General features: G+C 70.8%; 43 protein-coding genes and 1 pseudogene (1 of these 44 cut by a window edge). 22 read left to right on the top strand and 22 right to left on the bottom strand.

The features are described 5' to 3' along the window. Positions 1-75 precede the first annotated feature (75 nt). Together ACFY8O_RS16740 and ACFY8O_RS16735 are read left to right on the top strand one after the other, a co-directional pair. On the top strand, positions 76-510 hold the full coding sequence (locus tag ACFY8O_RS16740) for a hypothetical protein (protein ID WP_387902851.1): 435 nt from the start codon (positions 76-78) through the stop codon (positions 508-510). Positions 511-1,162: 652 nt separating this feature from the next. After that, on the top strand, positions 1,163-2,191 hold the full coding sequence (locus ACFY8O_RS16735; protein WP_387902849.1) for a C40 family peptidase: 1,029 nt from the start codon (positions 1,163-1,165) through the stop codon (positions 2,189-2,191). Between the two features lie 443 nt (positions 2,192-2,634). On the opposite strand, the gene ACFY8O_RS16730 is transcribed toward ACFY8O_RS16735, so the two are convergent. The 4 genes from ACFY8O_RS16730 to ACFY8O_RS16715 form a co-directional block, all read right to left on the bottom strand. Further along, positions 2,635-3,246: a TetR/AcrR family transcriptional regulator gene (locus ACFY8O_RS16730; RefSeq protein ID WP_387902847.1), complete on the bottom strand. Its 612-nt coding sequence runs from the start codon at positions 3,244-3,246 to the stop codon at positions 2,635-2,637. Positions 3,247-3,306: 60 nt separating this feature from the next. Continuing rightward, positions 3,307-4,023 (bottom strand): ABC transporter ATP-binding protein, encoded by a 717-nt coding sequence (locus ACFY8O_RS16725; protein ID WP_387902844.1) that lies wholly within the window; start codon positions 4,021-4,023, stop codon positions 3,307-3,309. Next, complete coding sequence (locus ACFY8O_RS16720) at positions 4,020-5,147, bottom strand: ABC transporter permease (protein ID WP_387902841.1); 1,128 nt, start codon at positions 5,145-5,147, stop codon at positions 4,020-4,022. The genes ACFY8O_RS16725 and ACFY8O_RS16720 overlap by 4 nt, the downstream gene beginning before the upstream one ends. A gap of 484 nt (positions 5,148-5,631) precedes the next feature. After that, positions 5,632-5,979 carry a cyclophilin-like fold protein gene (locus ACFY8O_RS16715; RefSeq protein ID WP_387902838.1) on the bottom strand — a complete coding sequence of 116 codons (348 nt, stop codon included), beginning with the start codon at positions 5,977-5,979 and terminating at the stop codon, positions 5,632-5,634. A 405-nt stretch (positions 5,980-6,384) separates the two neighbouring features. Here ACFY8O_RS16715 and ACFY8O_RS16710 point away from each other — a divergent pair, with 405 nt between their 5' ends. From ACFY8O_RS16710 to ACFY8O_RS16690, 5 genes are all read left to right on the top strand, one after another. Beyond that, a complete protein-coding gene (locus tag ACFY8O_RS16710; RefSeq protein WP_387902835.1) occupies positions 6,385-7,113 on the top strand; it encodes an SDR family NAD(P)-dependent oxidoreductase in 729 nt (242 codons plus the stop codon). Between the two features lie 337 nt (positions 7,114-7,450). After that, positions 7,451-9,628, top strand: a complete 2,178-nt coding sequence (locus ACFY8O_RS16705) for a discoidin domain-containing protein (protein WP_387903701.1) — start codon at positions 7,451-7,453, stop codon at positions 9,626-9,628. Between the two features lie 250 nt (positions 9,629-9,878). Then, complete coding sequence (locus tag ACFY8O_RS16700; RefSeq protein WP_387903698.1) at positions 9,879-12,002, top strand: discoidin domain-containing protein; 2,124 nt, start codon at positions 9,879-9,881, stop codon at positions 12,000-12,002. 153 nt (positions 12,003-12,155) lie between these two features. After that, positions 12,156-13,247: a DUF1996 domain-containing protein gene (locus tag ACFY8O_RS16695; RefSeq protein ID WP_387902833.1), complete on the top strand. Its 1,092-nt coding sequence runs from the start codon at positions 12,156-12,158 to the stop codon at positions 13,245-13,247. A 451-nt stretch (positions 13,248-13,698) separates the two neighbouring features. Further along, entirely contained in the window at positions 13,699-15,027 is a 1,329-nt protein-coding gene (locus tag ACFY8O_RS16690; RefSeq protein WP_387902829.1) for an ABC transporter ATP-binding protein, read from the top strand. An 88-nt stretch (positions 15,028-15,115) separates the two neighbouring features. On the opposite strand, the gene ACFY8O_RS16685 is transcribed toward ACFY8O_RS16690, so the two are convergent. Beyond that, positions 15,116-16,426 (bottom strand): ROK family protein, encoded by a 1,311-nt coding sequence (locus ACFY8O_RS16685; RefSeq protein WP_145807206.1) that lies wholly within the window; start codon positions 16,424-16,426, stop codon positions 15,116-15,118. A gap of 180 nt (positions 16,427-16,606) precedes the next feature. Between ACFY8O_RS16685 and ACFY8O_RS16680 the strand changes: the two genes are divergently transcribed. The 5 genes from ACFY8O_RS16680 (at position 16,607) to ACFY8O_RS16660 (ending at position 22,246) form a co-directional block, all read left to right on the top strand. Next, the gene (locus tag ACFY8O_RS16680) at positions 16,607-17,917 is read left to right on the top strand and encodes an ABC transporter substrate-binding protein (RefSeq protein ID WP_145807204.1); all 1,311 of its coding nucleotides are present in this window, start codon (positions 16,607-16,609) and stop codon (positions 17,915-17,917) included. 12 nt (positions 17,918-17,929) lie between these two features. Next, positions 17,930-18,922: a carbohydrate ABC transporter permease gene (locus tag ACFY8O_RS16675; RefSeq protein WP_387902825.1), complete on the top strand. Its 993-nt coding sequence runs from the start codon at positions 17,930-17,932 to the stop codon at positions 18,920-18,922. Positions 18,923-18,956: 34 nt separating this feature from the next. After that, positions 18,957-19,796, top strand: a complete 840-nt coding sequence (locus ACFY8O_RS16670; RefSeq protein WP_145807584.1) for a carbohydrate ABC transporter permease — start codon at positions 18,957-18,959, stop codon at positions 19,794-19,796. Positions 19,797-19,870: 74 nt separating this feature from the next. After that, positions 19,871-21,268 (top strand): GH1 family beta-glucosidase, encoded by a 1,398-nt coding sequence (locus tag ACFY8O_RS16665; RefSeq protein ID WP_387902822.1) that lies wholly within the window; start codon positions 19,871-19,873, stop codon positions 21,266-21,268. 237 nt (positions 21,269-21,505) lie between these two features. After that, on the top strand, positions 21,506-22,246 hold the full coding sequence (locus ACFY8O_RS16660) for a class I SAM-dependent methyltransferase (protein WP_387902819.1): 741 nt from the start codon (positions 21,506-21,508) through the stop codon (positions 22,244-22,246). A 128-nt stretch (positions 22,247-22,374) separates the two neighbouring features. Here ACFY8O_RS16660 and ACFY8O_RS16655 read toward each other — a convergent pair whose 3' ends face one another. After that, entirely contained in the window at positions 22,375-22,929 is a 555-nt protein-coding gene (locus ACFY8O_RS16655; RefSeq protein ID WP_387902817.1) for an isochorismatase family protein, read from the bottom strand. Between the two features lie 277 nt (positions 22,930-23,206). Here ACFY8O_RS16655 and ACFY8O_RS16650 point away from each other — a divergent pair. Then, positions 23,207-23,485, top strand: a pseudogene (locus ACFY8O_RS16650) (PfkB family carbohydrate kinase); the annotation flags it as partial. A gap of 341 nt (positions 23,486-23,826) precedes the next feature. Here the strand turns inward: ACFY8O_RS16650 and ACFY8O_RS16645 are convergent. Further along, positions 23,827-24,498, bottom strand: a complete 672-nt coding sequence (locus tag ACFY8O_RS16645) for a pyridoxine/pyridoxamine 5'-phosphate oxidase (protein WP_387902814.1) — start codon at positions 24,496-24,498, stop codon at positions 23,827-23,829. Between the two features lie 339 nt (positions 24,499-24,837). On the opposite strand from ACFY8O_RS16645, the gene ACFY8O_RS16640 reads away from it, so the two are divergent. Continuing rightward, positions 24,838-25,431 carry a DUF402 domain-containing protein gene (locus tag ACFY8O_RS16640; RefSeq protein WP_145807173.1) on the top strand — a complete coding sequence of 198 codons (594 nt, stop codon included), beginning with the start codon at positions 24,838-24,840 and terminating at the stop codon, positions 25,429-25,431. A 17-nt stretch (positions 25,432-25,448) separates the two neighbouring features. Here ACFY8O_RS16640 and ACFY8O_RS16635 read toward each other — a convergent pair whose 3' ends face one another. The 14 genes from ACFY8O_RS16635 to ACFY8O_RS16570 form a co-directional block, all read right to left on the bottom strand. Beyond that, a complete protein-coding gene (locus ACFY8O_RS16635) occupies positions 25,449-27,713 on the bottom strand; it encodes an FAD/NAD(P)-binding protein (protein ID WP_387902812.1) in 2,265 nt (754 codons plus the stop codon). Continuing rightward, positions 27,710-28,846: a pyridoxal-phosphate-dependent aminotransferase family protein gene (locus ACFY8O_RS16630; protein ID WP_387902809.1), complete on the bottom strand. Its 1,137-nt coding sequence runs from the start codon at positions 28,844-28,846 to the stop codon at positions 27,710-27,712. Before ACFY8O_RS16630 ends, ACFY8O_RS16635 begins: the two co-directional genes overlap by 4 nt. Before the next feature lie 93 nt (positions 28,847-28,939). Then, positions 28,940-29,770 (bottom strand): amino acid kinase family protein, encoded by an 831-nt coding sequence (locus tag ACFY8O_RS16625; protein ID WP_387902807.1) that lies wholly within the window; start codon positions 29,768-29,770, stop codon positions 28,940-28,942. Continuing rightward, on the bottom strand, positions 29,767-30,441 hold the full coding sequence (locus ACFY8O_RS16620; RefSeq protein WP_387902805.1) for a thymidylate kinase: 675 nt from the start codon (positions 30,439-30,441) through the stop codon (positions 29,767-29,769). Before ACFY8O_RS16620 ends, ACFY8O_RS16625 begins: the two co-directional genes overlap by 4 nt. Further along, positions 30,438-30,710, bottom strand: coding sequence for a phosphopantetheine-binding protein (locus ACFY8O_RS16615; RefSeq protein ID WP_167526199.1), 273 nt, complete (start codon positions 30,708-30,710; stop codon positions 30,438-30,440). Before ACFY8O_RS16615 ends, ACFY8O_RS16620 begins: the two co-directional genes overlap by 4 nt. Before the next feature lie 99 nt (positions 30,711-30,809). Continuing rightward, positions 30,810-32,459 (bottom strand): amino acid adenylation domain-containing protein, encoded by a 1,650-nt coding sequence (locus ACFY8O_RS16610; protein ID WP_387902802.1) that lies wholly within the window; start codon positions 32,457-32,459, stop codon positions 30,810-30,812. Continuing rightward, positions 32,456-33,532, bottom strand: a complete 1,077-nt coding sequence (sbnB, locus tag ACFY8O_RS16605) for a 2,3-diaminopropionate biosynthesis protein SbnB (protein WP_387902799.1) — start codon at positions 33,530-33,532, stop codon at positions 32,456-32,458. The genes ACFY8O_RS16610 and sbnB overlap by 4 nt, the downstream gene beginning before the upstream one ends. 26 nt (positions 33,533-33,558) lie before the next feature. Further along, positions 33,559-38,610 carry an amino acid adenylation domain-containing protein gene (locus ACFY8O_RS16600; RefSeq protein ID WP_387902797.1) on the bottom strand — a complete coding sequence of 1,684 codons (5,052 nt, stop codon included), beginning with the start codon at positions 38,608-38,610 and terminating at the stop codon, positions 33,559-33,561. Continuing rightward, a complete protein-coding gene (locus tag ACFY8O_RS16595) occupies positions 38,607-38,837 on the bottom strand; it encodes an MbtH family protein (protein WP_387902794.1) in 231 nt (76 codons plus the stop codon). Before ACFY8O_RS16595 ends, ACFY8O_RS16600 begins: the two co-directional genes overlap by 4 nt. A gap of 17 nt (positions 38,838-38,854) precedes the next feature. Beyond that, positions 38,855-42,835 (bottom strand): non-ribosomal peptide synthetase, encoded by a 3,981-nt coding sequence (locus ACFY8O_RS16590; RefSeq protein WP_387902792.1) that lies wholly within the window; start codon positions 42,833-42,835, stop codon positions 38,855-38,857. A 64-nt stretch (positions 42,836-42,899) separates the two neighbouring features. Further along, a complete protein-coding gene (locus tag ACFY8O_RS16585) occupies positions 42,900-44,249 on the bottom strand; it encodes a condensation domain-containing protein (protein WP_387902789.1) in 1,350 nt (449 codons plus the stop codon). A gap of 16 nt (positions 44,250-44,265) precedes the next feature. Beyond that, positions 44,266-45,078, bottom strand: a complete 813-nt coding sequence (locus tag ACFY8O_RS16580; RefSeq protein WP_145807148.1) for an ABC transporter permease — start codon at positions 45,076-45,078, stop codon at positions 44,266-44,268. Continuing rightward, positions 45,039-45,839, bottom strand: coding sequence for an ABC transporter permease (locus ACFY8O_RS16575; RefSeq protein WP_145807146.1), 801 nt, complete (start codon positions 45,837-45,839; stop codon positions 45,039-45,041). The genes ACFY8O_RS16580 and ACFY8O_RS16575 overlap by 40 nt, the downstream gene beginning before the upstream one ends. Further along, positions 45,836-46,807, bottom strand: a complete 972-nt coding sequence (locus tag ACFY8O_RS16570) for an ABC transporter ATP-binding protein (RefSeq protein WP_387902785.1) — start codon at positions 46,805-46,807, stop codon at positions 45,836-45,838. The genes ACFY8O_RS16575 and ACFY8O_RS16570 overlap by 4 nt, the downstream gene beginning before the upstream one ends. Positions 46,808-47,325: 518 nt before the next feature. Here ACFY8O_RS16570 and ACFY8O_RS16565 point away from each other — a divergent pair. From ACFY8O_RS16565 to ACFY8O_RS16540, 6 genes are all read left to right on the top strand, one after another. Beyond that, positions 47,326-48,135, top strand: coding sequence for an isocitrate lyase/phosphoenolpyruvate mutase family protein (locus ACFY8O_RS16565; protein WP_387902782.1), 810 nt, complete (start codon positions 47,326-47,328; stop codon positions 48,133-48,135). 43 nt (positions 48,136-48,178) lie between these two features. Next, positions 48,179-49,201 (top strand): 2,3-diaminopropionate biosynthesis protein SbnA, encoded by a 1,023-nt coding sequence (gene sbnA / locus ACFY8O_RS16560; RefSeq protein WP_387902779.1) that lies wholly within the window; start codon positions 48,179-48,181, stop codon positions 49,199-49,201. Beyond that, entirely contained in the window at positions 49,198-50,376 is a 1,179-nt protein-coding gene (locus ACFY8O_RS16555; protein WP_387902777.1) for a nucleotidyltransferase domain-containing protein, read from the top strand. Before sbnA ends, ACFY8O_RS16555 begins: the two co-directional genes overlap by 4 nt. A gap of 170 nt (positions 50,377-50,546) precedes the next feature. Further along, positions 50,547-51,800: a phosphonopyruvate decarboxylase gene (aepY, locus tag ACFY8O_RS16550; RefSeq protein WP_387902775.1), complete on the top strand. Its 1,254-nt coding sequence runs from the start codon at positions 50,547-50,549 to the stop codon at positions 51,798-51,800. Positions 51,801-51,877: 77 nt separating this feature from the next. Beyond that, the gene (locus ACFY8O_RS16545) at positions 51,878-53,551 is read left to right on the top strand and encodes an Sden_1168 family B12-binding radical SAM P-methyltransferase (RefSeq protein WP_145807135.1); all 1,674 of its coding nucleotides are present in this window, start codon (positions 51,878-51,880) and stop codon (positions 53,549-53,551) included. Between the two features lie 127 nt (positions 53,552-53,678). Next, on the top strand, positions 53,679-54,500 hold the full coding sequence (locus ACFY8O_RS16540) for an Sden_1164 family protein (RefSeq protein ID WP_387902772.1): 822 nt from the start codon (positions 53,679-53,681) through the stop codon (positions 54,498-54,500). Positions 54,501-54,660: 160 nt separating this feature from the next. On the opposite strand, the gene ACFY8O_RS16535 is transcribed toward ACFY8O_RS16540, so the two are convergent. Then, entirely contained in the window at positions 54,661-55,833 is a 1,173-nt protein-coding gene (locus ACFY8O_RS16535; protein ID WP_387903695.1) for an LLM class flavin-dependent oxidoreductase, read from the bottom strand. A gap of 709 nt (positions 55,834-56,542) precedes the next feature. Between ACFY8O_RS16535 and ACFY8O_RS16530 the strand changes: the two genes are divergently transcribed. Further along, the gene (locus tag ACFY8O_RS16530; RefSeq protein ID WP_387902770.1) at positions 56,543-57,043 is read left to right on the top strand and encodes a transposase; all 501 of its coding nucleotides are present in this window, start codon (positions 56,543-56,545) and stop codon (positions 57,041-57,043) included. 160 nt (positions 57,044-57,203) lie between these two features. Continuing rightward, positions 57,204-57,671, top strand: partial view of a helix-turn-helix domain-containing protein gene (locus ACFY8O_RS16525; RefSeq protein ID WP_145807128.1) — the 5' portion only. The gene runs 15 nt beyond the window's last position; the window shows 468 of its 483 coding nt (coding positions 1-468); the start codon lies at positions 57,204-57,206; the stop codon falls past the right edge of the window.

Genomic DNA, 57,671 nt, shown 5'->3' with positions numbered 1-57,671 from the left:
CGTACGTCACCACGGGCTGCCGGGCGGAACAGGATGTGCCGGCCCGGTCATCGATACGAGTGGTGGGTGGGGTCCGTGGAGCGGAACGAAGACCAGATCCTGGCTGAGGAGCTTGCTGCTCTGGGCGCGGCGGGTGGGGGTAGTGGTCGCGTGGTCCGGGTGGTGGCCAAGCTGATGAGGAAGGAAGTCCACGAGGTCGATCTGCTTCTTCCCTTGCCCTTCGACGATGCGGTGAAGCGTGTTTCCGACGTGCTCGGGAAGGCGGGCCACATCATCGAGCCCCTTGCGGTTCGCGCTGGTGAGGACGTAACTGTTCGCATCGTCGCCAGCGGCGGTGCCGGGGGTCTGAATCCCGTAGTGGTGACCGCGCGCGTGCTGAAGGCCGATGACGACCACTCGGAGGTCTGGCTTCGTGCCGCTGCCAAAGAGGGGCTGATCAGACAGCGAGCGGGGGAGAAGACTGTCGCGCTTCTCGCCGCCCAGCTGAGCAGGGCAACCGGAGAGGGTTGAGCAAGGCAACCGGCAAGGACAGGACGGACGAGGTGAGCAGCGAGCCGACCGTAGCCCTGCCCCTCTCCGAGTGCTCAACGCTCCGGAAACTGGGGCGTCGTCGTCGGCGCCCAGGCGCGTTGTGCTTCGAAGAGGACGGCTTGGGCAGTTGTTGAGCCGGCCTGGGGAGCGGTTCGGCACGTGCCGTTGTACAGCAGCTGACCAGCTCTCGTCCCCGTCGGCGTCAGGGGCGAGCCCGAGCGCTGGCTTCGGGGGGCGGTGAGGGCGGCGAAGGTCCTGGACGCCGACCCAACTCGCCTGTTCAGAGTACGACTTCAGTCATCCGTTCCTCAGTGGGTCAACGGCAGCCGGCGGTGCGGGACGCGAACTGGACCACGCGGCGGGTGTCGTGACCATCGGCGCAAGCGAACTGTCAAGTAGCCGTTACGCGTTGTGCATGGTGAGTAAAGAAACCTTCCGGACCTCGCGATTCTCCTGGCGGAGATTGCTCCCATCACGAAATGGTCACTAAAGTTCGTGATCGAACCTTCGCGCGATCGATCACCCGTCCGGGTGGCAGCGAAGACGCCGTCGTATCCGTGTCGTGCCTGGAGCCAGCCATTCAGCTCCTCCGCGGCCCGGTGGACGGCTCGAGGAGAAGGAGTTCGCCTCCGTGGCGTCCCACCGTCGTCCCAAAGCGCCGAGCCGTGCCCGCGTGACCGTGATCACCGCCTCCGCCGCCGCCGCTGTCGCCCTGTCCGCTCAGGGAGCCCACGCCGACCCCAAGCCGACCAAGAGCGAGGTCAAGGCGAAGGTCGACAAGCTCTACTCGGAGGCCGAGAAGGCCAGCGAAAAGTACAACGGAGCGAAGGAGCAGCAGGACAAGCTCACGAAGGAAGTCAGCGCGGTACAGGACAAGGTCGCGCGCGGACAGGAAGAGCTGAACGCGCTGCGGAGCGAACTCGGGTCCATCGCAACCGCGCAGTACCGCTCCGGAGGCATCAGCCCCTCCGTACAGCTCTTCTTCTCCTCGGACCCGGACGGCTTCCTCGACCAGGCGTCGGCGCTGGAAGGCCTGACCGCCAGGCAGACCGAGTCTCTGCAGAAGATCCAGGCCAAGCAGCGCTCCCTCGCGCAGGAGCGCAAGGAGGCCCAGGGCAAGCTCGCCGAACTCGCCGAGGTGCGTGAGGCGCTCGGCAAGAGCAAGAAGGCGTCCCAGGCCAAGCTCGCCGCTGCCCAGCACCTGTTGAACACCCTGACCGTGGCCGAGCGCGCCGAGCTCGCCGAGAAGGAGCAGCGCGCCAGCCGTGATGCGGGTGGGAGGCTCGACCTCGGCAACGAGGTCGCCGCGTCCGGCCTCGGTGCCGCAGCGCTCCAAGCGGCCAGCACGCGGATCGGGATGCCGTACTCACACTCCGTCACCACGGGCCCCAACTCGTTCGACTGCTCGGGCCTGACCCAATGGGCGTACCACCAGGCCGGTGTCGAGATCACCCGCACCACGTACACCCAGATCAACCAGGGCACCCGCATCGGACAGAGCCAGCTGAAGCCTGGCGACCTTGTCTTCTTCAGTGGCAACTCGCACGTCGGGCTGTACGCCGGCGGCGGCAACGTCCTGCACGCCCCCTACCCGGGCGCCTACGTCCGCATCGAGTCGATGAGTACGATCGGCAGTTTCTACGCGGCGGTCCGCATCTGATCACACCGCGAGACCTGCGCCTTGCGAGCGCGGGCACTCCGGCCGCGGCGCCGGCCGCCCTGGCGTGGCGTACCGGGCGGCCGCGGCCCGGGGGCGGGTAGTTCAGGGAGTGCTGCGGGACGGCGGCCCTGTGGGCGGGGCAGCGGTGATCAGAAACACGCGCTTGCCCAGAGTCCGTACGGGTGCTCGGGACGGGCAGGTCGGCCCGTCGGCTCCCGGCGCCGGATCGAGGTCCGGCCCACCGTCATGAATGCCCCCACGCGCCGGCCCGAAAGGCCGTCTGCGATCGCGCCGGGCAGCTCTGGACCCGCCGATACATGACGCCCGGTTCATGGGCGCGGCCGTCGCCCGGCTCCGCTGACGGCTACGAGGTCCGTGACGAGGCTGCCTTTGACCCGGGCTTCAGCGCTGGTCTGCGCGGAGGGGGTGCGGCGACCGTGAGGTCAGCGCCCTGTGTCCGAACTGGGCACCACGTCGGCGGTGGGGGTGAGGCAGCGGCGCACGAGCGCGAGGGTGCGTTCGGTGGCCGTGTCGAGGGGGGTGCCGTGTTCGACCGCTGCGAGGGCCGTGTGCAGCATCCCGGCGATCAGGTCGGCCGTGAGCGCGGGTTCAGGAGCGCCGAGCTGTCGGACGGCGGCGCGGAAGGGTTCGACCTGTTCCAGGTGGAGTTCCATCAGCCGTTGTTGGCAGACCGGAGGAAGGCCGGCGTTCATGAGGGCGGCGGCGGGCCGGTGCGCCCCTTCGGCGCCGAGGCGAAGACTTTCCCTGAAGAATGCCTCGATGCGTTCCAGCGGGCTGTTTGCGGTGGCCAGGGCGTGGGCGAGCGCCTCGTTGGATCGTCGGAAGGCTTCTTCCGTGATGGTGGACAGGAGAGTGGCCGAGGAGTCGAAGTACTGGTACACACTGGAGCGCGCCAGTCCCGCGCGGGCGCCGACCGCCGCCGGTGTGACGGCGGCGGCGCCCTCGTTGACCAGGATGTCGATCGCTGCCTCGATCAGCGCCTCGCGTTGCTGGGCGCGGTGCTCGGCGACGGTGGAGGCGGTGATCTTCGGCATGCGGGCGAGCTCCTGGGTGGCGGACGGGGCCGGGAGCGAGGGGCCGGTCTACGGCGCCGGTCAGGACAGGCGGCCGTCGACCATCTCGTGGACCCGGTCGGCAACGTCCATTATCGCCGTGTCGTGAGTGACCATGACCGTGGCGGTTCCGCGTTCATGGGTCTGCTCGGCGATCAGCCGTACCGCTTCGGCGGAGCGGACCCGGTCCAGCGCGGAGGTGGGTTCGTCCACGAGCAGGACGGCGGGGGAGGTCATCAGGGCCCGTGCCAGACCCGCCCGCTGGCGCTCGCCACCGGACAGCTGGTGCGGCCGGGAGGCGGCACGGTGGGCGAGCCCGACGGCCTCGACGAGTTCGACGGCGCGGGCCCGTGCCGCGGCGTCGAGCCGGCCGTCGATGTGCAGGGGCAGCAGGAGCTGTTCCAGGACGGTGAGTGAGGCCAGCAGGTTCGACTGCTGGAAGACGAAGCCGATGTGGCGTCGGCGGGCGGCGGTGCGTTCCTTGTCCGGCAGGGCGGTCAGCTCGGTGCCGGCGATGTGCACGGTGCCCGAGCTGGGGCGTTGGAGGCCGCCGGCGACGGCGAGGAGGCTGGACTTGCCGGAACCCGAGGGGCCGACGACGGCGACGAACTCGCCGGGGGCGACGCTCAGGACGACGTGGTCGAGGGCCGTGACGGCGGCGTCCCCGTCGCCGAGGGTGAGGGTGACGTCGTCCAGGCGCAGCCCGCCGGGGTTCACGGTGTCAGCGGCGGTGTGGTAGTCGGAGGCGGGTGTGGTCATCGCGTGGCTCCCAGGGCGGTCAGAGGGTCGACGGCGGTGATGCGGCGGACGGCGACGACGGCCCCCACGGTCCCCAGGGCGATGAGGAGGCCGGAGGAGGTGGCGATGGCCGGGGCGGACAGGGAGAACGGGGCCTTGCCGATCATCGCGCTGCCCAGGGCCAGGCCGACGGCGGTGCCGGTGGCCGTGGCACCGACGAGCACGGCGACGACCTGGGCGAGCGCGTCGCGCAGGATGTATCCGGTGGGGGCGCCGAGCGCCTTGAGCAGGGCGATCTCGGCCTTGCGCTGGATGGTCCAGACCGTGAAGAACGCACCGACGACCAGGGCGGAGATGGCGTAGAGGAAGCCCTTGATCAGGGCCATGGTGCTCGACTCGGCCGCGTAACCGGGGGACGCGTCGAAGGTGGCCTCCTTGGTCTCGGCCCGGGTCGCGGTCGCCCTCTCCACGGCGGCGACGTCGGTACCGGGCTTCAGGGTCAGGGCGACGGCTGTGGCCTGTCGGCTCGCGGCCTCGGGCAGGTCGCCCGGCAGGCCGTAGTGCAGGTGGCGCCAGGTGTCGAGGTCGGCGTAGGCGACACCGATGTGGCCGTAGGAGACGGTCTCGTCCACCAGGCCCACTACTTTCAGCCGCACCTCGCTCCTGTCCGCGGTCAGAACGTCGCCGACCGCCACGCCCAGGTCGGCGATCTCCTGGGTGATGACGATGCCCGCACTGCCCTCGTCCAGGCCCTTGCCCGTGCTGGGGCTGGGGGCCAGGGCGGAGTCCGGGGCCATGCCGAAGACGGCGAGGTTGACCTGCTCGCCCTTCTTGGCGCCCTGGGTCACCTGGGCATTGGCCAGGGTGTTCCCGAACGGCTCCGCGCGCTCCACGCCCGGGGCCGTGGACCACGCCCGCCAGTCCTGCTCTTCAACGGTCGAGCGAGAGAACTTCTCGCTGGTGGCCTTCTCGTCGAAGGCCATGTGGGTCACGGGCAGCGCGCGCAGACCGGAGATGCCGGCATCAGCCAGACCGGAGGCCAGTCCGGACAGCAGGACGCCGAGCACGGCGATGAGCGCGACGACCGCGCCCATCAGGGCGAAGCGACCGCGAGCGAAGCGCAGATCGCGTAGGGCGAGAAACACGGATTCTCCGAGTAGGGAAGGTGATGGGGCATGACGACGGAGCCCGCCAGCTTTGCCAAAAGTTGACGACTCCGGTGTCGGCATCCTATCCAATGTTATCGACACGCCTGTCGGCATGTTGTACTCAGCGCGAAAGCGAGCAGGGGCCGCACAGGGAGATCAGCGGCAGGGGCATGGGGCGGCGCCGTGATCGTGGTGCATGCGGCGCCGCTGATCGAGGTGGGCATGGGGCGCCTGTCGGCCGTGTGTCCGCCGATGGCGGGGCCTGCGACCGCACGAGTCCCGAGGCGACCTGGAGCAGCGGGACCTTTCCGGGCCCCGTGACAGGGCCCGGCCTTGCGCAGGCCGCGGATCTTCCGCGTGCACAGCCGGACCGGTGAGTTCTGTCCGGTGGTGGGTGGGGGGCCGGCGACGACCGCGGCGGTCGGTACACCCAGGGCGGCCAAGGCTCAGACGCACTGCCTCGGCGGCGCGGGGGGAGGGGTCAGGCAGCTTCGATGCGGATGTGTTGCGCTCCGGCGAGCCGGTCGATGTCGCCGGGGTCGGTGAGCCGCCCGAGGATGATCAGGCTCGGGGAGTGATCGCCGTCGCGGTAGAAGAAGGCCAGATTGCCCCAGGGGGCGTAGTAGGCGAGGTCGCCCGCCTTCGGCCGTGAGGCCGCGGGTGCGCCCGTGGTGTCGAGCGTGCGGGGCGGGTGGGCGATCCGCTCAGTCCGGTGGAAGTCCTCCGTCTCCAGGGTGAGCGGCAGCAGGTCGGTCAGATCGCGGGCGGTGGCGCTTTCGTTCAGGGTGGCGTCGACCCGGTGACCGTCGATCGTCAGGTGGAGGTTCATGGCAGTGCTCCTGTCGGAAGTACCGGGGGTCGTTTCCTGGGCCGTGGTCGGGTGACGCGCAGGGGACGCGGGCGGGCTGGAGGGCTCGGACGACGGCGTGGTCCGATTCGTGGCGCACGCGGACGCAGCCAGGGCCAAGGCCAGTGCGGGGGCCATACGGGCGAGGGGGCTGAGCAAGGTCTGTCCTCGGGGCGATCGGGGAGGCCGCGGAGGTGGGGGCTGCTGTCACCTACGGGTACCGCGGATGCCGCTGACTCCAGGAAACCGGCCCGGCGTGGCGGGACCGAGTCACGGATGAGGGGTGTAATACCGGTGCATCCCTGCCCTGCCTGTACGGCCGTAGCGTCGGACTGTACGGAGGCGCGGATCGCGGTTCCTGACGTCGATGCGGAGGATGGTGCGGGCATGAGCCGAATTCTGGTGACGGGTTCTGCCGATGGGCTCGGGCGAGCGGTGGCGGACGCCCTGCTGTCCTGCGGTCACCAGGTGGTGGTGCACGCCCGCAACCCTGCGCGGGCGCAGGAAATGGGTGACTTGGTGGCCCGGGGGGCCGATCTGGTGGTCGCCGACTTCGCCGACCGTGATGCCGTGCGGAGCATGGCCGCCGAACTCCGCGAGGTCGCACCGCTGGACGCGGTCATCCACAATGCCGGGGTGTGGAGCGGACCGGCCGTCATGCCCGTCAACGTCGTCGCCCCGTACCTGCTGACGGCTCTGATGCCCTTGCCCGGCCGGCTGGTGTATCTGAGCAGCGGCTCCCATTTCAGCGGACGCCCCGCCGTCGACGGAGTCGACTGGCAGGGACTCAGCCCTGGCTCGTACGCGGACAGCAAGCTGTTCGTGACCACCCTCGCGGCCACGGTGGCGCGGCTGCGGCCCGGCACACCGAGCAATTCCGTGGACCCCGGCTGGGTGCCGACGAAAATGGGCGGCCCGGGCGCGCCGGCCGATCTGGTGCTCGGTCATCAGACCCAGCAATGGCTTGCGGTCGGCGATGACCCGGAGGCGATGACGACGGGTGGCTACTGGTATCACCGTGAGCGGCAGCAGCCCCACCCCGCCGTGCACGACGGGGTCTTCCAGGACCGTCTTCTGCACACGCTCGCGCAGGAGACAGGAGTCGAGCTCAACTGAAACGGTCCCCGGGCACACGAGAACGTGGCAGCTGTTGGTCCTGCCTGCGAGGCCCGGGCCGTGAACCCCGCGCCGTGCAGGTCCGCGAGGACCGGCGCAGGGCCGCAGGACTCGCGCCGACAGTCTCCCACCAGCGCGTTCTGCCTCAGCGCCGCTTCGGCGCTGCGCGGCTACGGAACCCGTAGCCGCGAAAGATGAAAAACAAGGGTTAACTCAAGACGGAAGAAAAGTCGTGTCGGGGATGTTGACCGCGCGCCAAGGGGGCGGCATGGTCGGGAGAGCGCTCTCCCATGCGCTTCTCTCGCTTCAAGGAGTTTCCTCCATGTCCATATTTGGCATGCCCGTGACTGCTCCACCACCCGCCTCCGGGCGGGTGCGGCGCAGTCTGACTGCTGCGGTCGTCACCGCGCTGGCCGCCACGCTTCTCTCGGTCGTCCCGGCGACGACGGCGCAGGCGGCTCCCGTACTTCTGTCCCAGGGCAAGCCGGTCACGGCGTCCAGCCAGGAGCACTACGGGACCGCGGCGGCCGGCGCGGTGGACGGGGATCTCGGCACCCGCTGGTCGAGCGCCGCGTCCGACGGCCAGTGGCTGCAGGTCGACCTGGGCAGCTCCGTCGCGATCAGCCAGGTGGTGCTGCGGTGGGAGGCGGCCTACGCCAAGGGGTACCGGATCGAGCTGTCGACGGACGGAACGAACTGGTCTACGGCGTACTCGACCGCGACCGGGGCGGGTGGGAACGAGACCATCGCCGTGTCCGGCACGGCCAGGTACGTCCGTATGCAGGGTGTGACGCGGGCGACCGGCTACGGGTACTCGCTGTGGGAGTTCCAGGTGTTCGGCGGCGGTGACGGCGGTGCGACCCTGCCGGGCGGCGGCGACCTCGGCCCGAACGTGCACGTCGTGGACCCGTCCACGCCGGGTATCCAGGCCAAGCTGGACCAGGTCTTCCAGGAGCAGGAGTCGGCACAGTTCGGCTCGGGCCGGCACGCCTTCCTGTTCAAGCCGGGCACGTACGACAACCTCAACGCGCAGATCGGCTTCTACACCCAGATCGCCGGCCTGGGTCTCAAGCCCGGGGACACCACCATCAATGGTGACGTGACCGTCGACGCGGGCTGGTTCAACGGCAACGCCACACAGAACTTCTGGCGCGGCGCGGAGGGCCTGACCCTCAACCCGGCCAACGGCACCAACCGCTGGGCCGTCTCGCAGGCCTCGTCCTTCCGCCGTATGCACGTCAAGGGCGCGCTGAACCTGGCGCCGAACGGGTACGGCTGGGCCAGCGGTGGCTACATCGCCGACTCCAAGGTCGACGGGCAGATCGGCAACTACTCGCAGCAGCAGTGGTACACCCGGGACAGCTCCATCGGCGGCTGGTCCAACTCCGTCTGGAACCAGACCTTCTCCGGCGTCGAGGGCGCTCCCGCCACCGGCTTCCCCGAACCCCGCTACACCACGCTCGACACCACGCCGATCTCACGTGAGAAGCCGTACCTCTACCTGGACGGCAACGAGTACAAGGTGTTCGCGCCGGCCAAACGGACCAACGCCCGGGGCACGACGTGGGCGAACGGCACACCGAAGGGCGAGTCGATCCCGCTGAGCCGGTTCTACGTGGTCAAGCCGGGCACGAAAGCCGCAACGATCAACCAGGCACTGACCCAGGGCCTGCACCTGCTGTTCACCCCGGGCGTCTACCACGTCGACCAGACGATCAACGTGAACCGGGCCGACACGATCGTGCTCGGTCTCGGTCTCGCCACGATCATCCCGGACAACGGCGTCACCGCGATGAAGGTCGCCGACGTCGACGGTGTGAAGCTGGCGGGCTTCCTGATCGATGCCGGCCCGGTCAACTCGCCGACGCTGCTGGAACTCGGCCCGCAGAACTCCTCCGCGGACCACGCCGCCAACCCGACCACCGTGCAGGACGTGTACATCCGCGTCGGCGGCGCGGGCGCGGGCAAGGCCACCACGAGCGTGGTCGTGAACAGTGACGACGCGATCATCGACCACACCTGGGTGTGGCGCGCCGACCACGGAGAGGGGGTCGGCTGGGAGACCAACCGTGCCGACTACGGCGTTCGTGTCCACGGCGACGACGTGCTGGCCACCGGTCTGTTCGTCGAGCACTTCAACAAGTACGACGTGGAGTGGTACGGCGAGCGCGGCCGGACGATCTTCTACCAGAACGAGAAGGCGTACGACGCCCCCGACCAGGCGGCCATCCAGAACGGCTCCACGAAGGGGTACGCCGCCTACCGCGTCGACGACTCGGTGAACACCCACGAGGCGTGGGGGCTCGGCAGCTACTGCAACTACAACGTGGACCCGGCCATCGTCCAGGACCACGGCTTCAAGGTACCCGTCAAGCCGGGCGTGAAGTTCCACAGCCTCCTGGTGGTGTCTCTCGGCGGCCAGGGCCACTACCAGCACGTCATCAACGACACCGGAGCCTCGACGGTGCCCGCCGGCACCTCCACGGTTCCCTCCACGGTCGTCTCCTACCCCTGAGCAGGTCCCTGCCTCGTACCTCCGGCGGTGAGGACCACTGACTCCCTTCCGGGCCGGGTGTTCACGTCCCCGCGGCCCGGCCCGGAAGGGCGCGCATCACAGCACCGTCCCCTCCACGAAGAACGCCGCACGCGCGGCCGGCCGCAGAGGCCGGTGGCGCGCCGGCGTCACCCATCAGCCAGGAGCACACGTGTCCAGTCCCCCCTCCTTGTTCACTCCTTCCCGCTGCCGCAGCGGGATCTCCCTCGCGATGCTCGGCGCCCTCCTGGCGTCCTCGCTGACCCTGAGCCTGTCCTCGCAGGCGCAGGCGCAGGCGGCGGAGACGCTTCTCTCGCAGGGCAAGCCCGCCACAGCCTCCTCGCAGGAAGGCGAGGCGTATGCCCCTGGAGCCGCCTTCGACGGCAACCTGTCCGGTACCCGCTGGTCGAGCGCGCGGCAGGACGGCGAATGGATCCAGGTCGACCTCGGGGCGAGCAGGAACCTGAGCCGCATCGTCCTGACCTGGGAGGCCGCCTACGGCAAGAACTACGAGATACAGGCCTCCGACAACGGCACCGACTGGCGTACCCTGAAGACGGTCACCGGCAGCGACGGCGGGACGGACGAGATCCCCGTCGCCGGATCGGGCCGGTATGTACGCATGCAGGGCGTCGCGCGCGCCGGCGGCTACGGATACTCGCTGTGGGAGTTCCAGGTCTACGGCACCGACGGCGGCGGTACCAACCCGCCTCCGGGTGGCGCGGTCAAGGTGACGGGTTCGCAGGGCAACTGGCAGCTGACCGTCGGCGGACAGCCGTACACGCTCAAGGGCCTCACCTGGGGCCCGGCCATGGCCGACGCCCCCCGCTACATGCCGGACCTGAAGTCCATGGGCGTCAACACCGTGCGGACCTGGGGCACCGACGCCACCTCCAAGCCCCTCCTCGACGCCGCAGCCGCCCAGGGACTCAAGGTCGTCAACGGCTTCTGGCTCCAGCCCGGCGGTGGTCCCGGCGCCGGAGGCTGCGTCAACTACGTGACGGACACCGCCTACAAGAACAACTCGCTCACCGAGTTCGCCAAGTGGGTCGACACCTACAAGTCCCACCCGGCGACCCTCATGTGGAACGCCGGCAACGAGTCCGTCCTCGGCCTGCAGAACTGCTACAGCGGCACCGAACTGGAGGCCCAGCGCAACGCCTACACCTCCTTCGTCAACGACGTCGCCAAGAAGATCCACTCCATCGACCCCGACCACCCCGTCACCTCGACCGACGCCTGGACCGGCGCCTGGCCGTACTACAAGCGCAACGCCCCGGACCTCGACCTGTATTCGATGAACTCCTACGGAAACCTCTGCAAGGTGCGCCAGGACTGGATCGACGGCGGCTACACCAAGCCCTACATCATCACCGAGGGCGGTCCCGCCGGTGAGTGGGAGGTTCCCGACGACGCCAACGGCATCCCGGACGAGCCGACCGACGTGCAGAAGGCCGACGGCTACACCAAGGCCTGGGGCTGCGTCACCGGTCACCAGGGCGTCGCCCTGGGAGCCACCCTGTTCCACTACGGCCTCGAACACGACTTCGGCGGCGTCTGGTTCAACCTCCTGCCCGACGGACTGAAGCGACTCTCGTACTACGCGGTGAAGAAGGCGTACACCGGCTCCACCTCGGGCGACAACACCCCGCCCGTCATCACGAACATGACCGTCTCTCCGGCCTCCGCGGCCCCCGCGGGCCGCGAGTTCACGGTGCGCGCCGACATCCGCGACCCCGACGGTGACCAGATCACGCCCAAGATCTACCTCAGCGGGAACTACGCCAACGGCGACAAGCGGCTCGTCGCCGCGCAATGGCGCTCCACCGGCGACGGCACCTTCGCCGTCACCGCGCCCGAGAAGCTCGGGGTGTGGAAGGTCTACATCCAGGCCGAGGACGGCCGTGGAAACGCCGGCATCGAGACGAAGTCCGTCAAGGTCGTCGCCCCGCCCGTGACCGGCACGAACCTCGCGCTGAACCGTCCCACCACCGCCTCCTCCGCCCAGGCCCAGTACGGCGACTGCCCCTGCCCGGCCGCCAACGCCACCGACGGCGACACGTCCACCCGGTGGGCCAGCGACTGGAGCGACCCGCAGTGGATCCGGGTGGACCTCGGAGCGGTCAAGCCCATCCGCACGCTTCAGCTCGTGTGGGACCCCGCCTACGCCAAGTCCTACGAGGTACAGGTCTCCGACGACGGCACCACCTGGCGCACGGTCCACTCCACGACCACGGCCGACGGAGACGTCGACACCGTCGACGTCTCCGCCACGGCCCGCCACGTCCGCCTCCAGCTGACGGCCAGGGGCACCGGCTGGGGCTACTCACTCCACGAGCTCGGCATCTACGGCTGACGACGCCGGATCCGTGAACGGGGGGCGGGGCCGTCACCGCGCTGCCCCGCCCCGGCACCACCGCACAGGCCGAAAGAAGTCCCATCCCTCCCACCAGTCGCGTGGCGTCTGCGACGTACGCGCGAAACCACCCCACGGGCAGGAGACCCCCCCATGAGATCGAGTCCGAAGCGGCTCCCCGCGTTCCTCCTCGGTACAGCCCTCGTCGCCAGTGTCCTCGGAGTCGGCACCTTCGCGTCCGCCGCGGACCCGGGCGTCGACGCCCCGATCGCCACCGCCGCCGTCGTCGACCACAGCGGGCACACGATGGCGGCGTCCGCCCAGGCCTTGGGCGACGACGCCGACGGGGACGGCTACATTCCCGCCGTCCCGCAGGTCACCGGCGTCACCCCTTCGGGGGCCACCCCGCCGCAGGCCTACTTCCACGAGTTCCAGGCCAACTGCGCCGTCACGCACACCGCCCCGGACGACCCGATCGTGTTCCCGGGCCAGTCCGGCGCGTCGCACGACCACACGTTCATGGGCAACCGTTCCACCGACGCCGCCAGCACCACCGGTTCGCTCCACGGAGGGAGCACGACCTGCAAGGCGCCCGCGGACGCCTCCGCGTACTGGATGCCCTCGCTCTACAAGGGCGACCAGAAGATCCTGCCGGTGGGCCCGCAGGTCATCTACTACAAGGCCGGCGTCACCGACTACCGGAGCGTCCGTCCCTTCCCCAAGGGGCTGCGGTTCGTCGTCGGGAACCCGATGCAGAGCGCCCAGGAGTTCCGCGCGCACAAGGGCTTCGTCGAGGGCTGGGAGTGCGGTGACAGCTTCTTCAACACCGACTTCCCCGCGAGCTGCCCGAGCCGGCCCGACGTGCAGCTCAACCTGCGTATGCAGGCGCCGAGTTGCTGGAACGGCCTGTACCTCGACACGCCGGACCACCGGAGTCACATGGCGTACCCGGTCGTCAAACCCGGCACCAACGACAACATGTGCCCGGCGTCCCACCCGGTCGCCCTGCCGATGATCGAATTCAAGATGGCATGGCCGGTCAACGGCGACATGAGTCAGGTCCGGCTGGCCAGTGGCCGCGGCTACTCCTTCCACTACGACTTCTTCAACGCCTGGGAGGAGCGCACCCTGAAGGCCATGGTGGACCACTGCATCGTGGGCGGCCTGCAGTGCGACCCGCGCGGCTACGACCAGAACCAGCCGCAGCGCGGCGCGGTCCTGAACGCGGAGTACCGCCTGCCCTGACCTGGGCGGTGATTCCGTCACACGGCCCGGCCGCTTTCGGGGAGCGGCCGGGCCCTCCACGCACCCGCCTCCGGTACGCAGCCGCACAGGGTGCACGTGCTCCGCCGCGGTGAACCCCGGCCATGAGAGCGGCGCCGCCCCGTACCCATGGCGTGTCCCGCCGATTCGAGCATCGCGCTCACGTGCGCCGCACCGCCGAGAACGGTGCGCCGGCCGGTCGCGCGCACCGCTGCCATGGAGGAATGCCGGGTCTGCCGGCTACGAATCTGCGAGCGGCCCACCCGAATCCTCTGCGACCCGCACTCCTTCCCGGGCGCGAGCCGCCCCAGGCGCCGCCGCTCCTGCCCACGTCCATCCGCCCGTCTCTGCGCGGGAGCTGATCTGGTTCGCAGCGCACCCGCACGGGTTGTCGCCGTTCACGCCCCTCCAACTCTGTCCTGGGTGGTTCTCGATGAGTCGTTCCATTGCGCTGCGACATGTGAGTAAGAAGTACGACCGTGGCTCCTACGCGGTTCAGGACGTTTCCCTGATGGTCGAGCCGGGCGAGTTCCTGGTCCTGCTGGGGCCTTCCGGCTGTGGCAAATCAACGGTGCTGCGCATGATCGCCGGCCTGGAACACATCAGTGAGGGCGAGCTGTTCCTCGATGGCGTCCACTCCAACGAGACCCCACCACACCAGCGGGACACCGCGATGGTGTTCCAGAACTTCGCGCTCTACCCGTCCATGACCACCCGCGAGAACATCGGGTTTCCCTTGAAACTCCGGGACCCCGCGGCGGACCATGGGCCTCAGGTGGAGGCGACCGCCCGGATGCTCGCCATCGAGGATCTGCTCGAGCGGCTTCCCGGGCAGCTGTCGGGAGGAGAACGTCAGCGGGTGGCGATGGGCAGGGCGGTCTCCAGGCGGCCGTCGGTCTTCCTGTTCGACGAACCGCTGTCGAACCTCGACGCCAAGCTGCCGGAACACCTGCGCGCGGAGATCTCCTCGTTGACCAAGGAGCTGGGCGTGACGACGGTCTACGTCACCCATGACCAGTCCGAGGCCATGTCCCTGGGGGACCGGGTGGCGGTCCTGCGCGAGGGGGTCCTTCAACAGATCAGTTCACCCGAAGAGTTGTACACGCTTCCCGCGAACGTCTTCGTCGCGGCCTTCGTCGGTACGCCGCGCATCAATCTGCTGGAGGCGGTCGTCCACGCTCCGCTCGATGCCCGGATGGCCCTGAACCTCGGTCGTCAGTCCCTCGCCCTGCCCGTGCCGCTGAGTGCGGACCACCAGCTTCTGCGCGTGCAGCAGGGGCGTCCGGTCATCGTCGGACTGCGTTCCGAGGCGGTGCGGATCGCTCCGCCCAGTGAGGCGAGACCGGGCGAGGCAGCCCTGACCGGGCTCGTGGAGCACGTGGAGTACCAGGGGCATGAAGTGCTCGTCCACCTGAACACGGGTTCACGGCCCGCCGTCGTGCCGGATCCGGAGACCGCGCGCCCCCGGTTCCCCGCCTCGCGCAGGCGCGTGCCGCGCCCACCTGGTCCCGGCCGGGTGCGGGTCTTCCCGGCGCGGCGGAAGAGCCGGCCTCCGATCGTGTCCGGCGGCCCCTCCGCGACGGCGGCACAGGAGCGGCGGACCACGGTGGGCAGCGACCTCGTCGTACGGACGGGGCCGCAGGGCCGGGTGAGGAGCGGTGCACAGGTGCCGCTGCTGGTCGACCTGGCACAGTTGTACGTGTTCGATCACCGGGGGCGGAGGATCTGTCCAGCGCCTGATGACGTGCCGGGGCTGGATTGACGGGACAGGCGTCCAGATTCCGACCGTCGGATTTCCCCGGCGACGGACGGGAGGAGCCGGTCCCGGGGGAGGGCCGCCGCCGGGGCCTTCATTGCGCCGCCCGTTCCCGGAGCGACGTCTTCCACGCCGGCGCCGACTCCTCGGTCTCCGCCGGCTTCCGGCGACCCCCGTGTGCGAAGAAGTCGGCGAGCGGCAGGATCGCCGCGCCGACCGTGACAGCGTCCGGTCCGAGGGTGCCGAGCTCGACGCGCACGTGGGAGGCCGGATAGGAGAGGGCGTAGGACGTGGCGTACGTCCTGACGCTGTCGAGGAATCGGGAGCCGAGCTGGAGGCCGGCCCATCCTCCGACGAGGATGCGCTCGGGCTGGAAGAGGTTGATCAGGTCGGCGAATCCGGCGCCCAGATACTCGGCGGTCTCCTCCAGGACGGCGAGCGCGATCGCATCGGCCTCGGCTCCGGGGGCGGGCGGGTAGGCGGCGGCGAGAAGCGCGGTCAGCGCCGATTCCTCGTCCGCGCCCGCGGGCGGACAGCCGCCGGCTTCGCGCCACCGCTCCAGGAGGGCTTCCGCTCCCGCGTAGGCCTCCAGGCAGCCCTGGGCGCCGCAGCGACAGCGGCGTCCTCGGACCCTCACCTTCAGATGACCCCACTCGACAGCCCGGCCGGAGCGCAGGTCGTCACTGACGACGCACGCGCCGACCCCGGAACCGAAGAGGACGACCACGGCGCTGCTCGCTCCGCGTCCGGCGCCGAACCACATCTCGGCCTGGCCGAGTGTCTTCGCCCCGTTGTCGATGAAGTACGGCACCGACTGCGGCAGGGGCACGGACTCACGCAACAGCCGTTCCAAGGGCACGGCGTCCCAGCCGATCGTCTGGCCGTGGACCACCGCCCCGTCCTCCGGTGTCCTGGCCACGATGCCCGGGACGCCCACGCCCACGCCGAGCAACTGGCCGGGCTCCACACCCGCCTGCCGGACGACTTCCTCGATCCCGTCGCGCACGTGTGTGATCACGACGGTGACGTCGTAACGGTCCTCCCTCCGTGACACGTGGGTGGCCAGTGGCTTCTCCACACGCGCGAGCTCGGTGAGCGCCAGGTCGAAGAGCTCGACCCGGACCCGTGTCTCGCCGACGTCGACGCCGATCATGTACGCACTGTCCTGGCGGATGCGCAGGAGCGTGCGGGGCCGGCCACCGGCGGAATCCACGCTCCCGGCCTCCTCCACCAGGCCCTCGGCGACCAGTTCCGCCATCACGTTGCTGACGGAGCCCGAGCTGAGGCCCGTGACCGGCCCGAGCGCGAATCGGCTCAGAGGCCCGTCGAAATACAACCGTTGCAATATCGCCGTGCGGTTCTCCCGCCGCAGGTCATGCACCGTACGACCGCTGCGCACTGTCACCGGACACCCTCTTCCGTAAGTCCTCCCGGCAACATACCGCCGCGATGCCCCTTGACGCGACCTTCCGCTGAAGGTTTAACTCACACCCTAAATTAAGCCGAGAGGCTAGGCCGGGAGCGCCTGCGGGACAGCGCCCCCTTCTTCTCGGGCTTTCGCCTCCCTGAAAGGGACTCCAGGACCATGCGCAGAATCAGAGTCGCAGCCGTCGGTGCCGTCACCCTCTCCCTCGTCCTCACGGCGGCCGCCTGCGGCGGCTCCACGGGCGGCGGCTCCAACGAGCAGCCCAAGACCCTCACCTACTGGGCCTCCAACCAGGGCGCCAGCATCGAGGTGGACAAGAAGGTCCTGCAGCCCGAACTCGACAAGTTCGAGAAGGAGACCGGGATCAAGGTGAAGCTGGAGGTCGTGCCCTGGGCCGACCTGCTCAACCGCATCCTCACCGCCACGACCTCCGGCCAGGGTCCCGACGTCCTCAACATAGGCAACACCTGGAGCGCGTCCCTCCAGTCCACCGGCGCCCTTCTGCCCTTCGACGCGAAGAACTTCGAGGCGATCGGCGGCAAGGACCGCTTCGTCGAGTCCGCGCTCGGCTCCACCGGCGTCCAGGCACAGGACCCGGCCGCCGTGCCGCTCTACTCCATGGCCTATGCGCTCTACTACAACAAGAAGTTGTTCAAGGAGGCAGGCATCGCGGAGCCGCCGGCCACCTGGGACGAGCTGATCGCCACCGGCAAGAAGCTGACGAAGGGCGGCACGTCCGCCATCGGTGTCGAGGGCTCCAACCTCTCCAACAACATCCACCAGGTCTTCGTCCTCGGCAAGCAGCACGGCGCCGACTTCTTCACCGCCGACGGCAAGGCCGACTTCACCTCCGACGGAGCAGTCGCCGCCGTCAAGCAGTACGTCGACCTCATGGCCACGCACAAGATCGTCGCGCCCGGCAACGCCGAGTACGCCCAGAACCAGTCCCTCAGCGACTTCGCCAAGGACAAGACCGCGATGGTCCTCTGGCAGACCGCCTCCGCCACGTTCACGGCACAGGGCATGAACGAGGACGAGTGGGGGGTGGCTCCCGCGCCGGTCCCCTCCGGCGCACCCGGCCAGGGCAAGCAGACCAACTCGATGGTCGCCGGCATCAACATGGCCGTCTTCAAGAACACCAAGAACCACGACGGCGCGCTGAAGTTCGTGAAGTTCATGACCAGCGACAAGGAGCAGATCGTCCTCAACACGTCCTACGGCTCCATCCCGCCCGTCAAGGCCGCCCAGCAGGACGCCGCCTTCAACGGCCCCGCCCTGACGGTCCTGCGTGACACCTTGGCCACGAGTGCCGCCGCACTGCCGCAGGTGCCCGAGGAGTCGCAGTTCGAGACCGTCGTCGGCACCGCCGTCAAGGAGCTGTTCGCCGACGCCGCCGCGGGCCGCCCGGTCACCACGGACTCCGTGCGGGCGAAGCTCGAAAAGGCCCAGCAGCAGATGCCCAAGAAGTAGGCCGCCCCCCCCATGACCGAAACCGCCGTCACTCCCGCGCGGGAGCCGGCGGTGCGCGCGGCCACACCCGGAGAGGCGCCCGCACAGCGCCCCTCCAGGCGTCGCCGCATCGCACTGCCGTACCTCCTTCTCCTGCCCGCCCTGCTCCTCGAACTCCTCGTCCACATCGTCCCGATGCTCATGGGCATCACCATGAGCTTCCGCGAGCTCACCCAGTTCTACATCCGTAACTGGTCCGAGGCGCCGTGGTCGGGTCTCGACAACTTCTCCGTCGCGATCGACTTCGACGCCCCCGTCGGCCAGGCCCTCCTCAAGTCGTTCCTGACGACGTGCCTGTTCACCGTCCTGTCCGTGGGGCTCTGCTGGCTGCTGGGGACGGCCGCCGCGATCTTCCTCCAGGAGAACTTCCGTGGCCGCGGCTTCCTCAGAACGCTGTTCCTCGTCCCCTACGCGCTGCCCGTCTACGCCGCCGTGATCACCTGGGCGTTCATGTTCCAGCGGGACAACGGCCTCATCAACCACGTGCTCCACGACCAGCTCGGCATCGGCGACAGCCCCGCCTTCTGGCTCATAGGGGACAACAGCTTCTGGGCCCTGCTCATCGTCTCCGTGTGGAAGGGGTGGCCGTTCGCCTTCCTCACCGTCATGGCGGGACTGCAGAACATCCCCCGGGACATGTACGAGGCGGCTGCGCTCGACGGGGCCGGCGTGTGGAAGCAGATCCGGCACATCACCCTGCCGTCGCTGCGGTCCGTCAACCAGGTTCTCGTGCTCGTCCTCTTCCTCTGGACGTTCAACGACTTCAACACGCCGTTCGTCCTCTTCGGCAAGGCTGCACCCGAGGCCGCCGACCTGATCTCCCTCCACATCTACCAGTCGTCCTTCCAGACGTGGAACTTCGGCACGGGCTCGGCCATGTCCGTGCTGCTCCTGCTCTTCCTCCTCGTCGTCACGGGCGTCTACCTCCTGCTCACCACCCGCGGAAGGAAGACCTCCGATGCCTGAGTACGCACGCGGGCGCCAGGCCGCCCGGTCCCCGATGGCCGCGCCCCGCTCCTTCCTCTGGACCCGGCGCATCTTCCTCACCGTGCTCACCACGTTCGTCGTACTGCCGGTGTACGTGATGATCTCCAGCTCGCTGAAACCGCTGGAGGACGTCTCGGGGAAGTTCCAGTGGATCCCCTCGGGGCTCACACTCCGCCCGTACGCCGACATCTGGGAGACCGTCCCGCTCGCCCACTACTTCGTGAACTCGATCGTCGTCGCGGGCGCGGCCACCGTCCTGTCCGTGATCGTCGCGATTTTCGCCGCGTACGCCGTCAGCCGCTACACCTTCCGCGGCAAGCGGGTCTTCACCGTGACGGTCCTCTCCACGCAGATGTTCCCCGGCATCCTCTTCCTTCTGCCGCTCTTCCTCATCTACGTGAACATCGGCAACGCCACCGGCATCGCCCTCTTCGGATCCCGCGAAGGCCTGATCCTCACCTATCTGACCTTCTCGCTGCCGTTCTCCATCTGGATGCTGACCGGCTACTTCGACTCGATCCCGCGCGAACTCGACGAAGCCGCCAAGGTCGACGGTTGCGGACCCGTCACGGCGCTGTTCCGCGTCATCATCCCCGCCGCGTCCCCCGGCATCATCGCCGTCGCCATCTACGCCTTCATGACCGCCTGGGGCGAAGTCCTCTTCGCCTCCGTCATGACCACCGACACCACGCGGACCCTCGCCGTCGGACTCCAGGGATACGCCACCCAGAACGACGTCTACTGGAACCAGGTGATGGCCGCCTCCCTCGTGGTGAGCGTGCCCGTCGTCGTCGGCTTCCTGCTCCTCCAGCGCTACCTCGTCGCCGGCCTCACCGCCGGCGCGGTCAAGTGACGCCCTCGCCGCTGCGACGACGCCCCTATCGCACCACGGCACCCCTCACCACACCGAACACCAAGAGGTTCTCCGTGTCCGAACCCACCAACCCCGGCTCCCGTGCCTCGCTCGACCTGGAGGCCTTCCCTCCGGACTTCGCCTGGGGCACGGCGACCTCCGCCTACCAGATCGAGGGCGCCGTCACCGAGGACGGCAGAGCCCCGTCCATCTGGGACACCTTCTGCCGCATCCCCGGTGCGGTCGACAACGGTGACCACGGCGACACCGCCTGCGACCACTACCACCGCTGGCCCGAGGACATCGCCTTGATGAAGGCCCTCGGGACCGACGCCTACCGGCTGTCCGTCGCCTGGCCGCGCATCGTCCCCGGCGGCGACGGTCCGGTCAACAAGGCCGGGATCGACTTCTACGACCGGCTCGTCGACGGACTGCTCGACGCCGGGATCACCCCCTCCGTCACCCTCTACCACTGGGACCTGCCGCAGGCCCTCCAGGACCGCGTCCGCGACAGCCACGGCGGCTGGACCGAGCGGGCCACCGCCGAACACCTCGCCGCGTACGCCTCCGTGGTCGCCGAGCGCCTCGGCGACCGGGTCACCCAGTGGGCCACCCTCAACGAACCGCTCTGCTCAGGGTGGATCGGCCACCTGGAGGGCCGCATGGCCCCCGGCCTCACCGACATCACGGCAGCCGTCCGCGCCTCCTACCACCTCCTTCTCGGCCACGGCCTCACCACCCAGGCCATCCGCGCTGCGGCACCCGGCGCCCAGGTCGGCCTGGTCACCAACCACTCCACCGTCGAAGCCGCCTCCACCCGGCCCGAGGACGTCGCCGCCGCTGCCCGCATGGACGGCCACACCAACCGCTGGTGGCTCGACCCGGTCTACGGCCGAGGCTTCCCGGCCGACATGCGCGAGCTGTACGGGGTCGAACTCCCGGAACGGCAGGGGGACCTGGAGACGATTGCCGCGCCGCTCGACTGGCACGGCCTCAACTACTACTTCCCGGTCACCGTCACCGACGACCCGACAGGCCCCGTCCCGTACGCCCGCGAAGTACGCCTGCCCGAGGTGCCCCGCACCGGCATGGACTGGCAGGTCGACGCCGGCGGTCTGGAGGCCCTCCTGCTGCGGCTCACCGAGGACTACGGGATCCGGAAGCTGTACGTCACCGAGAACGGCTCGGCCTACCCCGACACCGTCGGCCCCGACGGCGAGATCCACGACCCGGAACGCACCCGGTACCAGGAGGACCACGTCGCGGCGTGCGCCCGCGCCCTGCGCAAGGGCGCCCCGCTCGCCGGGTACTACGCCTGGTCCCTGCTCGACAACTTCGAGTGGGCCTACGGCTACGACAAGCGCTTCGGCCTGGTCCACGTCGACTACGCCACGCAGAAGCGGACCGTGAAGACCAGCGGCCGGCGGTACGCCGACATCATCCGCGCCCACCGGCAGGCGGCCACCGGCTGAGGGGAACTCGGACTACCGGAGCCGGCTCGCTGGGCCCGTCCTCGTAGCGCTTCTCACGGCGTGCTCGGCCACGCTCCGGAAGGAAGGCCCGCTCCGGAAGGAAGGCCCGACCACACCCGGTCGGGCCTTCCGCGCAGGCCGACCCACCTCGTCGCACGCTCCCGCGACCATGGCAGGAGGGACGACCGGTGCCGTTGTCGTGTTGACCGCCCCGCCGGGCAGTGCTGGAGTCGGCACGTGGACAGCATCCCCGCCAACCGGCGGCTCTGGAACCGGATCAGCAGCACCTACCAGCACGAGCACGACCCGCAGATCGGCGCCGCACCCCGGCTGTGGGGCATGTACTCCGTCCCCGACGCGCACCTGCGTGCCCTCGGTGACGTCACCGGCAAGCGCGTGCTCGAACTCGGCTGCGGCGCCGGCCAGTGGTCCAGGGTGCTCGCCGCCGAGGGCGCCACCGTGGTCGGGCTGGACCTTTCCGAAGCCCAGCTTTCCGCGGCGGCCCGCTCCATGGGGGCAGCTCGCTACCCGCTGGTGCAAGGCGCCGCCGAACAACTCCCCTTCGCCGCTGACAGCTTCGACCTGGTGTTCTGCGACTTCGGCGGGCTCAGCTGGGCGCCTCCGCACCTGGTCGTCCCCCAGGCCGCACGCGTCTTGGGCCGAGGCGGGCGCCTGGTGTTCAACGTTGCCAGCCCGTGGTTCGAAGTCTGCTACGACGAATCCGCCGACCGCGTGACCACGACACTGAAGAAGGACTACTTCGGGCTGGACGCCATCGCCGAAGGCGACGGCGCGACGAGCTACCAGCTCACTTACGGTGACTGGGTCAGAGTCCTGCGCGGCGCGGGCCTCGTCATCGACGACCTCATCGAGCCGCGACCCGAACGCGGAACACCCAACGGCTACAACGAGACCGACCCCTCCGACTGGGCACACCGCTGGCCGGCGGAACTCCTCTGGACAGCGCACAAACCGTGAGGTCAGGACACCTCCCCAAGCCGCGGGGATCACCGGCCAACGCCCCTTTGCCGCGGTCCGCGCAGCTTCCGTGTGCTCCGGGCCGCACGATTCTTCCGGCCGCTCTGCCGGAGCACGGGTGCACGCTCTCAGTCCTGTTCCTCGGGTTCCGGCTTCGGCGCCAGGAAGTCGATCCGCGCGGCAGGCAGGACCCGAACGCTGCGATCGGGGAAGTCGATGTGCCGGTAGATTTCGTTGTGATGCGCGATCGACTGGTCGGGAGGGACGAAGTCCGTCGGCTGAGGGCGGACCGACGTGGTGTGACCGTCCGCCACCAGCAGCACGTCGTAGCCGTGGCTGAGGGCCTGGCGGGCAGTGGTCTCCACGCAGTTCTCTGTGGCGAAGCCGGTGACCAGGACCTCGGTCACACCGAGGTCGACGAGTAGCTCGTCGAGGACGGTGTCCAGGAAGGCGTCGGCGCACGTCTTCCTCACCACCGGCTCTCCGTCGTGCGGGGCCAGTCCGGGCAGGGCACTGCCGCATCCTTCCTGCTGGACCGTGATGACGGGGACGTTCGCAGCACGCGCACGTGAGCTGAGCGCTGCGATGGTTTCGACTGTGCGGTCGGCGCGATGCATGATCGCCTTCATGTTCAGCTGCATGTCGATGACGAGGAGCGCGGCACGGTGCGGGGTCGGTGGCATCGGCCAACCGTAGCTGTCCCCCTGCCGTGCCGACGGGCAGTACCGAGGCATGGTCCGGGACTGTCGGTGACTGAGTTTCCCCGTGATCTTGGACACCGTGTTGTTGCGCCGCGAGGGACTGATCGTGCCGGTATCGCAGGCGGGTCTCGTGGGGCGTGAGGTAACCCCAGTGGATGTGCTTGCGCAGGCGGCGTCTGTTGCAGAAGGTCTCGATGAAGTCGAAGATGTCGGCGCGGGCGGTGGCCCGGTCGGGCCGGAAGCGGGTGCCGATCTCTTCTTCCCGGCCCCGTCCGTCACCGTCGTCGACACGGTCGGTGCCGGGGATTCCTTCACCGCGGGCCTTCTCCACCACCTCGGCGCCCTCGGGCACCTCGGCGGCCGACTCGAGGCGCTGACCCTCGAAGACGCCGCCGGCGCCGCCGTGTTCGGGGCCCTTGTCGCCGCCCTGACCTGCTCGGTCTCCGGCGCGAACCCACCCCGGGCGGATGAACCCGGACTGCGGTCGGCATGGCACGGCAACGGCCACGTCCAGGGGCCCGAGGGACATCCTGCCTGACCTGGCCCGGCGCCGTGAAGCAGTGCCTCGCCGCGCACCGTCGCGGCGAGGACCTCGTGCCGCCGGCCGGTGAGCACGGCGGTCCTCGTACGGAGCGTGCCCGGTGAGGCCGGAGGTCAGGTCCTCGCCCACGGTCTCGACCGGTGTCCGTTCGGGGGCGACCCAGCTCTCGAACCGGCCGCCGACTCGGGCCGCCCCCATCGGGCGGGCGTCAGCGCGGTACCTGTGTGTCGCTCATCCAGGTACTCCCGTCCGGCCTGCGTCGAACTCAGCCACCGTCGGGCCCCCCTCGCGGCCCTCGGCCGCGTGGGTCCGGCAGGCCGTCGGTGAGGCGCCCGGAGTCACGGCCAGAGCAGTTGCTGGTCCCAGCCGTCCCCGGAACGGAGGTAGGTGAGCCGGGTGTGCTTGCGCTGCTTGTCGCCCTGCCAGAACTCGACGCTGTGAGGAGCCAGGGTGTACAGGGTCCACTCCGGGACCACCAGGTCCGGTTCCCGCTCCAGCCGGGCGAGTGACTCCTCGGTCGCCGCCGATACGCTCTTCGGGTCGTCCAGCGGCCTGCTCTGCATGCCGGCCAACGCCTCCGCGCGGGATCCCAGCGAGCGGGCGAGGAAATCCTGGGCGCTGAGCTCCGGGCTCTCGGGCGCCACGGCGCCACGGAGCCGCACCTGGCGGGCCTGCAACGGCCAGTAGAACGTGAGAGCGGCCGCGGGAGTGGCCGCCAGGTCCTGGCCCTTGGGGCTGGCCGCGTGGGAGGCGAAGCTCCAGCCGGCCGGGCCGACGTCCTTCAGCAGCAGCACCCGGGCCGACGGTGTCCCGTCCGGCCCCGCCGTCGACAGCGTCATGGCGTGCGGTTCGCGCACGCCTGCCGTGATGGCCTCGGTCAGCCACTCGGTGAACAGGTCCTGCGGTGTGCCCGGGACTTCTTGCGGATCGAACCGGGGCAGGGCGCCGGCGAACACGTCAAGACTCCGGAGCACCTCACGCACAGTGGGTGACTTCTGCTCAGTGGCCATGTGTCTCGCTTCTCCACTCGGGGTTCGCAGGATTGTCAAGGACGGGTGAACGCTACCGGGCGGCTCCGCGAGGGCCCCGCGGAGCAGGCTGGGCGTCCGGGCGGACCCCGCCCGGTGACGACGGGCACGGGGCGACCGGACGCGGGGCGTGCGCAGGGACGCCCGCCCCGGCGGGCCGGCCGCGAGGAGGTGCGCGCAGGTCCGCGGGGCGCGGACCTCCCGAAACGTACTTCATCCGCACGACGAAGACCAACTGCGGGCTTCAGCAGGGCAGATGGGGAGCGCGGGGGATGGCCGGAATGCGGAAGAACCATGATCGGAAAGGGGTAATGTCGTCCCATGCAGGCGAGATTCACTCCAGGGCAGGTCGTCGCGAGACGAGAGATGCTGGACGGCCGGGAATGGCTGCTCTACCCGGTGCGGGTGGTCGCCGACGAGGGCGATCTGGTGGCCGTCTACCTCTCCGAGCGCACCCCGCTCACCTTCGGCCCCGGTGAGTTCAGCTGGGGGCCGCACCCCTGGAGCCTGCACGACCCGGTCTGGCAGTCCGACGGTGTCCTCCAGATCCAGCGCGCCTCCGACGCCTACGCGGTCTGGCAACGCCGCAGGGGCGACGCCTTCGAGGGGTGGTACGTCAACTTCCAGCAGCCGCTGCGCCGCGGTGTACACGGTTTCGACACCCTCGATCTGGAACTCGACCTGTGGATCCCGGGCGACGGCTCTCCCTCCCGATGGAAGGACGTCGAGGAGTTCCACGCACTGGAGCGCAGCGGCGCCCTCTCTCCGGAGCAGGCCGACCAGGTGCGGCGCGCCGCGGCCGACGTGACGGACCTGGTCAGCCGCGGAGCGCCCTGGTGGGAGCGGTGGCGGGACTGGCGCCCGCCGGAGGACTGGGAGGTGCCCGGCCCGATCGGACCGGGCACCCTCCGGTGAGCGGTGGCCCCCGCCCATCAGCTCTCCGCGGCGGTGACGTCCGGCCAGAACCCCTTCAGCCACAACAGGATGTCCTGCATCACGTGATGGTTCTGATGCGGCCGTAGTGCCCCCAGCTGGAAGAACATGACTCCCTCGCTCGGCGGACCGAGCAGGGTCAGCCGGGTGTCGGTGCGGCCGTCCGCCTGCACCGGATGGAAGGCGGTGGTCAGGTCCAGTCCGCCCGGGGAGAAGCCGGGCTCCCCCTGGCCCGGGTTGGTCCACTTGCGTACCAGCCCGCGCCGCAGCAGGTTCGGATAGAGCGGACGCACGTCGTTCGCGGCGTCGAAAGGATGCACCCGCGAGTCCACCAGGACGTCCACCGCGATGTCCGCGCCCGTGACAGGGCCCCGCACCCGGAACCTGCCCGCGGACTCGTCCGTCTCCACCACCGCGTCCGGTCCGGCCGACACGTCCACGAGACCGTGCCGGATCAGCGCGCGCATCTTCTCCATCACCACCAGCGCGGCGCCGTTGCACAGCCGGTTGTGGTGGCGCATGTACACATCGAGGAAATCCCGGTGCGACGAGGCCCGCAGACCGCCGAAGTCGAGCGCGTGCGAAAGGACATGGCGCAGATCCCGCCAGACCCCGTCGGCCGCCGCCTTCGCAGGGTTCCAGAGGTTGTCCTGTGCGGCCCAGCGGTGATCGAGGTCGATGAAGTCGAGCAGCGCCTCGCGGTACTGCTCGGGGGTGCGACAGTCCTCGCGCCGCAGCGGCTCGATCATGCGCTCCCACGAGAAGCGGCCGGCCGCGGCGGACTTCCGGTGCCGGAAGGGGGAGTCCGCAGCGGCGACGGCGGCGGCGAACGCCTCCCCGTCCCCACGCAGGGCGCTCATCTCCGCGGCCCGTTCCGGACCGAAGACGACCGCCAGGAACCGCTCCAGGGCGCCCTCGGCCCAGTCCGGTACGTCGGCGGGACCGAAGCCCGCCCCCGCCAGGGCACCGTCGACCAGCGCCACCGCTTCGTCGACGGCCCGTTCCAGCGGGGCCAGCAGCCGGTCGACCGACACCTGGGACGCGGCTCCCGCCCCGCCGTCGGTGAGGAACGCCTCGTACTCCGGCCGGGCGGCCCGCTCGGCTGCCCGGCCGAAGCCGGGCCCGAACAGCGTCGTGTAGTAGAGGTGCGCCATCTCCAGGACCACGACGGGCAGCAGGTGCGCACGGAAGTCCAGTTGCCTGCGCTCGGTCCTGCCCACCTGCGCGGGCCGTCCGGCCGAGGTCCGCAGCCGGTCCACCGCCTCCTCGACGAGGAAGGTTCCCCGGTGCTCCAGATTCTGGGGGTCGCGCTCCTTGGCGTTGTACGGGCGGGCGAAGGTGAACAGGCCGGAGCGGCTGAACGCCACGATCGAGGCGGGCTCCGCGCCCGAGGGCCGGTACTCCAGCAGGCCGCCGGGCCCGGTGACGAAGCTGCCCCCGCGGCCCTCCGTCAGATGGAGGATCACGTCGATCGTGGTCAGGCCCATGCCCAGGCAGCCCACCACGCGGTCGGGACCGGCCGCACCGGCCGGGAAGGCCTGGTCCAGCGGGTAGGCCGAGGGCAGGAAATCCGCCTGTCCCCGCCCCGCGAACTCCGTCCATCGCCGGGGCCCCGCGTACTTCAGGGGGTCGTTGGAGGAGTGCCCGGTCACCATGAGGACGTGGCTGGCGCGCACCGGCCGGGTGCCGGCCGCGGTGACCACGGTCAGCCTTCCGTCGGCCCCCTCGTCCAGATCCACGACCTCGGCGGTGTGGAGCAGGACCCGTATCCCCGGGCGCTGCCGCAGGAGCCGTACGTAGAGGTCGAACTGGTCGCGCAGCGCCTGGCCGTGGACGTACCGCTTCGGCCAGTCCTCGGCCGTCAGGTCGAACACCGGGTCGCCGGTGTCGCGGAACCTCTTGCGGCACCATTCCAGCAGGGTCGGGCGGTCGGCGAGGTCCAGCAAGGGGCCGGCGTCCACCACGCTCTCGTCGGCGGCGAACCCCACCTGCCCGACGATACGGTTGAGATAGCTCGTGGCGGGCTGGTCCGGACTGTGCACCTGACCTGCGCCGAAGTGCCCCGTCCGGTCGAAGACATGGATCTCCAGGTCGAACGGGCCTGCCGCGTCCCGGGTCGCGGACGCCAGCCGGTCCAGTACGTAGGTGCAGCTGGGCCCGCCGCCGACGATCGCCAGGGTCACCCGTGCGGTGCTCGTGGAGTCCTTCTGCTCCGGGCCGGGGCGCAGGGCTGCGGACGGAGTGGAGAACACGGTGTCGGTCATAGAGCGGCTCCGGCGTACTGGGTGACGACCCGGTCGTAGGCGGACAGGAAGCGGGTGATGTCCTCGCCGGTGATGTGGCCCATGGTGGAGAGCCGGAACTCCCGCTCCCCGCGTGCCTGGGTCGAGTACACGACGAACCCCTCGGCCTTGAGACCGTCGTGCAGCTCCTCGTACGTCATCCCGTCGGGAAGCGCGAAAGCCGTCAGCGAGCTCGCGCGGTGCTCGGGGGGCAGCCGGAGTGCCAGGCCGCGCTCGGCGAGACCGTCACGCAGCCGCTCGGCCAGGGCCGTGTACCGTGCGTGGCGCTGCTGGGTGCCTTCACGCAGGGCCAGGTCGAGTGCGGTGTCGAACGCCGCCATGACCTGAAGCGGCAGGGTGAACAGGGGAACCCCGTCGTGTTCCTGGGCGACGAAGTGGCGGTGCAGGTCCAGGGAGAAGGTCCGCGCCGGGACCGTCTCCAGAGCGGCGAGCCGCTCCCGCGCGCCGACGACGAAACTCACCCCGGGAAATCCCTCCAGGCACTTGTTCGCTGTGCCGACGCACCAGTCGACTCCGTCGGCGACCAGGTCGAACTCCTCGGCGCCCAGGCTGCTGATCGCGTCCACGGCCAGGGACCGGCCGTGCCGGGCGGTCACGGCGCCGATCTCCCGCAACGGATTGAGCATCCCCGTGCTCGTCTCGTGGTGGACGAGGGCGACGTGGGTGAGGGACGGGTCCCCGGCCAGGGAACGCTCGACCACCGCCGGGTCGACCGGGGTGCCCCAGCCGAACGTCAGGTGCTCGACGGCGATGCCGTGCACCGACAGGATCCGGGCCAGCCGCTCCCCGTAGTGGCCGTTGTCGATCACGAGAACGCGGCCGTCCGCGGGCACCACGGAGGAGAATGCCGCCTCCAGAGCCGTGGTCCCCGAACCCGCAAGCAGGACCGCGGCATACCGGTCGTCACCGCCGCAGACACGGGTCGTCTTCCTCCTGATCCGTTGCATCAGCGCGAGCGCCTCCGGTTCGCGGTGGCACAGATCGGGCAGGGTGAGCGCGGCCCGGACTTCCTCGGACACGTTCACCGGTCCCGGATTCATCAGGACCACGCGGTCCTGCGGCCGGGGCTCGGGCGGGGCGGGAGAAGGGGACATGGGGACTCCACCGGGATCGAGGATGTGGACACTGACGACCGGGCACCACGGGCGCCCGGTGCCGGGGGTGGACCGGCCCTGCCGTGGCAGGGCTCAGACAGGGCGGCTGCGGGAGATCAGGGTGCGTGGAAGGTCGTGCGGCCATGCGGACATCGGAGCCATCAGATGGCGCAGCCCTGCGGCCTTGCGGTCGCCCCGAGTGATGACGCACTCCGCGCCGCGGTCGGCGTGCGAGAAGAACGCCTCCACCTTCCCGTGCATCGCCCCGCTGGTGTCCCAGGCAGCGGTCGGCCAGAGGCAGGCGTAAGCCCGCTCGGGGTCCGCCGCGTCCAGGTACGGTACGACCGGGCTGTCGCCATCCGGACCGCTGTGGATGCCTGGCACGTCGGTGAGGGCGACCACCCGGACCGGCCCGAAGGAGCCGTCCAGGAGAATTCCCGGCACGTGGTCGCTGCCCAGGATGCGCAGTCCGCCGGCGGCGGTCAGCACGCAGTCCCCTGAGAGCACCGGCAGCACACCTGCCGTCAGCAGCCTGGAGACCACCCCGGTCTGGAAGACCGGACCGTCCGGGCCCTCCGCGTACATCGCCATCGCCTGGAGCGGCGCGGCGGGCAGCCCGACGGCGCGGAACGCCTCGGTCCACACCCACTTCACGTCGAACGTCGCCCGGGTCAGGGGCAGCAGGGCCAGTCGGCCGTCGTGTTCCTTACGGCGTACCGAGGAGTGGCCGAGGGCACCGCCCCCCGCCACGAAGACCACCTGGCCGGGATGGCTCCGCACCAGGTCCGCCACCAGCTCCGCGTAGTCCCGCACCGCGGCCTCGTCGATGTCGTGGTCGGTGCGCTTGTCCGACACGAGGCTGCCGCCGACCTTGACCACGACCGTCCGGGGCGTCTCGTGACCGCCCGCGCCGCCGCTCCTCATCGTGCCTCCGTATGCGCCGGCACACGGTGCGTACCGCTCGTCAGCCGCCCCACCGTGCCGATGACGACCGCGTCCACCAAGGTCTCCACGGGCTGTGCGGCGTCGAGCTCGCGCCAGCCGAAGCGTGCCGCCCAGCCGTCGAGCACGTCGAGCACGCGCCGCTGGTGCGTCAGGAAGCTCTCCCGGGAGCACGCCGGATCCATCCCGCACTCGTAGGGCACGAGATCCCGGCCGGCCTTGCGCTCCCACGCCCGCTCCGGGTCGAGCCGGAGATAGACCACCTCGGAGGAGGGCGGAAGCCCGGCCGCGACCGACTCCACCCAGGTGCGGTCCAGCCCGTAGGCGATCTCGCTCGCCGCGTGCTTCATCCAGTAGCCGTCCAGCAAGGTCACCGCCGCTTCCTGGCCGCCCGGAGCCCGGCCGCGCAGTGCCAGGTCGATGGACCACATCAGGAACAGGAAGCGCGGGCCGGGCGGCATGTCCGCCACACAGGTCCGCGCGGCCGGGACGTCACGGCGCAGCAGGTCCGCCGACGGATACCGGGGATTGCCGACGATGTCCCACCGCTCGACGCGTTCGACCGCGGTGCCCGCGCCCGCCAGACGCTCGGCGGCCAGCCGTGTGACGGTCGACTTGCCGGCCCCGTCGGTCCCGGCGACGGAGACGATCATCGGTTGCCCCCGCCGTCCTGCACCCGGGGCAGCAGACCCTCGACAGTGGCCCAGAGCCGTCCGGGGGTCCGGAACGTCTCCCGGTCCAGCGCCTCGTCAGGGAACTCGATCGCGTAGCACTCCTCGACGGCGACCACCAGGGCGACGACGCCCAGCGAGTTCAGGCCCTTGTCGAAGAGGTCGTCGTCAGCGGTGAGTCGGGCTGCCACGGCGTCGCCGAGCTGGGAGGCCAGCAGGGTTCTGAAGCGGTCGTCCCACGGTTCATTCATGGCTGTGCTCCGCATGTCGTCGGTGGGTGTTCGGGTATGCGCGGGCCGCTCGGCGGACCTGTGTGCACAGGTCCGCCGAAGCCCGCCCTGGCCGGAGGGTCACGGGGCGGCGCCCTGCCCGGCATCGGCGTCGCGCAGGGCGCGATGGTCGGTCTTCCCGTTAGGGGTGAGAGGGAGCGCCTCCCACGACCGCCACTGCCCGGGCACCATCGCCGGGGGCAGCCGACTGCGGAGGTGCTCCTTGAGTTCGTCGGCCGAGACCGGCCCTCGCGGGCTGTAGTGCGCGGTCAGCTCCGCGGCTCCGTCCGTCCCGCTGACGACGACGGCGCAACTGCCGACGGCGGGATGGCGGCTGAGTACGACCTCGACCTCGTCCAGTTCCATGCGCACTCCGGACACCTTGACCTGACGGTCCGCCCGGCCCAGGTAGTGCACCCTGCCGTCCGCCACCCGGGCGAGGTCGCCCGTCCGGTACAGCCGCCCGGTCGGGGATCCGGGATCTATGACGTCCCGGAAGAACGCGGCGCGTGTCGTGGCCTCGTCGTTGAGATAGCCCAGGCCGACCGGCAGCCCGCCCACGAACAGCTCGCCCGGCTCGCCCTCCGCGACCGCCCGCCACCGGCCGTCGCCTTCCCCGGCCAGCACGTGAAGGACGGCGTTGACGACCGCGGTGCCGACCGGCAGACGCTCCAGCTCCGCCTCCGCCGCCCCCACCACCTGGTGGGTCACGTCGTCGGAACACTCCGTGGGCCCGTAGGCGTTCAGGAGCCGGGCCTCGGGCAGCCCCGTCAACACCCGCCGCGCCAGGGCGGGCCGCAGCTCCTCACCGGTGGAGATGACCCAGCGCAGCCTCGCCAGGGCGTCGGGGCCCGTCCGGGCGACCTGGTCCACCAGCCAGCCCAGAACGGTGGGGACCAGCTCCACCACGCTCACCCGGGACCGGGAGAGGGCGCGCGTCAGCCGACGGGGGAAGGCCAGGTCGGCGTCGTCGATGACGGCGACCGTGCCTCCGGCGAGCAGCGGGGCCAGCATCTGCCACACCGAGATGTCGAAGACCAGCGGCGCGCTGAACGCCACGGTGTCGTCGCGGTCCAGGGACAGGTCGAACACCTTGGCCCACAGGTGGTTCATCATGCCCTGGTGCTCGACCAGTGCTCCCTTGGGACGACCCGTCGTCCCCGATGTGAAGATGGCGTACCTGGGTTCCCGCGAGCGGTCGCCCATCGAGGCCGTGGGAGTGCCGCGGCTCGCCGCGGTGCGGCCGGGAAGGGGCACCGGCTCGACGCCGGCCCGCGCTGCCGCCTCCCGGACCGGGCCGGTGGCGGAGGGGGTGCAGTCCACCAGCCAGCGCGCCGCACCACGTGTCAGGACGTCCTCGGCCCGCGCCGCGGGCCAGCCGGGATCGACGGGCAGGTAGACGGCGGCGAGGCTCTCCGCGGCCAGCAGCACCGCGATGACGTCCGGACAGCGCAGCCCGGTCACCGCGACGACGTCGCCCGGGCCGCATCCCTTGCCGAGCAGGCCCGCGCGGATCGCGCCGACCCGCTCCAGCAGGCCCCGATAGGTCACGACCGTGTCGCCGTGGACCACGGCGGCCCTGTCCCCGTCCGTACCGGCGTGCCGGGCGACGTGGTCGAGGACCGCGCTCGCCGTGTCCACGGGCAGCGGGTTGCGCAGCGCGCGGGCACGCGCCGCCTCGGCCGCGCCGGGCAGGAGGCGGAGGTCGCCGAGGGGGGTCACGTCGCTCATCGGCCGCTCCCGGCGGACGCGCCCAGCGGTGCGGGGCTCTGATGGCGGTCGACGTCATGGAAGAAGCCGTCGACCCGCAGCAGCTCGTCCGTACGGGCGGCCCGGTCATGGGCGAAGTGGCCGACCGCGAGGTCCAGCACCCCCAGGCCGAAGGGGGAGAAGACGACGGTGCGGTCGGCGGGCACCACGACCTGGCCGGTGAGGACGTCGTACAGGGTGCCGTCGATGAAGTCGCGCGTTCCGGTGCGCTGCTCCACGAGGTGGACCGAGGTGTCGGCCTTCAGGACGTGCTCGACGTCGTCGACGATGTTGCAGGCCGCCTCGACGACCTGGTGGCCCAGGTCGCGCAGCGAGACGTGCAGGACCACCGGATGGTGCCCGAACCAGTCCGGGTCGGTGACGTGCGGGGTGGAGGCGGTGGTGGCGAAGACCACGACGTCGCTGGCGCGCACCAGATCCTCGGCCGATGCGTGCACCCGCACCGGCACCTGCGGTGTCCGTTCGGCGAGATGGCCCGCGAAGCTCTTGGCGTACTCGGGGGACAGGTCGTACACCCCGATCTCGGCCAGGTCCCAGCCGAGCACCGAGAGGTAGTCGTTGAGGTACCGGGCGATGAGTCCGGTACCCACGAAGCCGATCCGGCGCGGTGCCGGCCGGTCACGGGTCAGCTCCCGCGCGGCCACCGCCGCCGAGGCTGCGGTGCGCACCGCGCTGATGATGGAGCTCTCCAGGCAGGCGAACGGGTACCCGGTCCGGGCGTCGTTGAGGATGAGGACCGCGGAGGCGCGCGGAATGCCGTGCGAGAGGTTCTCCGGGAAGCTCGATATCCATTTCAGACCGTCCACCCCGAACTCGCCGCCCAGCGAGGCGGGCAGCGCGATGATGCGCGCGGATGGCCGGTCCGGGAAGCGCAGGAAGTACGACGGCGGGTTGACCGTTTCGGCTGCCCCGTGCAGGCGGTACGCCTGCTCGACGATGTCCATGACCTCGTGCTGCCGGCCCGCCAGGCACCGGTGCACCGTGGCTCCGGGGACGACCGAGAACGCCGGGATCCCGACCTGTTGTTCCGTCACGGTTGCTCCAGGGGATGAGGCCGCCGTCACCGGACGTCCCGGCCGGCGGGAGCCGGACGCATCGGACGCAGTGCGGGGCGTGTGGTGGTGGGGGTGGTGGTGAGGTGGTGGCTGATGTCGTGGACGGTGGGGTGTTCGAAGAGGTCGCGGATGGTGAGGTGGTGGCCGAGTTGGGTGCGGATGCGGCTGATGAGGCGGGTGGCGAGGAGGGAGTGGCCGCCGTGGTCGAAGAAGTTGTCGTGGGTGCCGATGTGGGGGAGGCCGAGGGTGTCGGCGAAGAGGTGGCAGAGGGTTTTCTGGTGGGGGGTGGTGGGTGTGTCGGTGGTGGTGGGGTTGTGGTGGGGGGCGGGTAGTGCGCGTCGGTCGATTTTTCCGTTGGTGGTGAGGGGGAGGGTGTCGAGGACGACGATGTGGGCGGGGACCATGTAGTCGGGGAGGGTGTGGGTGGTGTGTTGTCGGATGGTGGTGGGGTCGAGGTGGTGTCCGGTGCGAGGGACGGTGTAGGCGACGAGGCGTTTGTCGCCGGGGCGGTCTTCGCGGACGAGGGCGACGGCTTGGGCGACGCCGGGGGTGCGGGCGATGACGGTTTCGATTTCGCCGAGTTCGATGCGGAAGCCGCGTAGTTTGACCTGGAAGTCGGTGCGGCCGAGGAATTCGAGGTTGCCGTCGGGGTGTTGGCGTACGAGGTCGCCGGTGCGGTACATGCGGGTGCCGGGTGGTCCGTAGGGGTCGGCGACGAAGCGTTGTGCGGTGAGACCGGGACGGTTCACATAACCCCGGGCGACCTGGTCACCGGCCAGGTAGAGCTCGCCCGGCACTCCCACCGGCACCGGGTTCAGCCCTTCGTCCAGGACGTAGGCGCGGGTGTTCCAGATGGGCGGCCCGATGGGAGGCGCGGCCGGGGAGCCGAACGCGGCATCGGGCATCGTCCACGCCGTGACCACATGGGTCTCGGTCGGCCCGTAGTAGTTGTGCAGCCTGCGCCCTGACCCCGGGGCACAGAAACCGCCCAGGGCCGAGTGGAGCGTCAGGGCCTCGCCCGCCTGCGCGATGTCCACCAGATGAGGCAGGGCCAGCCCCAGCCGGCCCGCGGCCTCGGCCACCGCGTCGACCACCGGTGTGGGGGCGAACAGCTCGTTGACGCGGTGCCGGTCCAGCCACCTGACCAGTTCCTCGGTGTCCTTGCGGGTGTCGTCCAGGGGGACGGCCAGCGTCTTGCCCATGGTGAAGGCCGAGAAGAGCTCGTGGGCGGCGGCGTCGAAGCTCAGCGACGCGAACTGGGCCGTGACCGTGCCCGGCCCGCCCCCCAAGGCCCGGTGGTGCCAGGCCATGAGATTGACCAGGGCCCCCGAGGGCAGGACCACCCCCTTCGGACGGCCCGTCGAGCCAGAGGTGTAGATCACGTACACCGGATGCGCGGGCAGCAGCGGTGTCGTGCGTTCCTCGTCGGTCACGTCCGTGTCCGTCAGGGCGGCTGCCTCCCGGGCGGTCGCGTCCGAGTCCAGCACCACCGTCGCCGTGCCGTCGGGGACGTGCTCGCTCAGCGCGGCGGTGGTCACCACGCAGACAGGACCGGCATCCTCCAGCAGATACGCGATCCGGTCCGCCGGGTGCGCCGTGTCCACCGGCAGATAGGCGGCGCCCGTCTTCACCACCGCGAGCAGGGCCACCACCAGCTCGGCCGAGCGCGGTGCGAACAGGGCCACCGTCCGTTCGGGCCCCGCCCCCCGGCGCATCAGGAGACGGGCGAACCGGTTGGCCCGGGCGTTGAGTTCCGCGTAGGTCAGCCGCTGGTCCTCGTGCACCACGGCCGTCGCCCCGGGGGTGCGCGCCACCTGCTCCTCGATCATCCCGGGCAGGGAGAGGCGCGGCACCTCGTGGTCCGTCGCGTTGCAGTCCACGATCAGCCGGCGGCGCTCCGCCGCGGAGAGCAGTGCCAGGGTGCTGACGGGCACGTCCGGCGCGCGCAGCACCCCGTGCACCAGCCTCAGCAGACAGTCGTTCATCCGCTCCACCGTCGCCGCGTCGAACAGGTCGGCCGCGTACTCCACGGTGATCTCGATCCCGTCACCGCGACCGTCGGCGGCGGTCTTCTCCACCAGGCTGTACGACAGGTCGAACTGGGCGGTGCCCAGGGCGGCCGGACGCTCGTCCACCTCCAGTCCCGGGAGACGGAAGGGCTGCCGTTCGTTGTTCTGCGCCACCAGGAGCACCTGGAAGAAGGGGTGCCTGGCCAGTGAACGTGCCGGGCGCAGCCGCTCGACGAGCGTCTCGAACGGCAGGTCCTGGCGGCCCAGGGCGTCGAGGTCCCGGTCGCGCACCCGCTCCAGCAGGTCGGTGAAGGCGGGGTCGCCGGACGTGTCGGTGCGCAGCACCAGCGTGTTGACGAAGAAGCCGACCAGGTCCTCCAGCGCCTCGTCGGAGCGGCCCGCGACCGGCGTGCCGATGGGGATGTCTGTGCCGGCGCCCAGCCGGGTGAGCAGCACGGCGACGAGGGACTGGACCGCCATGAACACCGTCGCACCCGAGGCGCGCGCCAGCCGCTGGAGCGCCTGGTGCTCCGCGGCGTCGACCCGCACCACCACCGATCCGCCCGCGTAGGAGGGACGGGCCGGCCGCGGCCGGTCGTAGGGCAGCCGGAGTTCCTCCGGCAGGCCGCTCAGCTCCTTCTCCCAGTAGGCCAGTTGCCGCGCGGCCAGGCTCTCCGGGCCGTCCGGGTCGCCCAGCAGCTCACGCTGCCACCGCGTGTAGTCGGCGTACTGCACGGGCAGCGCGCCGTCCGCGTCCCGTCTCACTCCGCGTCCGGACGCTTCGTAGGCGTTCTGCAGGTCGCGGGCGAGCGGGGCCATCGACCATCCGTCGCACGCGATGTGGTGCACGACGACGGCCAGCAGGTGCTCCTGCGGCCCTGTCCTGAACAGCCCGGCGCGCAGCGGCGGTTTCTCGGCGAGGTCGAAGCCCCGGCACAGGAACTCCCGCACCTGCGCGTCCACGCGGTCGGCGGCGCCGGCCTCCACCACGCTCAGCGCGGGAGCCGCGTCCTCGACGGGCAGGACCTCCTGCCACGGCTCCCCGTCCGCCTCGCGGAAGACGGTGCGCAGACTCTCGTGGCGGGCCACGACATCTGCCAGGGCGGCCCGCAGCCGGTCCTGGTCCAGCGGTCCGCGCAGCCTCAGCACCAACGGCATGTGGTAGGCCGCGCCCGTCTCCTCCAGACGGTCGAGGAACCACAGCCGCCGCTGACCGTACGACAGCGGCACCCGCGCGGGACGCGGCGCCGCCAGCAGTGCGGGGCGTGTGGTGGTGGGGGTGGTGGTGAGGTGGTGGCTGATGTCGTGGACGGTGGGGTGTTCGAAGAGGTCGCGGATGGTGAGGTGGTGGCCGAGTTGGGTGCGGATGCGGCTGATGAGGCGGGTGGCGAGGAGGGAGTGGCCGCCGTGGTCGAAGAAGTTGTCGTGGGTGCCGATGTGGGGGAGGCCGAGGGTGTCGGCGAAGAGGTGGCAGAGGGTTTTCTGGTGGGGGGTGGTGGGTGTGTCGGTGGTGGTGGGGTTGTGGTGGGGGGCGGGTAGTGCGCGTCGGTCGATTTTTCCGTTGGTGGTGAGGGGGAGGGTGTCGAGGACGACGATGTGGGCGGGGACCATGTAGTCGGGGAGGGTGTGGGTGGTGTGTTGTCGGATGGTGGTGGGGTCGAGGTGGTGTCCGGTGCGGGGGACGGCGTAGGCGACGAGGCGTTTGTCGCCGGGGCGGTCTTCGCGGACGAGGGCGACGGCTTGGGCGACGCCGGGGGTGCGGGCGATGACGGTTTCGATTTCGCCGAGTTCGATGCGGAAGCCGCGTAGTTTGACCTGGAAGTCGGTGCGGCCGAGGAATTCGAGGTTGCCGTCGGGGTGTTGGCGTACGAGGTCGCCGGTGCGGTACATGCGGGTGCCGGGTGGTCCGTAGGGGTCGGCGACGAAGCGTTGTGCGGTGAGACCGGGACGGTTCACATAACCCCGGGCGACCCCGGCGCCCCCGATGTACAGCTCGCCCTCCTCACCGGGGGCCACCGGCCGCAGCGCGTGGTCCAGCACATGGGTCCGGGTGCGGTCGACGGGCACCCCGATCGGCGGGTGGTCCGTGAGACGGCCTGGCTCCAGTGTCACCGCGGTCGACCAGACGGTGGTCTCGGTGGGGCCGTAGACGTTGGTGACCTCCGCGGCCCGTTCGCACAGGTCGGCGGCGAGCCCGGCCGGAAGGGCCTCGCCCCCGACCAGGACGCGCACCCCTGACAGGTCGACCGTCTCCTCCACGAGGGCCTGCCACAGCGCGGGCGTCGCCTGCATCGCGGTGATGCCCCGCTGCTCCAGCAGCCGGGCGAGCCGCGCGGGCTCCCGCTCCTCCTCCGTGGCCAGCACCAGACGGGCACCGCTGAGCAGCGGGACGAACAGCTCCAGCGCGGCGATGTCGAATCCGACGGTGGTGACGGCGAGGAAACGGTCCCGTGGCACGAGCCCCAGCCGGTTCCCGAAGGAACCGAGCAGGTTGAGCAGGTTGCCGTAGGTCACGGCCACGCCCTTCGGCGTCCCCGTCGAGCCCGAGGTGTACAGCGTGTAGGCCACGTCCAGCGGATGCGGGGGACGGGTCCGCGGCAGGCACCGGGAAGTCTCCTGCTCGGGCGGCTCGCCGCCGTGGAACTCGTCGAGCAGTACCAGTTCCGGGCCCAGCTCTCCGTCGGCGCCCTCCACGGGGGTGTCGGAGGATGCAAGCAGCAGGGCGGGCGCCGCGTCGCCCAGGATCAGGGCGTTGCGCCGGGCAGGGTGCGCGGGGTCCACGGGGACGTACGGCACCCCCGCCTTCACCGCGGCGAGCAGCGCGACCACCAGCAGCGGCGAGCGCCGCAGCCCGACGGCCACCGGGCGCTCGGGTGCCGCGCCCCGTGCCAGCAGCAGCTGTGCGAGGCGGTCCGACTCCGTGTCGAGCCGCGCGTACGTCATCCGCTCGCCCGCGCACTCCACCGCGACCGCGTCCGGCCACAGCCGCGCGCGCCGCGTGAACAGTTCGCCGGGGGTGACCGCCTCGCGGTCGGCGGACGGGTTCACGCCTCGCCCCGCGGCCCGTTCGCGTCCATGGCCGAAGCCAGGCTCCTCGGCCGCATGTCCGTCCAGTGCGTGTCCACCCAGGCCACGCACTCCTCGTGCGTGGCATCGCTCAGCACGGCGCTCCAGCCGTCCGGCACGGCCGCGGAGGCCGGCCACAGCGAGTGCTGGCCCTCGTCGTTGACGAGGACGTGGAACGGAGCGCCGGAATCGTCGAAGGGGTTGCCCATGGAAGTTCCTCCTGTGGTCATATCCGTGCGGAGCCGGGTGCCGTGAGGATCCGCGACAGCAGCCGGCCGACGTCGGCGACCGCCCTGCCGAGCATTTCGTAGTGGCCGCAGCCGGCGTCCAGGACCGTGATCCGCCCACCGACGTACGGATCCCAGCCGAGGTCCGGACCGGTGTCCCGGCGCGTGCCGTCGTCGTCGGCGGCCACCAGGACGAGATCGCCGTCGAACCGGCCGGGCACGAAGTCGTTCATGAGTCGGATGTTGTTGACCGCCACCTCCACCGCCGCGCGTACCTCGCGTGGACCGGCGTGGCTGAGCGGCGGGAAGCTCTCGCGCAGGTGGGCGACGAGCGCGTCGTCGACGCCGTCCCGCGCGGTGGACGGCGGGGGAGCGCCGTCGAAGAAGCCGCGCAGCGCCTCCGCATGCGGATCCTCGGCCGCGGCGTGGTCCCGGGCGGCCTCCTCCTCGGTCACGGGACGGCCGTCCAGCACCACCAGCAGGTCCACCGCCTCGTCCGCGGCGCGCAGCGCGGTCGCCACGGCGTGCGCCACCAGCCCGCCGAAGGACCAGCCGACCAGGTGGTAGGGGCCCGACGGCTGGACCTGCCGGATCCGCCGCACGTAGTCGTCGGCCATCTCACCGACGCTCGCGGGCAGCCCGGCTCCGCCCTCCGCTCCCAGCCCTCTGGCCTGCAAGGCGTACACGGGCCGGTCGGTGTCCAGGTGCTCCAGCAGCCGGAAGTAGCACCAGCCGAACCCGGTCCCGGGGTGCAGCAGGAACAGTGGCAGACCGGTGCCGTGCGGACGCAGCGGTAGCAGGGCGGCCGAGCCGTCCGGGCTCCCGGCGCCCCGCTCCGCCCGGCGGGCCAGCGCGGCTGCCGTCGGATGCCGGAATACGGCCTGCACCGGGAGCTCCGTCCCGAGGACACGGCGCAGCCGCCTGGCCAGCCGGATCGCGAGCATCGACGTCCCGCCCGCGCGGAAGAAGTCGTCGTCCACACCGATGCCGTCGGTGTCCAGCAATGCGCGGAAGACCTCCAGCACCCCCCGTTCCAGGTCGGTGCCCGGGGCGCGGCCCCGGCCGCTGCGCGGCACGGGCGGCGGCAGGGCCGCCCGGTCGAGCTTGCCGTTCGCGGTGAGCGGGAAGCGGTCCACGACCACGATGTCCGAGGGCAGCATGTACGCAGGAAGCCGCTCCGCGAGGTGCTCGCGCAGGTGGTCCGGCTGCGGACCGCCCGGCGTCGTCCCGGCGCCCGAGGCCCCGCGCGCCGGGGTCACGTAGGCGACCAGTCGCTGGTGGCCGCCGTCGGAGCGCACCACGGCGCAGGCGGAGCCGACCGCCTTCCCCGCGGCGAGCACGCTCTCCACCTCGCCGAGTTCCAGGCGCTGGCCGTGCAGTTTGACCTGGGTGTCCTCGCGCCCCAGGTACTCCAGGGAGCCGTCCGCGCGCCAGCGGGCCACGTCGCCGGTGCGGTACATACGGGAGCCGGACGGACCGAACGGGTCCGCGACGAAACGGGAGGCCGTCAGCGCCGCGCGGCCCAGGTAGCCCGTCGCCAGCTGGACGCCCGCGAGGTACAGCTCGCCCGGCAGCCCGGGCGGACACGGCCGTAGCGTCTCGTCCAGGACGTAGGTCCGCGTGTTGTGGACCGGCCTGCCGATCGGGACCGGGCCGCTCTCGCCCGCCCGGCACGGATGCCACGTCACGTCGACGGCGGCCTCCGTCGGCCCGTAGAGGTTCTCCAGTGCGGTGCCCGGCAGCAGCCGGTGGAAGGTGTCCGCGGTCTCCCGTGGGAGTGCCTCGCCGCTGCAGAAGACGCGGCGCAGCCCTGCGCAGGACGCCGCCTCCGGCTCGGCGAGGAAGTGGTCCAGCATCGAGGGAACGAAGTGCGCGACGGTGACGCCGGTGCTCCGCACCGTGTCGATCAGGCGTGCGGGGTCCCGTTGTTCGCCCGGCGCCGCCACCACCAGCACGGCACCCTCACGCAGGGGCCACAACAGTTCCCACACGGACACGTCGAAGCCGCAGGGCGTCTTGTGCAGCACACGGTCCGCGGCGGTGAGCGGGAAGGCGTCCTGCATCCAGCGCAGCCGGTTGTCGATGGCCGCGTGCGGGACGACGACGCCCTTCGGCAGCCCGGTGGAGCCGGAGGTGTAGATCACGTACGCGGGATCACCCGGCCCGGCGCGCCGGCGTCCCGCTCCGGGCACCCGCGGCGGCGCGGGCAGCGGCTCGTCGAGGGCCACGGCGGGCGGCCCTCCGGCCGGCAGGGCGGCCCGGGTCGCGCGGTCGGTCAGCACGCAGGGCGACGCCGCGTCCCGCAGCATGTGGGCCAGGCGCTCCGAGGGGTGATCGGGGTCCAGCGGGAGGTAGGCGCTCCCCGTCCTGAGGACGGCCAGCATCGCGACGACGAACTCGGCCGAGCGGGGCAGCGCCAGCGCCACCACCGTGCCGGGCCCCGCCCCCAGGGAGTCGAGGTGGGCGGCCAGACGGTCGGCCCGCTCGTGGAGTTCGGCGTAGGTGAGGGTACGCGGGCCGTCGACGACCGCCGGCGCGTCCGGGGTGCGGGCCGCCTGCGCCACGAGCGCCTCGTCCAGGGCCGTCACCGGCAGCGCGCGCTCCGTCGCGTTCCACTCCGTCACCACCAGGCGGTGTTCCGCATCGGTGAGCAGGCCGATCTCGCTGACCCGCAGCGACGGGTCCGCCGTGACCGCCTCCAGGACGGTGAGCAGCCGGGCCACGACGGACTCGGCGGTGGAGGCGTCGAAGAGGTGGCAGGCGTACTCCAGGTAGCCGTCGATGCCCTGCGGTCCGCCCCGCAGATGCTCCACGAGCTGGAAGGTCAGGTCCGTCTTCGCGGTCGGCAGCGGGGCCAGCGGACGCACCGCAGCCCTCACCTCGCCGAAGTCCGGCTCCGCGGGCGCGTCGCTCTCGAAGCTCACCATCACCTGGAACAGCGGGTTGTGCGCGAGTGAGCGGACCGGGTTGACCGCCTCGACCACCAGGTCGAACGGCAGGTCCTGGTGGGCGAAGGCGTCCAGGTCGGACTCCCGCACCCGCCGCAGGACCTCGGCGAAGTCCGGATCGCCCGAGAGATCGGTGCGCAGCACCACCGTGTTGACGAAGAAGCCGACGAGGTCGTCCAGCGCCTCCTCCACCCGGCCGGAGACGGCTGACCCCACCGCGATGTCGGTGCCCGCCCCCAGCCGCGACAACAGCACACACAGGGCGGCCTGCACCACCATGAACGAGGTGCTCCGGTGCGTGCGGGCCAGCTCCGTCACCCCGTGGTGGAGCTTGGTGTCGCAGTGGAAGGGGACGCAGGCGCCACGGTGCCCGGCCACCGTCCGGCGGGGCCGGTCCACGGGGAGCGGAAGCGGTCCGGACAGACCGGACAGGGTCCGTCTCCAGAAGGCGCTCTGCACGGCGTGCGTACTGGCGGGATCCTGTGGATCGCCCAGCAGTTCGCGCTGCCACAGGGTGAAGTCCGCGTACTGGACCGGCAGTTGCTCCCAGGACGGTCCGATGCCCCGTTCGGCCCGGGATCGGTAGGCCGCGGACAGGTCGCGCAGCAGGGTGTCCACCGACCAGCCGTCGGCCGCGGTGTGGTGGACGACCAGCAGCAGGACGTGGTCCTCGGGGCCGGTCTCGAACAGGGTCACACGCAGGGGGAGTTCGGCCTTGCAGATCGCGATCGGCACGGCGGCGGCCCTCGCCAGCTCCTCGTCCAGGCGGTCCGGACCGCACGCGACGACCGCCATCCCCGGGTGGCCGGCACCGGCGTCGAGGACGTCCTGGTACGGCTCGTCGTCCGCCTCGCGGAAGACGGTCCGCAGCGGTTCGTGCCGCGCCACGACGTCGCCCAGCGCGCTCCGCAGCGCCGTGACGCGCAGGGGCCCGCGCAGCCGCAGGGCGAGGGGCAGAAGATAGGTCGCCCCGGCTCCCTCGACACGTTCGAGGAACCACAGCCGTCGTTGGGCGAAGGAGAGGGGCAGCACACGGGCCTCCTGATCAGCGGGGCGCATCAGAGACGTACGGGGCGTTCCACTGCGTGCTCGGGATTCAGTCCGCGGACCGGCCCTCCAGGGCAGAGCGGCACCGCCGGACCAGCGCGGCCGTGCTGCCTGAAGGCTCCGCCGCCAGCCGGTGCACCTCCTCGTCGAACCAGGTCAGCAGGTCGTCGAGCCGGTCGGCGGACAGCAGGGCGGGGTCGGCCCGTACCACGACCGGCATGTCGGGTCCGCCGAGCACCTTGACGTCGAACCGGGGGCCGATCTGGCGGTGGGGACGGGTCCGTTCGACGCGGCCTGCCCGGTCCGCGCCGGGGACGGGCGCGGACTGCGCGACGTCGTGGGCGAGGAAGTTGTAGAAGTTGTCGTATCCCGGCGCCCTGCCGCGGTCCTCGCGCACGAGGGCGTCGACTGCGTCGATGTCGTACGAGCCGAAGCGGTACGCCTTGAGCGCGGTGCGCTGCACGCGGCGGACCCACTCGCCGAAGGTGCCGGGTGCGGTGCCGGTGTCGAGCAGCATCGGCGCGTACTGGTTCATGGAGCTGACCACGGTGTGCCAGGGCGGGCCGAACCGGTTGCTGGACTGGAGCGTCATGACCACCCGCGCGTTCTCCTCGAGAACGGCGACGGCCAGGGAGGCGAGTGCCAGCAGGACGTCGTGGGGTGCCAGTCCGTGTTCCCGGGCGACCACGGCCAGTGCGGCACGGGCGCGGGGCGAGCGCAGGACCGCCTCGATGCGTCCGGGGCTGCCGCCCGCGTCGTCGGGTACCGGGAAGGTGTCCGGGGGCAGCGCGGCCAGCAGGTCCCGCCAGTGGCGCAGCACGCCGTCACCGCGGGCCCGGCCGGCGGCGGACCGCTGCGCCAGGGCGAGGGCTCGGGGCTGGGGCGGTTCCTCCTCCAGCCAGCGACTGCCCTCCGGACTGTCCCCGCCGGCGAGCGCCGTCAGTTCGGCACGCAGCCGCCCCATCGAGAACCCGTCGGCGACGATGTGGTCGGTGGTGATCACCGCGTGCGTCGGCCGTCCCGCGCTGGTCACCACGGCGAACCGGCAGGCGTGCTCCCGGGCGCGGTCGATGCGCTCCCGGGCCAGTTCCCGTCCGGCCGCCGCTGCCTCCTCGACGGTGGACACCTGCCGTTCCACCTGGCCGACGACCGGGTCGCCGAGCGCGTCGTCCACCCGTTGCACCGGCCCGTCCGCGGTGTCCGTGAAGCGCGTGCGCAGTGACTCGTGGCGCCTGCGGAGCGCACCGAAGGCGGCCACGACCCGGTCCTCGCCGCAGCCGGGCGGGAGCTCGACCGCGCCGGTCAGATACGTCTCCGGCCACCGGGAGTGCGGCCAGTCGGTCATCACCCGCCACACCGAGAGCTGGCCGAACGTCAGAGGGACGCCGTCCACCGTCATGGGGTTCTCCGCTCTCTCACACATCGTCGAGGGACGCGTTCGCGCGGCTGCCGCGCTCCAGCACCCGCAGCAGGTACAGGGCCAGCCCCACCAGCACGGCCGCCTTGAGCAGTTCCCAGCCCAGCAGCCCCGGCACCCCGTCGGCCCCGGACAGCACCCGGCGGGCGGCCTCGATCCCCTGTGACATCGGCATCGCGTGCCCGAGGGCGGCGAGCCAGCCGGGCAGCCAGGAGAAGGGGATGTTCACGCCGCACAGCAGCATCATCGAGTAGAGCACCACGTTGGCCAGGAACGTCGCTTCCCGGGTGCGCAGCCCGATCGCCCCCACGACCAGTCCGCAGGCGCTGCACGACAGGGCGGTGACCAGCAGGGTGAGGGCCAGCAGGGGGAGCGAGCCAGGGGCGATGTGCACCCATCCCAGTGCCGAGCCGAGGGCGAGCATGACCGCGGAGGTGAACGCGCCGGTCACGACGGCCGGCAGGACCCGGCCGCCGAACATCACGGCACGGTTGGCCGGGGTGGCCAGGAGCGCCGTGAGCGTGCCGCCGTACCGCTCGCCCTGGATCGAGTGAGCGGGGGCGAACAGGCCGGCCATCGCGCAGGCGTGCAGCGCATTGCCCACCACGTAGTAGTCGGACGGATAGGCCCCGAGGTAGCGGCCCAGGTGCACCGCCCAGATCAGCTGGACGACGGGCACGCCGATCACGGTCGGGATGAACGCCGAGGGCCGCAGCCAGCGGAACAGGGCGAGATAGGAGCGCCAGCCCGCCACGAAGAACAGCCGCCAGGTCACTGAAGAGCCAGCGTTCCACTGGAGCGTGCCAGCCATTCGAACCTCCTCTGCAGCAGCAGGGTGACGGCGAGATAGAAACAGGTGAGCAGGAGACACATGCCGATCGCCGTCAACGGGTCGCCGCCCCCCACCGCCGCCCCGGTGAGCGCCTTGACACCCCAGGTTGGGGCCAGAAGGTACGACACGTTCTGCACCGGGTCCGGGAGCGAGGAGACGGGGACGAGCATCCCGCTGAGCATCCACACCGGGAACTCGAAGAAGTTGGCCAGCGACTGCGCCGTCGGATACAGGATGAAGGCGGAGGCCATCAGCAGGCCCAGCATGCCGAGTGCCACCACCGTCACCGGAACAGCGGCCAGGAAGAGCACGGGGTGCTCCAGGTGGAGCGGCATGTCGAACAGGAGCGCACTCCACAGCAGCGTGATCAGCAGTCCGTAGATCCCCAGCGACGACGTCGCCAGCGCGAACGGCAGAGTCACCAGGAAGGTGGAGCGAGGACTGGCGACCAGAGGCTCCAGCAGCTGCATCAGCCGCAGCCGGGTGATGGCGTTGCCCGAACCCAGCAGGGTGGAGGACCACATGCCCATCAGTGCCGCGCTCAGGGCCACCGCCATCGGGGGGTCCTGCTTGCCCGATCCGCGGAACATGTAGAAGGCCATCGAGGCCAGGATCAGGGGGAGCAGGACGGCGAGGAACACGTACAGCCGGGTGCGGACGAGCTGGCGGAGTTCGTAGCGCCAGGCACGCGCCAGGAAGCCGGCGCTGGTACGGAGCCGGGCCGGCCGCGCCGCCGTCACGTGCGGTCCTGCGAGATCAGGGAGACGTAGGCATCCTCCAGCGTCGGTTCGCGCTTGGAGACCTGGAGGACGGGCAGGCCGCCGAGTCCGGCCAGGACCGCGGCCGTGACGTCGGTCTCCTGGCCGCTGTGCACGTCCAGGATCTGGCTGCCGTCGCGCTCGGCCAGCCCGACCGAGCGGACACCGGGAAGCGCCCGCAGCCGTGCCACATGTCCTTCGCCGGCCCCGCTGACCTGGACGGTGAGGACGACCTGACCGTCCGTCTGCTTCTTCAGCGACTCCGGGGTGCCCTCGGCGATCTTGACTCCGTCGCGCATCACGGCCACCCGGTCGCAGAGTTCGTCGGCCTCGAACATGTAGTGCGTCGTCAGCAGGACGCTCCGGCCGCCGCGCACCTGCTCGCGGATGAGCGCGCGCAACTCCCGGGCGCCGACCGGGTCGATGCCGTTGCTCGGCTCGTCCAGGATGACGACGTCCGGGTCGTGCAGCAGGCCGCGGGCGATGTGCAGCCGCTGCTTCATGCCGCGCGAGAACGATTCCACCCGCTTCCGTTCGTTCCCCAGCAGCCCCACCATGTCCAGCAGGTCGCGGATCCTCGGCTTCTGCTCCCGGTAGGGGATTCCGTACAGGTCGGCGAAGAGCAGCAGGTTGTCGACGGCGGACAGCCGCGCGTACAGTCCCGCGTCGCCGCCGAGGATGACACCTGTCACCCGCCGCGCGGCCTGAGCCTCGCGCACGACGTCGTGTCCGAGGATGCGCGCCTGACCCGACGTGGGCAGCAGGACGGTCATCAGTATCTTCGCCGTGCTGGTTTTTCCGGCCCCATTCGGCCCGAGAAGACCTACCAGCTCGCCGCGCCCGACACACAAAGAGAGTTTATCCAGGGCGTGTTTGACGCGGCCCTGCGGGCCCTTGAAACTGCGCGACAGTTCGTCTATCTGAATTGCGGGTGCAGTGCTTTCGTCCACTTTGCGGACACCTCGCCCCTCGGAACCTGATGACTCCCCCCAGAGCCCCGCCGCGCTGTGCGTTTGAGCTGTTCGAGGACTGACGGGATCGTAAGGCGTCGAACGGTCCAACATCAACGGCGCACATCGATGTCGGCTGGAAAGAACCGCAAGGTATGCCCGTTATTGTGCGATTCTTTGGCCTTGGGCATCGCCTCATAGGCTGCTCACAGGCACTGTTCAGCCCGTTTTGGTCCCATTTTCCAGGGTGTTTCGCGGCAGGGTCGGACAGGGCAGTAGAAGGAATCCGGACAGTTGTTACCTTCTCTTGCTGTACGAAAGTTGAACGTCTACTGTTGGCGCGATCAAGAAATGTGGCGAAGTTCATTTCCGCCCACAAGTACTTGAATTCTCTGCCGCTGCAGGCGGTTCCGTACGTGTGTTTGCGCCCGGTTCTTCAGTAATGTCGAAGGGTATTCACAATGCAGCGCACCAGCTTTCCGTCATTTCGATCCGTACTCACCGGCGCAAAGGACGGCGTGATCCGCGTGGCCGGCGCGCACAGCGCGCTGGGAGGGCTGCTGGCACAGGAAGCCGGATTCCAGGCGGTCTGGTCCTCCTCCCTGGAGGTGTCCTCCTCGCGCGGCCTGCCGGACGCCAGTCTCCTGAGCATGTCCGAGTACCTCCAGGCGGCCGCCCACACGCAGAGCGCGCTCACCATCCCGGTCGTCACCGACTGCGACACGGGGTACGGGGGCATCCTCAACGTGGCCCACATGATCCACGAGTTCGAGGCGGCCGGCCTCACCGCCGTGTGCATCGAGGACAAGCTCTTCCCCAAGCGGAACAGCTTCGCCGACGGCGGCCAGCACCTGGAGAGTGCCGAGGAGTTCGCCCGGAAGATAGCCACCGCGAAGCGGGCCCAGTCCGGACCGGACATGTTCGTCATCGCCCGCACCGAGGCCATGATCAGCGGCCTCGGGGTGGAGGCAGCGCTGGAGCGCTGCCGCCGGTACGCGGACGCCGGAGCGGATGCCGTCCTCGTGCACTCCAAGCAGAAGACGCGGGACCAGATCGTCGGTTTCCTCGACGGGTGGGACTTCCGCTGCCCGGTCGTCATCGTGCCCACCACCTATCCGGACTGGCACATCGACGACATACAGAAGGCCGGCGTATCGGCCGTCATCTACGCGAACCACGGCCTGCGTGCCACCGTCAGCGCGCTCCGCACGACCTATCGCTCGGTGTACGCGAACGGCGACACCACGGCGGTCGAGGACTCCATCGCGTCCGTCCAGGACATCTTCGCCCTCCAGCGCTTCGACGCCTGGTGCGAGCTCGACGCATGACCGATCGCATACCGGGGGACGGCCAGGCGATGAGAGGCCAAAATTGACCATAATCTCCGCAGCCGACGAACTGCTCGACACCGACATCTACCTCGACCTCGGCAACGTGGTCGGTGTCAACGTGATGCTCAAGTGCGAAGGGTTCAACTTCGCGGGATCGGTCAAACTGCGTACCGCGGTCTCCATGGTCACGGAGGGCATCCGCAGTGGGGTCATCACGGACACCACCACCCTGGTGGAGTCGTCGTCGGGCAATCTCGGCGTGGCGCTCAGCGTCGTGGCGGCGGCCCGGTCGCTGCGCTTCGTCTGCGTCACCGACCCCAAGTGCAGCCCCACCACCATGAAGCTCATGAAAGCCCTCGGCAGCGAGGTACAGGTGGTCGACGGCCCCGACCCGAGCGGCAGCTACCTCGCGGCACGCAAGCGCCGGGTGCGCGAGCTCTGTGAGCGGCACGACGACTACGTCTGCCTCGACCAGTACGAGAACCCTGCGAACTGGCTGGCGCACTACGAGATCACCGCGCCGCTGATCGCCAAACAGTTCCCGGACCTGGACGTCCTGTTCGTCGGTGCCGGCACCGGCGGCACCCTCGCCGGCTGTGCGCGGTTCTTCCGGGAGAACTTCGGGCACGTGCGGATCGTCGCGGTCGACAGTGTCGGCTCGGTCAACTTCGGGATGCCTTCGGGGCCCCGGTACATCCCCGGTCTGGGAGCCAGCGAGGCCATGCCCTTCGTCGTCGACGGGCTCGCCCACGAAGTGGTGCGGGTTCCCGAGACGGAGACGGTCCGCATGTGCCGGCGGCTCGCCCGTGGCGGTGTCCTCGCGGGCGGTTCCACCGGCACCGTGGTCAGCGGGGTGGAGCGCTGGTTCGCCCGGCAGGAAGCCGGAAGGCCGCTCACCGCCGTGGCGATCGCCCCCGACCTGGGCGACCGCTACCTGGACACGCTGTACGACGACGACTGGGTGGCGGCCACCTACGGCCTCACCGCATCGGACACCGACGAGGACCCCCTGACGGGCACGGCGACGCCGGCCGGCCAGGCGGGCGAGGAGAGGCAGCGATGACACAGGAAGCAGTGCCGAACACGACCAGCGGTCTCCCGATTCCGCCGCAGGCGGCCGGGCTGCCGCCGTACGCCCAGCTGCTCCTGGTCCTGGCCCGGCTCGATCCGGACGCGGATCAGGTGGCACTCGCGCGTTCCCTCGCCGGCCGCGACGACCTGGACTGGGGTGCGTTCCTCGACGCGGCGGCCCGGCACAAGCTGCTCCCGCTGGTCGGCCGCCATGTGCACACCTACCGCCTGGGGCGACCTGCCGGGGACGCCAAGGGCTTTCCCTACCCCTGGCTCTTCGCTTCGGCCCATCTCGGCAACCGGCAGCGCAACCAGGCCCTCTCCGACGAATTCGCCCTGGTGCTGAAGGAGCTGGGGGACGCGGGCGTGCCGTACGCGGTCCGCAAGGGTTTCTCGCTGGCCGAGGGGCTCTACCACGACATCTCGGTACGGCGGATCAGCGACCTCGACCTGCTCGTCGACCGGTCCGACGCCCCGCTCGCCCACGAGGTCATGGTCCGCCTGGGCTACCTCCAGGGGAACCTCGCCGCCGACGGCGACCGGATCGAACCCTTCAAGCGGGAGACCCAGCTCTTCTGGCGGCTGAACCTGAGCAACCAGCTGCCGTACCTCAAGGCAGGCAACCGGCCCGACGTGTCCGAGTACAACGTGGACCTCTGTCACGACATCTTCCAGCGCAAGTCCGGAAGCAGCGCGAGCGCCGCCGAACTGCTGCGGCGCCGGGTCCCGGTGGTTCTCTGCGGCACCGGCACCTGGGTGGCCGAACCGGTCGACGCGCTCCTGGACCTCTGCTCCCACCTGCACAAGGAAGCCACCAGCCTGCGCTTCATCGAGGACAGCGTGGACCTCCAGATCAGCAAGTTCCTCGACGTCAGCCTCTTCGCGACGGGTTTCGGCGACAGCGAGTGGGACGACTTCACCGACCGCACCAAGCAGTACGACGCGGCGGGGATCGCCTACTACGCCCTCCACCACACCGAACTCCTCTACCCCGGGTCGATCCCGGCCCGGGTGCTCGACACCCTGCGGCCCGAGGACACCGGCTACCTCGACCAGTACGGCACCCTCGACGGCCAGACCGCCCGCTGGTCGCTGCCCTTCCTCGACCGGCTCTTCGACACCGGGCGCGGGCGGGACAGCGCGCCCTCCAACGTGCCGCACGCCTGAACCCGGGCCCCTGCCCGGTCTTGGTCCCGGATTCCCGGCCGCTCCGGATCCTCGTCCCCGAGGCGCCCAGGCAACCCCGAGGCTGGTCCCGCGCACAGGCCGCCCGCGCGGCCCGACAGGCCGCACCTCCCGCACCCCGCGAACGCGGGCTCCAGAGAAAGGAACCGACCGTGGAGCCCTCCGCCCGCACGGCCCCACCGGCTGCCGCCGCGACCGGGATCCCACCGGCCGTCGACGACGCGGGTGGCGCGGACCGCCGGGGGCCGGTGACGGCCGCCACCCACCCGGGACCCCCCGCCGGGGCGCTCGAGGCCTCCGCGGTGGCCGGCCTCTTCGTCGATGCCGGCTTCGGGCCCTTCACCGGCGTGCCCTGCTCCTTCCTCGGGCCGCTCATCAGCGCCCTCGAAGCGGAGCACCCGGACGCCTACCTCGCCGCCGCCAACGAAGGAGAGGCCGTGGCCATCGCGGCCGGCTCCCGGCTGACCGGCCGCCGCCCCGTCGTCATCCTCCAGAACTCGGGCCTCGGCAACGCGGTCAACCCGCTGACCTCGCTCTGCTACACGCTTCGGCTGCCCGTCCTGCTCCTGATCACCTGGCGGGGCGAGCCCGGGCACCAGGACGAGCCCCAGCACCAGCTGATGGGGGCCATCACCCCGGAGCTGCTGAGCTCGATGCGGATCAGCCACGAGGAGTTCCCCGCCACGGCGACGGAGGTGGGTCCGGCCCTCGCCAGGGCGATCCTCCACATGGACCGCACCGGGCTGCCGTACGCCTTCCTCGTGCACAAGGGCGCCCTCGCGCCGTACGCACGGACCCGGGGAGAGACCCCGGCCGCAGCGACGTCCATGCTCCGGGCGGAGGCGATCAGGACCGTCGTCGACACGGCGGCAGCGGACACCCTGGTGGTGGCGACCACCGGCAAGACCGCACGCGAACTGGAGCGTGACCGGGACCGCGCCGCCAACCTCTACGTGGTCGGTTCCATGGGGTGCGCGTCGAGCATCGGCCTCGGCGTCGCACTGGGCGCGCCCGAGCGGGACGTCGTCGTCCTCGACGGCGACGGTGCGGCCCTCATGCGGCTGGAGGCCATGGCGACCATCGGGCGGCAGGCCCCTGAGCGCCTGCTCCACGTCGTCCTCGACAACGAGAGTTACGAGTCGACAGGCGGCCAGGCCACCTTCTCGGCGGACGTGGACTTCTGCGCGGTGGCCCTGGCCTGCGGCTACTCCACCGCGGCCGAGGTCGCCGACGTCGCCGGCCTGCGCACGGCGAGTGAGCGGGCGCGCGCGGCACCCGGGCCGCACCTCCTCCGCGTCCGTATCCGTCCGGGGTCCGACCCTTCCCTCGGCCGGCCCGTGCTCGCTCCGCCGCAGGCCGCGGCCCGATTCGCGGCCACGGTCGCGGGCCCGGACCGCGCCCGGTGACGCCGCCGTCCTCCGCCGACGGCCGTGCCCCGGTACCGCCCGTATCCAGGGAACACCAACTGACAGGAGACGCCGCCGTGCCCGAGACGACGCCGGACAAGGACCTGCGGGTCAAGCAGAACAAGCTCGACGCGCAGCTCCCGCAGGACAGCCCGCTGCGCCTCTACCTCGCGGAGAAGGACGAGACGGCCCGGGTGCGCAAACCCCGGCCGGAGTCCAGGCTCGTCCAGGTGCGGGAGCCGCTGGGCCGTATCCCGCGCACGCTGCTGGTGATGCCGCCCATGTGCATGTACGAGGGCGCGGTCAAGCGCGTCGTCCCCCCGATCGGGCTCTGCTACATCGCCGGGGCACTGGAGAAGGAGGGCATCGACGTCTCCGTGCTGGACTGCATCGTCGAGGGGATCGACGAGGAGGTGCCGGTCGGCAAGGGTGTCTGGAACATGGGGATGTCGGAGGAACGCTTCCGCGCCTACATCGCCGAGAACGAGTTCGACGTCGTCGGATTCACCATGATCTACTCCTCCGACCTCCAGAACCTCTACCGCTACGCGCAGCTCGTCAAGGAGGTCCGGCCGGAGACCACCGTGATCGCCGGCGGCCTGCACGCGAGCATCTACGCCCGTCGTTTCCTCCAGGACGCGGTGGCCGACGACGTGCCCTTCATCGACTACGTCCTGCGCGGCGAGGGTGAGATCCGGCTCGGGGACTTCCTGCGCAACCTCGCCGACGGCCGGGTCGACCTGAGCGCCGACGGGCTGGCGGGCCGGCACGAGGGAAAGATCTTCGCCAACCCGCAGTTCGCCCGGGTCACGGACCTGGACGCGCTTCCCTTCCCCGCGTATCACAAGGTGCCGGTGGAGAAGTACTTCGCCCACAACGTGCCGTTCTCGCCCTACCCGCGCGGCAAGCGCGTCCTGCCCCTCTACACCTCACGCGGCTGCCCCGTGGGATGCACCTTCTGCGCCAGCACGAACTTCTCCAAGCAGTACATCGCGCGCTCCGTGGACAACGTGATCGCGGAGATCCGTCACTACAAGGACGCCTTCGGCGTGGACGAGGTCCAGTTCGCCGACGACAACCTCACGTTCGACCGTAAGAGGGCCACCGAACTGTTCGAGAAGATGGTGCCCCTGGGGCTGCCCTGGTGCACGCCCAACGGCATCATGGTGAACACGCTCAGCGCACCGCTCGTGGACCGCATGGTCGATTCGGGCCTCTACCAGATCACCCTCTCCCTCGACAGCGGCAGCGCGGAGACGCTCAAGGAGCAGCACCGCAAGCCGGTCGACCTGACCAAGGTCCCCGACCTGATGGCCTACCTGTACGACCTGGGCGTGCTCATGCACGGGACCCTCGTCGTCGGCATGCCGGGGGAGACCGAGGAGCAGATCAAGGACGGCTTCGCCTTCGTCGAGCAACTTCCCTTCCACTCGATCAACGTGTTCATCGCCGCCGCGATCCCCGGCTCCGAGCTGTTCGAGCAGGCTGTCAGCAACGGCGCGATCACCTACGAGGGAGCGCTGCACATCGACACCGCCCGCTCCACGCTCAGGCTCAGCAACATCGCGGCCGAGCGGCTGGAAGAGCTGGTCAGCGGCTTCCTCGAGCGCTACAACAAGGCGATCTACCAACGCGACCCGGAAGCGTGGGAGCGCAAGTACCGCGACCACAAGGACCGCATGTCACGCATCTGCGTGGGCTCCGCCTCGGCCATCACCTCGACCATCATCAGTGCGGGCGCGACCGGGTGACTCCCGCCCACGGGGCACCTCCTCGCGGGGCGGGCCGCCCCCGGGCGGCACGCCCGGAACACCACTGATCCGTACGCCGACCGCGTCCGGCCCGTCCGGGCCGCGCGAGGGAGTGGAGGAAACCGTCATGCTGGAAAGCGCAGTCGTCCTCGCGGCCGGAGAGAACCGGCGCATGGGCAACTCGTCCGCACCGAAGTCGCTGCTGCCGCTCGGCAGCGACTCCGCCGGGCCCACGTTCCTCAGCAGGCATCTGGGCCTGCTGCGCCGCGCGGGCGCCGAGCGCGTCTTCCTCGTCGTCAGCCCGGCCAACCGCGCGGCGTTCGAGCCGTTCGCCGACGACGTGGTGGAACTCGTGGTGTGCGGCGACGGCAGCGAACGCACCGGATCCAGCGTCAGCATGCTGGCCGGGCTGAGGGCCCTGCTGGCCTGGAGGCCGCACGGCTGCCGCACCGTGATCAGCGACGCCGACATCGTGTACGAGCAGGCGCTGCTCGACCACGTGTCGTCCACCCGCGGATCACGGCTGTTCACCATCGAACGGACCAACGGCGACACCGAGGAGGTCCGGGTCTACGGCAGGTCCCCGGCACAGCCGGTGCTCATCGGCAAGGGTCTCGCGAGCGGCATGACCAGCGGGCTGGACCTGCTCGGCGAAAGCCTCGGTCTCATCCTCCTCGACGCCGCCGAGGCCGTCTCGGTGGCCGAGCTGACGCGCTGGGCCGTCGGGGACCCGCCACGACAGCGGCCGTACGGGTACGGCGGTCGCCTCTCCGAGCACGAGGAGATGTGGCAGTACCTGTTCACCCTCGGCAGGCTCCAGGTCTCCCAGGTCTCCGCGGACCTGCTGTTCTCCGAGTGCGACTTCCCGGAGGACCACGCCTACGTGCGTGAGGAGTTGTTTCCGGCGATCACGCGGCGGGACCGGAACGCCGTTGCCGTCCCCCGCTGACCGGAGACGGCACGCGCCCCGGCCGGCCGCGGTGCCGGGGGACCGGGAGCTCCCGGAACGGCGAACGGCGCCGGGCCGCCTCCCGCGAGGGGCCGGCGGCCTCCCCGGGACCCGGGGCCGGGGAGGGTTCTCGCACACGGGCCCCGGGGTGCGGGTCCGGTCAGTGCGGGGACGCCGCGGCCGCCTCACGCACGGCGGCGTCCCGAGCCTGGGAGTTCGCCTGTTGGAAGGCGTCCTTGTGCGCCGCGGCCCAGGTGTTGGACGCGACGGTGCCGGCGGCCGAGTGACGGAAGGCGGGTGCGACATGACGGGCGAACAGATCGAGACTGCGGCGAACCCGCTCGGGTGCGGCCCAGTCCATCAGCGACAGCAGCAGGCAGCCGAACCCCTCGCTGCGTTCCTGCAGGCCGCGGATGGCGGCGACGCAGTCCGCCGGGGAGCCGGCGATGATGCCACCCGCCTCGACGGTGTACTCGAACGCCTTGCGCGCCCCCACCCCACTGGTCGTCAGCGGCATGCCCATGGTGCGCACCCACAGGTGCTCCCGCTGGTACAGCCAGCCCTCGTAGAGTTCCTCCATCGCCTGCTCGCGGCTGCTGGAGACGTGGACGGGCAGCAACAGCCGCCAGGCGGCGCGGTCGGCCTTCCGCCCGGCAGAGGCCGCGGCGTCCTCGTAGTGACGCCACTGTTCGCCGAGCCGGTCCAGGGCGAGTCCGTGCCCGGCGCGCGGCGCCCCCCAGGGCGGAGCCACGTACGACAGAGGGCTGACCCCGTGGGTGCCGGCGAGCCGCATACCGAAGGGGGACTGTGCGCTGGCCACCGCCACCTCCACACCCTGCGCGGCGAACGAACCCAACTGGATTCGGGCGTCGTGGAGTTCGAACCAGTCGCGGGTGGCGCTGACGACCTCACCGCGCAGCAGGGGCAGGACTGCCTCCAGCGACTCGGTCGTCCTGCGCCGGGTGTCCGCCACCGGAATGCCCAGCATGTGCATGTCGGAGGGGACGGAGCCCGCGCCCACCCCCAGGATGAAGCGCCCGCGGGTGAGATGGTCCAGCTGGGCCGCCCGCTCGGCCGCCATGAAGGGATGGTGGTACGGCAGCGTCATCACACCGGTCGCGAAGACGATCCGGCGGGTCCGTTCGGCGGCGGCTGCGATGAACAGCTCCGGACTGGTGACGGTGCCCCAGCCGGCCGAGTGGTGCTCACCCACCCAGAACTCGTCGAAGTTGAGGTCGTCGGCCAGTTCCGCGAGAGCGATGTCCCTGCGGAGCAGGAGATTGGGGTCCTCCCCCGGAGGGTGCAGAGGAGATATGAAGCAACCGAACCGCATTCGGTCCACAGTCGGTCCTTTCCGGGTGCGTCGAAGGGGCTTCGTCCACCGGCGGGCTCTGCCGGGCCACCCTAGACGCCCCCCTCCACCGGAGGCGAGAACATGTCTCACGTGGTGACGGCCAGGGCTTGCCCGGCCCCGGGGTCCGCGGCAGCCGACTGCGCTCCGCACCCGGGACGTCGCCGCGTCCGGGGTGTGACCCCACGCCGTCCGCGGCGCGCGGGCGGGCACGCCCGGGGGTGACCGGCCGGCCCGCCCTTCGCACGACGGAGGGCGCCCTGACCCGAGTCGGTCCCGTCCGCCCGTACGGTCGCCGCCACTTCGCGGCGGCCCGTGAGCGGCGCGGAGTCCTGACGCAGGGCGTGGCGGGGCCCACGGGATTCTTCCGCCGCGCGTCCGATCCAACCTATGACCTTCTCTGGAGGGGGAGCCGAGTGGACGCCTCACCGGCACGTCGGCACGCGTCCGGCCGCACCATCGCTCCGAGCCCGTCCGGCGTCCCGCCGACGAGATCGCTCACCCGTGCCTTCGGAACGCCGGACCGCGCTTCCGGCACCGGACCGCGCAGGCCACCGGCCCCCTCGCGCGGTGGCGGCCCTGCCGCGGTGCCCTGTGCCGTCCGGCGCACCCCGGCAGGACGCGCGGTCCCGGGTCCGGCAGTTCGGCGACCAGCAGGCCGGACCGTTGCCGGCCGGGAGGGCGGGCGGGCGTGAGGACCATCGGCGCGCGCGGGATCTCGCGCGAGTACGACTGGCTGGCCCCCATGGTGCTGTGGCCGCTGGCGCGGCGGATCATGCCGGTGGCCTCGGTACGGCCGCAGGGCGGCGGCACCAGACGGCTCGACGACGAGGCCGTGTTCGCCTGCATCCTCTACGTGCTCGTCAGCGGGTCGCCCTGGCGTGCCGTGCCGGACACCTTCGGCACCTCGTGGCAGACGGCGCATCGCCGTTTCCGGCAACTGTGCGCGGCGGGGATCTGGGAGCGGCTCGAACTCACCACCGACGTACCGGGGATGCCCCCCGCCCTGAGGTACTGGGCGGCGGCGGTCCGCCGGGCCGCCGCAGCACGCGACGGTTCCCGGGCGGAGGCGCCCGGATGCGCGGAGCACGGCGGGGGCCCGCCCCGGCCCGTGGCCGGAGTGCGGCACTCCGTCCCCCACCCGGACGTCTCCGAGGCCGGCACGAAGCGGAGAAGGGAGACCCGGCCATGAGCGAACGGCCGAGGCCGCGGTTCGGCGGTTCTGTCCCGCCGGCCGCCACCGTGCCGGTGGGCGCCGACGCGAGAACCGGTCCCTGCCTCGCGCGGACCGGGTCCGCAGGGGGAGGCGGACGCAACGACGGGGACGGCGGTCGTCACGGAAGGGGGACCCGGTGGTGAGAGCCTCGGAGAAGTTCGGCGTGCTGTTGAGGGAGTTGCGCGGCCGGATCGGTCTGACGCAGAAGGAGCTTGCCGATCTGGCAGGACTGAGCGTCCGGGCGGTACGTGACCTGGAACGCGGACGGGTGAGCCGGCCCCGGAAGGAGACGGTCCGCCTCTTGGCCGACGCGCTGCGGCTGCGGGACGGCCGCCGTGCCGTCTTCCTCACGACGGCGGCGGCCCGGGTCACGTGGGAGGAGCAGCCGACGCCGGACGCGAACCGTGAAGAGGCCCCGGGACGTATACGGATCACCGACGGCCGGGACGGGCCGGACACCGACGTCTACGCCCTGGCCGAACTGCTCGTAACCGAGCGGCGCAGACTGGCGGCGGGCGAGGAGGCCGCGGACGACCGCGACGAGATCGTCTTCGTGGCGACCCGGTCCGCGGATTCGGCGCTCGACTGGTCGGTGCTGTGGGCG

It is taken from the genome of Streptomyces argenteolus (genome assembly GCF_042902585.1).
Classification (GTDB): Bacteria; Actinomycetota; Actinomycetes; order Streptomycetales; family Streptomycetaceae; genus Streptomyces; species Streptomyces argenteolus.
Note: the sequence above shows the minus strand (reverse complement) of the source record. Positions and strands in the feature narration are given on the sequence as shown.

Coding starts and splice junctions, on each gene's coding strand:
- ACFY8O_RS16730 (WP_387902847.1), bottom strand. CDS start 3,246: ATGCCGAAGATCACCGCCTCCACCGTCGCCGAGCACCGCGCCCAGCAA.
- ACFY8O_RS16725 (WP_387902844.1), bottom strand. CDS start 4,023: ATGACCACACCCGCCTCCGACTACCACACCGCCGCTGACACCGTGAAC.
- ACFY8O_RS16715 (WP_387902838.1), bottom strand. CDS start 5,979: ATGAACCTCCACCTGACGATCGACGGTCACCGGGTCGACGCCACCCTG.
- ACFY8O_RS16710 (WP_387902835.1), top strand. CDS start 6,385: ATGAGCCGAATTCTGGTGACGGGTTCTGCCGATGGGCTCGGGCGAGCG.
- ACFY8O_RS16705 (WP_387903701.1), top strand. CDS start 7,451: ATGCCCGTGACTGCTCCACCACCCGCCTCCGGGCGGGTGCGGCGCAGT.
- ACFY8O_RS16700 (WP_387903698.1), top strand. CDS start 9,879: ATGCTCGGCGCCCTCCTGGCGTCCTCGCTGACCCTGAGCCTGTCCTCG.
- ACFY8O_RS16695 (WP_387902833.1), top strand. CDS start 12,156: ATGAGATCGAGTCCGAAGCGGCTCCCCGCGTTCCTCCTCGGTACAGCC.
- ACFY8O_RS16690 (WP_387902829.1), top strand. CDS start 13,699: ATGAGTCGTTCCATTGCGCTGCGACATGTGAGTAAGAAGTACGACCGT.
- ACFY8O_RS16680 (WP_145807204.1), top strand. CDS start 16,607: ATGCGCAGAATCAGAGTCGCAGCCGTCGGTGCCGTCACCCTCTCCCTC.
- ACFY8O_RS16675 (WP_387902825.1), top strand. CDS start 17,930: ATGACCGAAACCGCCGTCACTCCCGCGCGGGAGCCGGCGGTGCGCGCG.
- ACFY8O_RS16670 (WP_145807584.1), top strand. CDS start 18,957: ATGGCCGCGCCCCGCTCCTTCCTCTGGACCCGGCGCATCTTCCTCACC.
- ACFY8O_RS16655 (WP_387902817.1), bottom strand. CDS start 22,929: ATGCCACCGACCCCGCACCGTGCCGCGCTCCTCGTCATCGACATGCAG.
- ACFY8O_RS16645 (WP_387902814.1), bottom strand. CDS start 24,498: ATGGCCACTGAGCAGAAGTCACCCACTGTGCGTGAGGTGCTCCGGAGT.
- ACFY8O_RS16640 (WP_145807173.1), top strand. CDS start 24,838: ATGCAGGCGAGATTCACTCCAGGGCAGGTCGTCGCGAGACGAGAGATG.
- ACFY8O_RS16635 (WP_387902812.1), bottom strand. CDS start 27,713: ATGACCGACACCGTGTTCTCCACTCCGTCCGCAGCCCTGCGCCCCGGC.
- ACFY8O_RS16630 (WP_387902809.1), bottom strand. CDS start 28,846: ATGTCCCCTTCTCCCGCCCCGCCCGAGCCCCGGCCGCAGGACCGCGTG.
- ACFY8O_RS16625 (WP_387902807.1), bottom strand. CDS start 29,770: ATGAGGAGCGGCGGCGCGGGCGGTCACGAGACGCCCCGGACGGTCGTG.
- ACFY8O_RS16620 (WP_387902805.1), bottom strand. CDS start 30,441: ATGATCGTCTCCGTCGCCGGGACCGACGGGGCCGGCAAGTCGACCGTC.
- ACFY8O_RS16615 (WP_167526199.1), bottom strand. CDS start 30,710: ATGAATGAACCGTGGGACGACCGCTTCAGAACCCTGCTGGCCTCCCAG.
- ACFY8O_RS16610 (WP_387902802.1), bottom strand. CDS start 32,459: ATGAGCGACGTGACCCCCCTCGGCGACCTCCGCCTCCTGCCCGGCGCG.
- ACFY8O_RS16595 (WP_387902794.1), bottom strand. CDS start 38,837: ATGGGCAACCCCTTCGACGATTCCGGCGCTCCGTTCCACGTCCTCGTC.
- ACFY8O_RS16585 (WP_387902789.1), bottom strand. CDS start 44,249: ATGACGGTGGACGGCGTCCCTCTGACGTTCGGCCAGCTCTCGGTGTGG.
- ACFY8O_RS16580 (WP_145807148.1), bottom strand. CDS start 45,078: ATGGCTGGCACGCTCCAGTGGAACGCTGGCTCTTCAGTGACCTGGCGG.
- ACFY8O_RS16555 (WP_387902777.1), top strand. CDS start 49,198: ATGACACAGGAAGCAGTGCCGAACACGACCAGCGGTCTCCCGATTCCG.
- ACFY8O_RS16540 (WP_387902772.1), top strand. CDS start 53,679: ATGCTGGAAAGCGCAGTCGTCCTCGCGGCCGGAGAGAACCGGCGCATG.
- ACFY8O_RS16535 (WP_387903695.1), bottom strand. CDS start 55,833: ATGCGGTTCGGTTGCTTCATATCTCCTCTGCACCCTCCGGGGGAGGAC.